54 protein-coding genes and 2 pseudogenes (1 of these 56 cut by a window edge) are annotated in these 56914 nt (G+C 73.9%); 25 read left to right on the forward strand and 31 right to left on the reverse strand.

Annotation, left to right across the window (positions count from 1 at the left end; all coding sequences use genetic code 11):
• Positions 1-770 precede the first annotated feature (770 nt).
• Positions 771-1268: a hypothetical protein gene (locus tag LO771_RS20990; protein ID WP_230654766.1), complete on the forward strand. Its 498-nt coding sequence runs from the start codon at positions 771-773 to the stop codon at positions 1266-1268.
• 13 nt (positions 1269-1281) lie between these two features.
• Here LO771_RS20990 and LO771_RS20995 read toward each other — a convergent pair whose 3' ends face one another.
• Both LO771_RS20995 and LO771_RS21000 read right to left on the reverse strand, forming a co-directional pair.
• The gene (locus LO771_RS20995; RefSeq protein ID WP_230654768.1) at positions 1282-1671 is read right to left on the reverse strand and encodes a hypothetical protein; all 390 of its coding nucleotides are present in this window, start codon (positions 1669-1671) and stop codon (positions 1282-1284) included.
• Between the two features lie 247 nt (positions 1672-1918).
• Entirely contained in the window at positions 1919-2770 is an 852-nt protein-coding gene (locus LO771_RS21000; protein WP_230654770.1) for a phosphotransferase family protein, read from the reverse strand.
• Between the two features lie 279 nt (positions 2771-3049).
• Here LO771_RS21000 and LO771_RS21005 point away from each other — a divergent pair, with 279 nt between their 5' ends.
• Positions 3050-4003: an aminoglycoside phosphotransferase family protein gene (locus tag LO771_RS21005; RefSeq protein WP_230654772.1), complete on the forward strand. Its 954-nt coding sequence runs from the start codon at positions 3050-3052 to the stop codon at positions 4001-4003.
• Between the two features lie 38 nt (positions 4004-4041).
• Here LO771_RS21005 and LO771_RS21010 read toward each other — a convergent pair whose 3' ends face one another.
• The 9 genes from LO771_RS21010 to LO771_RS21050 form a co-directional block, all read right to left on the reverse strand.
• Complete coding sequence (locus LO771_RS21010; RefSeq protein WP_230654773.1) at positions 4042-5004, reverse strand: MerR family transcriptional regulator; 963 nt, start codon at positions 5002-5004, stop codon at positions 4042-4044.
• A gap of 152 nt (positions 5005-5156) precedes the next feature.
• Positions 5157-5852 carry a hypothetical protein gene (locus tag LO771_RS21015; protein ID WP_230654778.1) on the reverse strand — a complete coding sequence of 232 codons (696 nt, stop codon included), beginning with the start codon at positions 5850-5852 and terminating at the stop codon, positions 5157-5159.
• A 65-nt stretch (positions 5853-5917) separates the two neighbouring features.
• Positions 5918-7033, reverse strand: a complete 1116-nt coding sequence (locus LO771_RS21020; RefSeq protein ID WP_230654780.1) for a hypothetical protein — start codon at positions 7031-7033, stop codon at positions 5918-5920.
• Positions 7034-7157: 124 nt separating this feature from the next.
• Positions 7158-7346 carry a hypothetical protein gene (locus LO771_RS21025; RefSeq protein WP_230654782.1) on the reverse strand — a complete coding sequence of 63 codons (189 nt, stop codon included), beginning with the start codon at positions 7344-7346 and terminating at the stop codon, positions 7158-7160.
• Between the two features lie 253 nt (positions 7347-7599).
• Positions 7600-8268 (reverse strand): hypothetical protein, encoded by a 669-nt coding sequence (locus LO771_RS21030; RefSeq protein WP_230654783.1) that lies wholly within the window; start codon positions 8266-8268, stop codon positions 7600-7602.
• 57 nt (positions 8269-8325) lie between these two features.
• Positions 8326-9399: a hypothetical protein gene (locus LO771_RS21035; RefSeq protein WP_230654784.1), complete on the reverse strand. Its 1074-nt coding sequence runs from the start codon at positions 9397-9399 to the stop codon at positions 8326-8328.
• Between the two features lie 247 nt (positions 9400-9646).
• Positions 9647-9934, reverse strand: coding sequence for a hypothetical protein (locus LO771_RS21040; protein WP_230654786.1), 288 nt, complete (start codon positions 9932-9934; stop codon positions 9647-9649).
• A gap of 9 nt (positions 9935-9943) precedes the next feature.
• A complete protein-coding gene (locus tag LO771_RS21045; RefSeq protein WP_230654788.1) occupies positions 9944-10102 on the reverse strand; it encodes a hypothetical protein in 159 nt (52 codons plus the stop codon).
• Between the two features lie 416 nt (positions 10103-10518).
• Positions 10519-11037: a plasmid pRiA4b ORF-3 family protein gene (locus tag LO771_RS21050; protein ID WP_230654790.1), complete on the reverse strand. Its 519-nt coding sequence runs from the start codon at positions 11035-11037 to the stop codon at positions 10519-10521.
• A 398-nt stretch (positions 11038-11435) separates the two neighbouring features.
• Here LO771_RS21050 and LO771_RS31685 point away from each other — a divergent pair, with 398 nt between their 5' ends.
• A complete protein-coding gene (locus LO771_RS31685; RefSeq protein WP_374228210.1) occupies positions 11436-11774 on the forward strand; it encodes a transposase in 339 nt (112 codons plus the stop codon).
• Here LO771_RS31685 and LO771_RS21055 read toward each other — a convergent pair.
• A complete protein-coding gene (locus LO771_RS21055; RefSeq protein ID WP_230654792.1) occupies positions 11768-12430 on the reverse strand; it encodes a pyridoxamine 5'-phosphate oxidase family protein in 663 nt (220 codons plus the stop codon). The two genes, LO771_RS31685 and LO771_RS21055, sit on opposite strands and share 7 nt — an antisense overlap.
• Positions 12431-12997: 567 nt before the next feature.
• On the opposite strand from LO771_RS21055, the gene LO771_RS21060 reads away from it, so the two are divergent.
• Positions 12998-13489 (forward strand): CGNR zinc finger domain-containing protein, encoded by a 492-nt coding sequence (locus LO771_RS21060; protein WP_230654794.1) that lies wholly within the window; start codon positions 12998-13000, stop codon positions 13487-13489.
• 829 nt (positions 13490-14318) lie between these two features.
• Here the strand turns inward: LO771_RS21060 and LO771_RS21065 are convergent.
• Complete coding sequence (locus LO771_RS21065) at positions 14319-15329, reverse strand: DUF3103 family protein (RefSeq protein ID WP_230654795.1); 1011 nt, start codon at positions 15327-15329, stop codon at positions 14319-14321.
• Between LO771_RS21065 and LO771_RS31420 the strand changes: the two genes are divergently transcribed.
• The 3 genes and pseudogenes from LO771_RS31420 to LO771_RS21080 all read left to right on the forward strand — a co-directional run bounded on the left by LO771_RS31420 (position 15304) and on the right by LO771_RS21080 (position 16457).
• On the forward strand, positions 15304-15441 hold the full coding sequence (locus LO771_RS31420) for a hypothetical protein (protein ID WP_230654796.1): 138 nt from the start codon (positions 15304-15306) through the stop codon (positions 15439-15441). The two genes, LO771_RS21065 and LO771_RS31420, sit on opposite strands and share 26 nt — an antisense overlap.
• A 268-nt stretch (positions 15442-15709) precedes the next feature.
• Positions 15710-15923 (forward strand): annotated as a pseudogene (locus LO771_RS21075) (IS630 family transposase); the annotation flags it as partial.
• A gap of 372 nt (positions 15924-16295) precedes the next feature.
• On the forward strand, positions 16296-16457 hold the full coding sequence (locus LO771_RS21080) for a hypothetical protein (protein ID WP_230654798.1): 162 nt from the start codon (positions 16296-16298) through the stop codon (positions 16455-16457).
• On the opposite strand, the gene LO771_RS21085 is transcribed toward LO771_RS21080, so the two are convergent.
• The 4 genes from LO771_RS21085 to LO771_RS21105 all read right to left on the reverse strand — a co-directional run bounded on the left by LO771_RS21085 (position 16427) and on the right by LO771_RS21105 (position 19618).
• A complete protein-coding gene (locus LO771_RS21085; protein ID WP_230654800.1) occupies positions 16427-17107 on the reverse strand; it encodes a hypothetical protein in 681 nt (226 codons plus the stop codon). The two genes, LO771_RS21080 and LO771_RS21085, sit on opposite strands and share 31 nt — an antisense overlap.
• Positions 17108-17310: 203 nt before the next feature.
• Complete coding sequence (locus tag LO771_RS21090; RefSeq protein WP_230654802.1) at positions 17311-17892, reverse strand: hypothetical protein; 582 nt, start codon at positions 17890-17892, stop codon at positions 17311-17313.
• 462 nt (positions 17893-18354) lie between these two features.
• Positions 18355-18951, reverse strand: a complete 597-nt coding sequence (locus tag LO771_RS21100) for a DUF2199 domain-containing protein (RefSeq protein ID WP_255744651.1) — start codon at positions 18949-18951, stop codon at positions 18355-18357.
• Between the two features lie 463 nt (positions 18952-19414).
• Positions 19415-19618: a hypothetical protein gene (locus tag LO771_RS21105; RefSeq protein WP_230654807.1), complete on the reverse strand. Its 204-nt coding sequence runs from the start codon at positions 19616-19618 to the stop codon at positions 19415-19417.
• 570 nt (positions 19619-20188) lie between these two features.
• Here LO771_RS21105 and LO771_RS21110 point away from each other — a divergent pair.
• Positions 20189-20755, forward strand: a complete 567-nt coding sequence (locus tag LO771_RS21110) for an HD domain-containing protein (protein WP_230654954.1) — start codon at positions 20189-20191, stop codon at positions 20753-20755.
• Between the two features lie 190 nt (positions 20756-20945).
• Here LO771_RS21110 and LO771_RS30815 read toward each other — a convergent pair whose 3' ends face one another.
• Together LO771_RS30815 and LO771_RS21130 are read right to left on the reverse strand one after the other, a co-directional pair.
• Positions 20946-22373: a helix-hairpin-helix domain-containing protein gene (locus LO771_RS30815; protein ID WP_255744652.1), complete on the reverse strand. Its 1428-nt coding sequence runs from the start codon at positions 22371-22373 to the stop codon at positions 20946-20948.
• Complete coding sequence (locus LO771_RS21130) at positions 22370-25951, reverse strand: DNA polymerase III subunit alpha (RefSeq protein WP_230654808.1); 3582 nt, start codon at positions 25949-25951, stop codon at positions 22370-22372. The genes LO771_RS30815 and LO771_RS21130 overlap by 4 nt, the downstream gene beginning before the upstream one ends.
• A gap of 677 nt (positions 25952-26628) precedes the next feature.
• Here LO771_RS21130 and LO771_RS21135 point away from each other — a divergent pair.
• Positions 26629-27387, forward strand: a complete 759-nt coding sequence (locus LO771_RS21135) for a MerR family transcriptional regulator (RefSeq protein WP_230654809.1) — start codon at positions 26629-26631, stop codon at positions 27385-27387.
• A 279-nt stretch (positions 27388-27666) separates the two neighbouring features.
• Here the strand turns inward: LO771_RS21135 and LO771_RS21140 are convergent, their stop codons facing one another.
• Together LO771_RS21140 and LO771_RS21145 are read right to left on the reverse strand one after the other, a co-directional pair.
• Complete coding sequence (locus LO771_RS21140) at positions 27667-28266, reverse strand: DUF6817 domain-containing protein (RefSeq protein WP_374228213.1); 600 nt, start codon at positions 28264-28266, stop codon at positions 27667-27669.
• Positions 28267-28346: 80 nt separating this feature from the next.
• Complete coding sequence (locus LO771_RS21145; RefSeq protein ID WP_230654811.1) at positions 28347-29240, reverse strand: ketopantoate reductase family protein; 894 nt, start codon at positions 29238-29240, stop codon at positions 28347-28349.
• Positions 29241-29502: 262 nt separating this feature from the next.
• Here LO771_RS21145 and LO771_RS21150 point away from each other — a divergent pair, with 262 nt between their 5' ends.
• A complete protein-coding gene (locus tag LO771_RS21150; protein ID WP_230654813.1) occupies positions 29503-30444 on the forward strand; it encodes a LysR family transcriptional regulator in 942 nt (313 codons plus the stop codon).
• Between the two features lie 293 nt (positions 30445-30737).
• Entirely contained in the window at positions 30738-30914 is a 177-nt protein-coding gene (locus LO771_RS21155) for a hypothetical protein (RefSeq protein ID WP_230654958.1), read from the forward strand.
• Between the two features lie 148 nt (positions 30915-31062).
• Here LO771_RS21155 and LO771_RS31690 read toward each other — a convergent pair.
• Positions 31063-31365 (reverse strand): annotated as a pseudogene (locus LO771_RS31690) (DUF6531 domain-containing protein); the annotation flags it as partial.
• Between the two features lie 195 nt (positions 31366-31560).
• Positions 31561-33063 carry a restriction endonuclease gene (locus LO771_RS31425; RefSeq protein WP_230654815.1) on the reverse strand — a complete coding sequence of 501 codons (1503 nt, stop codon included), beginning with the start codon at positions 33061-33063 and terminating at the stop codon, positions 31561-31563.
• Positions 33064-33404: 341 nt separating this feature from the next.
• On the opposite strand from LO771_RS31425, the gene LO771_RS21165 reads away from it, so the two are divergent.
• Complete coding sequence (locus LO771_RS21165) at positions 33405-33803, forward strand: hypothetical protein (protein ID WP_230654818.1); 399 nt, start codon at positions 33405-33407, stop codon at positions 33801-33803.
• A 568-nt stretch (positions 33804-34371) separates the two neighbouring features.
• On the opposite strand, the gene LO771_RS21170 is transcribed toward LO771_RS21165, so the two are convergent.
• Positions 34372-34863 (reverse strand): hypothetical protein, encoded by a 492-nt coding sequence (locus LO771_RS21170; protein WP_230654820.1) that lies wholly within the window; start codon positions 34861-34863, stop codon positions 34372-34374.
• Positions 34864-35210: 347 nt separating this feature from the next.
• Here LO771_RS21170 and LO771_RS21175 point away from each other — a divergent pair, with 347 nt between their 5' ends.
• The 6 genes from LO771_RS21175 to LO771_RS21200 all read left to right on the forward strand — a co-directional run bounded on the left by LO771_RS21175 (position 35211) and on the right by LO771_RS21200 (position 41805).
• On the forward strand, positions 35211-35948 hold the full coding sequence (locus LO771_RS21175) for a response regulator transcription factor (RefSeq protein WP_230654822.1): 738 nt from the start codon (positions 35211-35213) through the stop codon (positions 35946-35948).
• Positions 35949-35955: 7 nt separating this feature from the next.
• Positions 35956-37815: a cell wall metabolism sensor histidine kinase WalK gene (locus tag LO771_RS21180; protein WP_230654824.1), complete on the forward strand. Its 1860-nt coding sequence runs from the start codon at positions 35956-35958 to the stop codon at positions 37813-37815.
• A gap of 160 nt (positions 37816-37975) precedes the next feature.
• Positions 37976-38674 carry a hypothetical protein gene (locus LO771_RS21185; RefSeq protein ID WP_230654828.1) on the forward strand — a complete coding sequence of 233 codons (699 nt, stop codon included), beginning with the start codon at positions 37976-37978 and terminating at the stop codon, positions 38672-38674.
• Positions 38664-39797: a hypothetical protein gene (locus LO771_RS21190; protein WP_230654830.1), complete on the forward strand. Its 1134-nt coding sequence runs from the start codon at positions 38664-38666 to the stop codon at positions 39795-39797. The genes LO771_RS21185 and LO771_RS21190 overlap by 11 nt, the downstream gene beginning before the upstream one ends.
• A complete protein-coding gene (locus LO771_RS21195; protein WP_230654832.1) occupies positions 39794-40531 on the forward strand; it encodes an ABC transporter ATP-binding protein in 738 nt (245 codons plus the stop codon). The genes LO771_RS21190 and LO771_RS21195 overlap by 4 nt, the downstream gene beginning before the upstream one ends.
• Positions 40528-41805, forward strand: coding sequence for an ABC transporter permease (locus LO771_RS21200; RefSeq protein ID WP_374228211.1), 1278 nt, complete (start codon positions 40528-40530; stop codon positions 41803-41805). Before LO771_RS21195 ends, LO771_RS21200 begins: the two co-directional genes overlap by 4 nt.
• A 302-nt stretch (positions 41806-42107) precedes the next feature.
• Here the strand turns inward: LO771_RS21200 and LO771_RS21205 are convergent, their stop codons facing one another.
• Positions 42108-42461: a DUF1622 domain-containing protein gene (locus LO771_RS21205; RefSeq protein WP_230654834.1), complete on the reverse strand. Its 354-nt coding sequence runs from the start codon at positions 42459-42461 to the stop codon at positions 42108-42110.
• Positions 42462-42670: 209 nt separating this feature from the next.
• Entirely contained in the window at positions 42671-43318 is a 648-nt protein-coding gene (locus tag LO771_RS21210) for a cysteine hydrolase (protein WP_230654837.1), read from the reverse strand.
• A gap of 783 nt (positions 43319-44101) precedes the next feature.
• Between LO771_RS21210 and LO771_RS21215 the strand changes: the two genes are divergently transcribed.
• The 4 genes from LO771_RS21215 to LO771_RS21230 all read left to right on the forward strand — a co-directional run bounded on the left by LO771_RS21215 (position 44102) and on the right by LO771_RS21230 (position 47695).
• Positions 44102-44788, forward strand: coding sequence for a hypothetical protein (locus LO771_RS21215; protein ID WP_308188962.1), 687 nt, complete (start codon positions 44102-44104; stop codon positions 44786-44788).
• A complete protein-coding gene (locus LO771_RS21220; protein ID WP_230654839.1) occupies positions 44775-45236 on the forward strand; it encodes a CBS domain-containing protein in 462 nt (153 codons plus the stop codon). The genes LO771_RS21215 and LO771_RS21220 overlap by 14 nt, the downstream gene beginning before the upstream one ends.
• Positions 45233-46531: an ArsB/NhaD family transporter gene (locus LO771_RS21225; protein ID WP_230654841.1), complete on the forward strand. Its 1299-nt coding sequence runs from the start codon at positions 45233-45235 to the stop codon at positions 46529-46531. Before LO771_RS21220 ends, LO771_RS21225 begins: the two co-directional genes overlap by 4 nt.
• 96 nt (positions 46532-46627) lie before the next feature.
• Positions 46628-47695 (forward strand): CdaR family transcriptional regulator, encoded by a 1068-nt coding sequence (locus LO771_RS21230; protein WP_230654843.1) that lies wholly within the window; start codon positions 46628-46630, stop codon positions 47693-47695.
• 67 nt (positions 47696-47762) lie between these two features.
• Here LO771_RS21230 and LO771_RS21235 read toward each other — a convergent pair whose 3' ends face one another.
• From LO771_RS21235 to LO771_RS21245, 3 genes are all read right to left on the reverse strand, one after another.
• Entirely contained in the window at positions 47763-47909 is a 147-nt protein-coding gene (locus LO771_RS21235; protein ID WP_230654845.1) for a hypothetical protein, read from the reverse strand.
• A 111-nt stretch (positions 47910-48020) separates the two neighbouring features.
• Positions 48021-48536 (reverse strand): NfeD family protein, encoded by a 516-nt coding sequence (locus LO771_RS21240; protein WP_230654846.1) that lies wholly within the window; start codon positions 48534-48536, stop codon positions 48021-48023.
• 576 nt (positions 48537-49112) lie between these two features.
• Complete coding sequence (locus LO771_RS21245) at positions 49113-50804, reverse strand: acetolactate synthase large subunit (RefSeq protein ID WP_230654848.1); 1692 nt, start codon at positions 50802-50804, stop codon at positions 49113-49115.
• A gap of 259 nt (positions 50805-51063) precedes the next feature.
• Between LO771_RS21245 and LO771_RS21250 the strand changes: the two genes are divergently transcribed.
• The gene (locus LO771_RS21250) at positions 51064-51801 is read left to right on the forward strand and encodes a flavodoxin family protein (protein WP_230654850.1); all 738 of its coding nucleotides are present in this window, start codon (positions 51064-51066) and stop codon (positions 51799-51801) included.
• A 375-nt stretch (positions 51802-52176) separates the two neighbouring features.
• On the opposite strand, the gene LO771_RS21255 is transcribed toward LO771_RS21250, so the two are convergent.
• Positions 52177-52368, reverse strand: coding sequence for a hypothetical protein (locus LO771_RS21255; protein WP_230654852.1), 192 nt, complete (start codon positions 52366-52368; stop codon positions 52177-52179).
• On the opposite strand from LO771_RS21255, the gene LO771_RS21260 reads away from it, so the two are divergent.
• Positions 52367-53107 (forward strand): 3-oxoacyl-ACP reductase family protein, encoded by a 741-nt coding sequence (locus tag LO771_RS21260; protein ID WP_230654854.1) that lies wholly within the window; start codon positions 52367-52369, stop codon positions 53105-53107. The two genes, LO771_RS21255 and LO771_RS21260, sit on opposite strands and share 2 nt — an antisense overlap.
• Before the next feature lie 265 nt (positions 53108-53372).
• On the opposite strand, the gene LO771_RS21265 is transcribed toward LO771_RS21260, so the two are convergent.
• Positions 53373-53996 carry a TetR/AcrR family transcriptional regulator gene (locus LO771_RS21265; protein ID WP_230654858.1) on the reverse strand — a complete coding sequence of 208 codons (624 nt, stop codon included), beginning with the start codon at positions 53994-53996 and terminating at the stop codon, positions 53373-53375.
• A 2016-nt stretch (positions 53997-56012) separates the two neighbouring features.
• On the opposite strand from LO771_RS21265, the gene LO771_RS21270 reads away from it, so the two are divergent.
• On the forward strand, positions 56013-56914 hold the 5' end (the start) of the coding sequence (locus LO771_RS21270; RefSeq protein ID WP_230654860.1) for a hypothetical protein. The gene runs 8104 nt beyond the window's last position; only the first 902 of its 9006 coding nucleotides appear in the window; it begins with the start codon at positions 56013-56015; its stop codon lies beyond the right edge, outside the window.

The raw sequence follows: 56914 nt of genomic DNA on the forward strand, positions 1-56914 counted from the left end.
GTGGTGAACGTCTGCATCATGCTCTCCTCGGGTGCTCTTCGTTTCTGATGAAGGAAAAGCTACGTTGCGTTCAAGGATCGCGCAACAAGTTCGTTGCGTGGGAAATGCATCTGTGCAGCTGGCGGCTCGGTTTTCGTTGCAACGGTTGTGGATCTAACGCAATGACAGATATCCGGATCGTTGCATTGGAATGAGGGTGAACGCTACGTCGCCGCCCAGGAAGGGCTGCGGGGGCGGGAGGAGGGCCACCCGGCCGGAGCCTCACCGGATCGCGCCCGGGCCGGTGCCACCGCTCCACCGACCGCTCCGAGACCCGCAACGCGGCAGCGGCCTCCCAGCATCTGCCGACCATGACTTGATCGTCATCGAGCAGTCAGCCCTCATGCCGCGGGAGTGCGCCGAGGACCGCGAGAGATCTCTCAAGATCCTCAACGGCGCGGGCCGGCAGCGGGGTCACCGTCCGGACCAGCCGGGCAAGTCGTTCGATGCGCTGCTGCTGCAGACGCGGACATCGGTTCCGGTGCCTGGCGACCACTGCCGGGTGGGGGCAGCCGTTCGAAGGCGCCGCAAAAAGGCGATCGAGCATGCGGGTTCACGTGGTCCCTGGTGGCCGTCGGCGCATCGGTCGTACCGGATGCGGAGTCGCCTGAGCCGACGCAGCCGGACGAAGGAACGGGCGCGATGCCGTCCGCGGCGAGCGCGCCGAAGGGAGACGGCAGCCCCGCTGGGGGGCGGCCGAGTACCGGCCTGCCCTTTGGCACCATGCCTCCATGGACTTCACCCTCGAGCCGCCCACCGGCATCGGCCCTCTGCGGATCGGCATGGCCCGGGACGCGGCCGCCACGGCCCTGGACTCCCTCCGCGACCCCTCCGCGGTCTCGGAATCCGACCGGCCGGGGCAACACGTCTTCCGCCCCAGCGGGCTGATGATCAGCATCCACTGCACGCGGGACGCCCTCGAATCCGTCGAACTCGGCAGACCCTCGGCTCCGACGGACCGAGTGGTGTTCCGGGACCTGGACGTGTTCGCCCTCCCGGCCCGCGAGGTCGTCCGGCGCCTGCGCGCCCACACCCCCGTCGAGGCCGACCCCGACGACCCGGCCTCCTTCACCGCCCCGGACCTGCTGCTGGGCCTGTGGCGCCCGTTCGCGGCCGACGACGAGCCGGACGAGGAGCAGGGCCACTTCTTCAGCTCGGTCCTCCTGGCCCGGCCCGGCTACGACGACACCCCCGCCCAGGCCGCGGAACGGCTCCGGCAGAGCCCGTGAGCGGCCGGCGCCGTCACAGCAGGACGACGAGGGAGGCGAGGAGCAGGACGGCTGCGGTCGACAGTCCCAGGATGCGGTAGGGCCGCCACACGGCCTGCGTCAGGGCGGCGGCCCACACCGCTCCCACCACGACGGCCGACCACCGGCCGGCCACCGCCTGTGCGGCGACGACCGGGAACGGTGCCGGCAGGAGGGTCGGCGGGACCACCGCCAGTAGGGGGCGGATGCCGAGCAGCCGGTACGCCACCGTCAGCGCGACGAGCGCGACGATGAGGGAGGCCGGGATCGAGAGGACCGGCATCAGCGTCATGCAGAAGTCGGGCGCACGGGCGCATGTCCGGGTGTCGTAGCGGTACGCCCAGTCCACCATGCCGAGCGACAGGCAGGTGAGGGCGGCACCCATGGCAGCGGCGCCTGCGACGCGAGCGGCCAGAATCCCACCCGAGGGGGCCGCATGCCCCTCGTCTCGCCGAAGGGAAGTGGCGTTCATGACGGCATCCTCCCGCTCGACGGCGGCCGGGTCCTGAGTACGGATACTCAGGACCCGGTTTCGAGGGTGAGGCGGTCGGCCGGTGACGGGCGGTGCTGACCGGTGCGTGCGGCGCACCGTCAACGGCTTCGCGGACCCACCCCGCCTGCCGCAGTCGGCATCACCGGGTGGGGCCCCACCAGATGCGCCCGACGACGAGTTCCTCGAGTGCCTGGAGCCTGTCGGCGGCCATCCGCTCGGAGGTGTCGGGCTGTTCGAGCGCGATGCGCAGGTCGGAGGCGAGGTAGGCCGCTTCGCGGACCTCGCACTGCGCTCGGAGTTCTTCCAGGCAGGTCTCCGTCGCACCGGCGATGACGTCGAGGACGGCTTCCATGTGTGCGCCGCTGAACCGGGCGAGGAAGATCCAGTCGTCGGCCGGCTCGCCGAAACGGGCCCACTCGAAGTCCAGCAGGGCCGTCACGCCGCCCTGGTGCGCGAGCCAGTTGCCCCAGTGGCAGTCCGCGTGCACCGGGACGTCCGCCCGGGCGTGCTGTGGTGCACGCGCGGCGATCGCGGCCAGGCCGTCGAGCAGGGGGCGGGGCACGACTCCGCGCCGGTCCAGGGCGAAGAGCCCCTCGACCTCGGCGAGGAACGCGGACCGGCCGGTGAAACCGCCGTGGTCGAGGGGTTCCCTCAGCGTCCGCTCCGCGGAACCCACCGGTGTCCAGGAGTGCAGTGCACCGAGCCGCCGGACCGCCTCCTGCGCCAGCGAACGTGCGGTCGCCCCGTCCACGCCGGGCATGCCCATACCGGGGGCAACCCCGGGCACCCGGGCGTAACAGGCGTAGCGGACCTCACGCTCCTCCAGCCGGTGGGACCCGCTGTCGAGCAGCGGGGCCGTGAGGCCGGCGGGCAGGTGGGAGGCGAGGGCGACCTCGCGGTCCAGGCGCGCGTGGCCGTCGGCGTCGATGAGCTTGACGACGACGTCCGCGCCGACGAAGACATGGTGGGAATCGCTGTCGGCAGCGGTCATGGGACCGGGGTCGCATCCCAGGGCCGCGGCTGCGATCGCCCGGGCGGTGGCGTGGGCGTGCCGCACGTCGTTCATCGACGGTCGCAGAGCCGGGAGGGCGGCGCCGCGCAGGGGCCGTTCACGCGACCGGGCCGAGGGGATGATGCTGACATCCCTGCATTCCAGAGAGGCCGGGCCTCCGCGCCATCCCACTTGATCAGTCTGTGACGGCCGGTCAGCACGGCGGCCGGACCGGCCGAGGACCGGGAGCGGGCCGCTGCCCGAGTACCGTGGCGCAGCATGACGCACACCGGGATCGAGATCACCGCGGAACTGGTCCGGGACCTGCTGCGGGACCAGCACCCCGACCTGGCCGACCATCCCGTGCGCCTCGGCGCGCGGGGCTGGGACAACCAGCTGTGGCGGCTCGGCGACGACCTCGCCGTCCGGCTGCCCTGGGCGACACGGTCCGCGGACGCCCTGCTGCGCAAGGAACACGCCTGGCTGCCCCTCCTGGCGCCGCGCCTGCCGCTGCCGGTCCCCGTCCCCCAGCGCCTCGGCGAGCCCTCCGCACGGTTCCCGCACCCCTGGACCGTCACCACCTGGGTGCCCGGCGAGCCCGCCGACCGCGCCCCCGCCACCCGCGCCGCACCGGCGGCCGACACCCTGGCCGCCTTCCTCACCGCCCTGCACCAGCCCGCCCCCGAGGGCGCGCCCGCCGGCCGCAACCGGGGCGGGCCGCCGGCCGGCCACGCCGAGGGGTTCCGCGAGGCGTTCGCCCAGGCCGTCGGACGGGGGCTGGTCCCCGACCCGGACGCCGTCCGCGCCGTGTGGGAGGACGCCGTGGCCGCGCCCGACTGGACGGGCCCGGCCGTGTGGCTCCACGGCGACCTGCACCCGGCCAACGTCCTCACCGCCGACGGCACCCTCTGCGGCGTCATCGACTTCGGCGACCTGTGCGCGGGCGACCCCGCCTGCGACCTCGCCGCCGCCTGGACCCTGCTCCCGGACGGCGCTGCCGACCGCTTCCACGCCGCCTACCGGCCCACCCCGGACCCCGCCACCCTGCGCCGCGCCCGGGGCTGGGCGGTCCTGCGCGCCCTCGCCTGCCTCCTCATCGCGGACGCCGGCGTCCACGGCCGCCCCGGCGGCAAGCCCACCTGGGGCCCGCCCGCCCACGCCGCCCTGCGCCGCCTCACCGCAACCGTCCCCCGCCGGAGGCACGGCGCGCCCGCGAACCCGCTCCCAGGATGACGACGACGTTCACCGGCCGGTGGCGGCGGCGTTCTGCCTCATGGCCGACGGCCACCTGTCCCCTGCCGTTCCCTCCGGACGCGCACGGCCTGGGCGGCCCAGTCGGACACCGCCGACAGGCTCTCCGGAGCGGGCCAGCCGTTGATCACCGCGAGCACCTCGACGTACCGGTCCCGGCGCCGGTCGCCCATCCTCTCCAGACGGGCCAGCAGCAGGCGGCGCAGCTCGGCGTCGTCGGGGCGGCCGAGGATGTGTGCGTAGTGGGCTGCCAGCGCCGCGACGACCGGGTCGGCTCGGGGCGAGGCCGGCTCGACGCCGTCAGCCAGGACGGGGCCGACCCGGTCACGGACGATCGCGCCGAAGTCGCGGCGCAGGACTGCGGCGCCGCCTCGCGGCTGTTCGGTCGCATGGTCCTGAGCCATCCGTCGCACGCATGCGCGGAAATCCGGGTCCATGGCCAGTTCGGCCCACTCCACCCATGCCCGGACCTGCTCCGCCTCAGGGTCGCCGGACACCTCGGGTGTCATCGAGCGCCTGATCCCCGCGAACGCGGAGTCGGCGCCGAGGCCCTCGAAGACGGCATCGAGGAAGTCGCCGACCAGGCGTCGGCGCTCGTCCTCGGAAAGCCGGGCCAGTCTGTGCATGAGATCCGCCTCCTCAGCAGTGAGCCCACGCTCGGCCACCGCCGTCAGCACCGCGTGCCGCAGACGCAGGACGCGGATCTGCACGGCCAGTGCTTCGGCATGCACGGCGGCGACCTCGGGGACCGGGAGCTCCCGCTCCACGACCCTGCGGATCGTGGGCAGGTCCACCCCCAGGTCCCGCAGGGTGCGCACCAGGTCCAGGCGTGCGACGGCGTCGACGGTGTAGAGGCGGTAGCCGGCGGGGCTGCGTTCCACCGGCGCCACGATTCCCCGGTCGGAGTAGAACCGGATGGTCTTGACCGTCAGACCGGTCCGCCGGGCCAGTTCACCGATCGGATAGAGCGTGTCGCCGTCCATGGCCCCACTCTGGCGTCTCCACCTACGGGAGACTCAAGCCCGTCCACCGGTCGACGGGTGATCACCTACAGGTCTCGACCGTGTCCTTGCGCCGTGCGCATGCCGGGCAGGTGCCGTGACTGGAAAGGTTCACCGTGTCGCGGCGCCCGGCTTCACCTCGTCCAAGGCAGACGGACGGCTTCGATCTCGGGGTCCGCGAGCAGCGCCTCGATGAGCAGGTGGGAGCCGCAGACCTTGGTGCCCCAGAGGTCGTAGTCGGTGCAGATGACCCAGGAGCGGTCTGCGGGCCACAGGTTGGATGGGGTGCACAGGATGTCCGGGTTGTCGAAGAGGGACTGGGTGTCACCCAGGCGTCCTGAGCGGACCTGCCCCTTTTCGAAGTCCAGCGCGATGATCGGGTTGTAGTACGCCAGGCAGGGAGTGTCCGCTCCCTGAGGGCTGTGAGCGGCGAGGAACCGCATCAGCTGGTCCCATGTCGGCCTGTCGAGACTGCCCTCGGCGGGCCATTCGATGGAGCCGGGTCGGATGTCGGCAGCTTTCGAGGAGGGAAAGCAGCGGTAGCAGGGGTACAGGCCTTGCGGCACGACCGGATCGCCGGTGCGGGCAGCCAACTCCGCCCAGCGCAGCCGCTCCCAACCCGGGCCGGGGTGCTCGCTTCGGCCTTGGGCGTGGTTGACCGACTCCCCGGCAGTACCCCCGCGCTCGTACATACCGCCGAGCACCCAGGCAGCATCGGGCCGCCCGGGTGCCTCGTACCCGGTGAGGCCGTCGTCATCGGCGATCCCGGCGAGCCAGTCGGTCTCGGAAGCAGGCACGAGAGGCCACCGGGTGAGGATGTCATCGGGCATCCGGCCAGGCTACGGGCCCGCGCGCGACCAGCGCCGCGACCCGGTGAACCTTCGCCGCCAGAGCGCTAGAAGAGGCTGGACGTCCTGTCTTCCGCGAGGCTCTCGAGGATCGTGCGCAGCCACGGACGGCGAACGGCCGGCAGTCGGACCAGGGTGTTCTGGAACGTTCCCCGATCGGCCCGGAAGAGAGAGGTGGGGCGCGGCGGGGGCGGGTCGTCGCGCAGGACGTCGTGGGGGAGGCGGCCTGTTGCGGGGCGGGGCGCGCCCGGTTGGGGGAAGGCCATCCAGAGCCACACTCCCAGCGGCAGTGGCACCGGGCATGCCGATGCCGCCGGGCCTGCGGGAGCCCAGGTCCGGCCCGTCTGAGGGTGGACGGGTACGAGGAGGATGTCCGCGTCCGCGTCTGCGTCAAGGGCGGGCAGGCCCGGCCCGGCCAGGACGGCACGCCGCTGCGGCGGTCCCGCGGGCAGCAGCGTGTCGAGAGCGCGTCGGAACACGTCCGCGGCCAGGCCGTCCGGGACCGTCACTGAGCGCCCTTGGGAGGCTGCCAGCAGGTGGGCGAGCGCTCGGCCGGCTGCCGCCTCCCACCGCGGACTCCACGACCAGAAGTGGCCCGTCTCGGACCTCTTCCCTCCCCAGGTGGCGATCGGCTCGAGCGGGGGCGTGCTCTCCCCTTCCTCCACCAGTTCCTCCCAGGAGAGCGGTGCGGGGTCGGCGTCGCCGGCGGGAAGGCGGCGCACGGCGTCCGGGGCGAGCCACACCGCCTGCCACGCGGAGCAGTCGTCGACCCTGCTCGCCACGGGCAGGCCGCAGGCTGCGCAGGCCATGTTGGGGCCGTCGCTCCCGTCGAGGCCGCAGCAGGAACCCCCCTGCCTTTCGGGAATCATCCGGGTGCCGCGGACGTCCCCGGGCGCGATCACGACGGCGCCCGGGGCGCCGTCGGACAGAGCGTGGACCGGCGCGTGGATGCCGCGGGCCTCCGCCTCTCCCGGGCCGAGCTCCTGCCAGGGCCGCCACGGCGGCCCCCAGGGCTCCGGGTCCACGGCGAACGTGCCCGACTCCATGAGCACGGGGAGCTGGATTCCGTTCCCGTACTGCTGGTGGGCGTGGACCGGCAGGGCGACCTGGGACAACGGAGTGGTCAGCTCGGCATCGCACCGGGCGCAGACGAAAACGAACAACGGTCCTCCGGGCAGGGAACAGCGGCATCGTCGCATCCCGGTGACGCCCGGTCCACGCGGTTTCCCGTCGGCCTCCGGGCCGTGCCCGCGACGGTCGTGGAGCGCGACGCAACGCCCGCGGGCGTCAGCCGGGCGGCGGGAGGACTCGGCCGCCCTCGGCCCCGGGGGATAACTGCGGGTGGGTGGCGGCGATCCGCGCCAAGCGGGCGAAGTGCCGGGGCTGGAGCTGTCCGGCGTACGCCATCCGGACCAGCTCCGCGTGCTCGGCGGGTACGGGGTCGGCGGCCGTGTCCAGCGTCGGGGCGTGCAGCATCAAGCTCTCTCTCCGATGGCGGTGGTCAGCGGCCGGGAGCCGTCCGGGGTGTGCAGGCGGACACGGCGCACCGGCCGGGACTTGGCCGGGACTTGGACCGGCCCGGGCCAAGCTCACGGCCCCCTCCGCGCAGCGGCTCGCCGTGGCCGCGCAGACCATGTCCGTCACCGAGTGGCAGCGCACCTACCTGCGCTGACGGCTCCCTCCGGGCGCGGGCCCGCACGCGCGCGGGCCCCGGCGCGGAGCCCTGCCGTCAGGGCGCCGGCTCGTCCTGGACGGGGTGGCCCATGGCCCGGGCCCGCGCGGCGACGGCGGCGAAGTCCGCCGTCGCGGAGAGCGCCGCCACCGTCCGGCGGTCGAGCGGGACCCCCGCCAGGAGAGCCGCGACGGCGTCCCGGTCGCAGGGCCGCTCGTAGTAGTCCTCGGCGAAGGCCACCCAGGCCTCCGGGCTGCCGTCGGCGAGGAGGTCGAAGAGCCGGTCGGCGCCGTCCGTCTCGCCGGGCGCGAACGCCACCGGCCCGCACTCCCACCGGGTGGCGCCCGCCTCGCGCCACGCGCAGACCGTCGCGTCGAAGAAACCGTCGAACTGGAACTCCGGCGCCTGCGGGTACGGCGCGAGCGCGGCGGGCAGGCCGTCGAGCAGCCCGGGCCAGTGGGCCCGGGGCTCCTCGCGCCACGGGGTGGCGTCGCTCTCATGGTCGAACCCGTAGAGGAACACCCCGGCCGGGTCGAAGACGACCGCGTACTGGTCGCCCGAGCCGTTGTCCATCGACGCCAGATCGACCCCCGGGCGCCAGTCGACGGCGAACCCGTGCATGGGCTCGTAGACGCTGACCAGAGTGTCGAGCAGCGCGACCGCCCGACAGCGGGCACGCAGGACGGCGGGGTCGGGCAGCAGGCGGACCAGGTCGTGAACGGACATGACGCCCATCGAACACCACCCCACCGACAACCCGCCGCGCTCCGCCCGGGGCGCCCGTCAGGTCCCTTCGCCGGAGGAGGTGCGGGCGAACCAGGTCCGTGCCTCGTCGGCGGACAGGACTCCGGTCAGTTCGGCCGTGCCCGGGAGCAGCGGGAAGAACCGGTCGGCGTTCCAGCTGCGCCGGTAGGCCGGCTCGTCCAGGACGAGCAGGCGGCGTCCCTCCACCACGGGGATGTCGGCGGGCAGCCCCTCGTTCCAGATGCGACCGCCGTCGGGGGCGAGGAGTTCGAAGGCCCCGGTCGCGACGGTCCCGGTGCGTCCCCGGGCGGGTTGCGGGTCCGTGGCGAGGCGGACGCTCTCCGCCGAGGGCGCGGTGCCGGGCACGTGGCCGCCGCCGACGAGGACGTGGGCGAGGAGCGTGTGCAGCTGGAAGTTGTCGCCGATGCCGCCGATGCGCACCTCGAACCCGTTGCCGGTGGGCCGGTGCAGTACCACCAGGGGCTCGTCGTCCAGGACCGCCAGGGCGTGGGCCAGGCACGTGAGGTCGTGGCGCCGCAGGGCGGCCAGGTCGCGGCAGGCGGGGAGGAGCTCGGATCCGTGCCGGCGGCGCACCTCGGCGCTGCGGCACAGCACGGCCAGCGCGGGCGGCTGCCACTCCTCGGCCGAGCGCCAGGCCAGCGCCAGCCGCGTGGCCTCGGGCGCGTCGCAGCCCAGACGGGCCGGAAGCGCATCGCCGACGATCCTCTCATCGGGCTTCGGCAGTGCGTCACCGGTCTCGCCGGCGGCGGTCCAGCGGCGGGCGAACTCCAGGGCGTCGAGCAGGTCCCGATGGACGCCGCCGAGGATCGGCTTCGCGCAGGCCGTGGGGTCGGCCCCGCGCTCCACGCAGAAGCCGGCCGCCGTCGCCAGCATCGGGCGCGGGCCGGTGGGCGGGAAGGCGGGGAGCAGCGCGGCCAGGCGGGGACCCGTCGGGGCGAGTTCGGTGTCCGCCGCCGACTTCAGGCGCTTCATCGTGGCCTTGAAGGCCCGCTCGGTGCGGGCGCCGTCGCGGGCGGCGACGGCCTGCTCCAGCGCGGACACCGCGGCGTTCAGGCCCGAGGCCGCCTGCCTCCTCTTGAAGATCACCGGCATACCTTGGGCCCGAGGGCGGTCCGGCGTCACCGGGCCGGACCGTTCGAAGCCCGCCGGGCCGCTGGGCGCAGGTGCGGGTCGTGGCGAGGCGGGTCGTGGCGAGGCACGGCGGTGTGAGTCGGTGCCGGCGGCGCGACCGCTGAACCCGGACACCGGAGACCCACCGGAAACCCGTACTTGTCCGGTGAAGGGTGGTACGGGGAGGTGAGCGACGCGGCCCCGGTGGGCTCGGACGCGGCGGGCGGGGTCAGCCGAGGCGGTGACGGGCGGATGCCGGTCCGCCGCGGGTGCGGCGGCGGGGACCGGTGGAGCGGGCGAGCTGCCGCTCCGGACGCGGTCGCGGGGCGTCCAGGCGCGCCTGCAGCTCGGCGAGGAGCGCGGCCGGCAGGCGGGAGCCGTCGAGGTGGCCGCGGCCGAGTGCCTGGCAGTGGGAGCACTGCGTGGGGGATGCCTCCAGGCCGAGGGTGTCGTACCGCATGTCCTCCGGAGGCAGGTAGGAGGCGGCACAGGCCTGGCAGAGGTGGATGGTGCGCATGAGGGTCTCCTACCCGGTGACGGAGCCCCGCCCACCGCACCGCCCGCAGGGGGCGGTGACCTGGCGCTGCTCGCTCGTGGTGGTGCCGTCGGGCCGGGTGACGATCTCGTACCTGGTCTGGGTGGTGACTCCGCTGCCGCTGCAGGAGGTGCACCGCTGCTCGGCCATGCGCTCCCTCCTCAGGCGGGTGGTGTCTGGGTCGACGGTAGCGCCGCGCGGGAGTCCGGCGCGGGGATTGCCGGGATTCGAGGACGGGAGGTGCGGCGCGCCTCCGGCTTCGGCGCCGGAGGTGCGCCGCCGCTGCTCCGGGGGCAGTCCCTGGCGCCCATGCACGAGGACGCGGCGTGCCGCTGATCCCGTACCGAGGCGGGAGGCGCCCGTGCCGGGCACGGGTGTCGGCCGCCTGTCGGGGACCGGGGTGACCGTGGGGATGTCGCCGCTGTCGGGGCTGGGTCATCACCGCGGGGGTGGGGAGCATGAGGTGTCAGCGGCCGGTGGGGACTCCCCACCGGCGGCCGCTTCACCTCCCGATGGTGGCTGCGGCGACTCCCCCGGGCAGCCGAGGGGCGTACGCAGCGTGAGCGTCAGCGCCGGCCGGACGTGCCCCACCACGGCAGGATCGGCGGCAGGTCGCCCAGCCCCCGACCGGGCCGCTTCGGCATCGGGGACTCGCCGTCGTCCCCGTCCCAGCGCCGACCGTACTGGTCCGGCAGACTCCCCCATCCCCAGTAGGGCGCAGGGCGGTCGGGCACCTCCCCGAGCTCGTCGACGGGGTCGATGCGCTTCTCCGCCACCGTGCACAGGTGAGCCCAGTCGTCGCCCATGTCGAAGACGTAGGCAAACTGCTCACCGGGCTGCAGTCTGCTGAGCCGGGTCGCCTCGCCGTCCACCGTGCCGTCAGGGGCTTCGCCGCCCCACCACTCCAGGCGGCTGACCCCGGTGCCGTCGGCGAGCGTGAACATGTGCAGGTGATCCAGGTCCCAGCGGCCGAAGGCGAGGTCGACGGCCTCGGCGAGCTGAGCGAAGGAGTGCGACCGGGCGGCGGCGAGGACACGGCCCGGCCGGGGCCACAGGTCGACGCCGCGCCCTGAGACCAGCTCCACGCGGACGGACAACCACGTACGTGCCACAGCCCGGCTCCCCCCACCGATCGGCCCCAGAGGACGGCACAGAGGCTACCGGGTGTGGCCGCAGAGCGGGGAACCGAACGGGCCGTCCGCGAGGACGGTCTGCCCGGCCGGCGACGGGTGCGGGCGGTGAAGACCACCTCCGCGCGTGTGCCCCGGCCGGGTGGACCGGCCCACGGCGTCACGGGCTGCGCCGTCCCGGCCGGGGCGACGGCCGTCGATCAGGACGCCTGCCCGCCCGTCGGGGGCGATGATCTCGACGGTGCCGGGCGCGGCCGCCTCACGACGTCAGCAGGCCTCGGTCAACGGCCGGACGGCGCCCCGGTGGACGTCGGCACCGCCGGGAAGCGCCCGTTGCTGACGAGGCGGTGCCGGTGCTGGACGGGACCCGTGACGGGGAGTCGTCCACGGATGCGGTGGGCGCCGCGCGCCGGTACTCTCCCCCCGGTCCTCGGCCGGGAGGCTCCCCCGGTGCCCTGGGCGGGATCGGCCTGTGCCGGGTCGCCGTCCGTCCGGCCCACGCGAGCCGCGCCGGGCACGCCCTGCTCGACCGGGCCCTGCACCTGCCCGGGGACCGGGCCGCCGACGACGGGCGCCGCGGGCCGGCCGGTGTCCCCGACGGCCTCGCGTCCGCCGCCAGGCCCCGGCCGGCCGCCGCGATGACCGGACGGGCCCGCGAGGCAGGGCGGCCGGGTCAGTGGCCGGTTCAGTGACCGGGGTTGACGCCGGTATCGCGGAGATCGGCGGAACGCGCGGCCAGTCGGGCGCGCAGGGCCTGGTTCTCGGAGCGCAGTCGTGCGAGTTCTTCGCGGACCGGGTCCAGGGTCTGCTGAAGTTGGGCTGCGGTGTAGCGGGGGGTGATGTGCTGCGGGCAGTTCCAGTCGTAGGCGTGCAGGTGCACGAGGGAGAGCCGCTGCACGACGGACCGGGTGTCGGCGGGGGTGAGCCGGGCCGCGAGGTCGGGGTGCTCGCCGGGGTCGAGGAATCGGATGCTGCCGAAGATCTTCAGGCGCTGCCGGTGTGCGTAGTCCATGAGGAACAGGGAGGCACGGGAGTCGGCGGCCAGGTTGCCCTGACTGATGTACTGGCGGTTTCCGCGCAATTCGGCCCAGGCGAGGGTGGTTTCGTCCAGGACGTGCAGGAACCCCGGTGGTCCGCCGCGGTACTGCACGTACGGCCATCCGGTGCTGCTCGTCGTGGCGAGGTAGAAGCCGTCCCGCTCAGCAGCGAACTGCGCCTCCTCCGGGCCGAGGACGTCGTTGCCGAAGTCCGCTTCCTCGAAGCGCTGCATGGCGGTGCGGCTGCCGTGAGCCTGCTGCACCTGCCTGACCTCGTCGGTGAAGGCGATCCGGGCGTAGTGCTGAGGCATGCTTGCTCCTGTTTCTCGTGCTGGTCGGCGGTGAGGGCGCCGGCCGGCTGCCTGCCGGCCAGCCGACCGCCGTGGCGCGGGGCCGGTTCAGGACGCGTCCGGGGAAGGCGCGGACACGTCCGGTGATGACGTCGGGCCGGCGCTCGACGGGAGGCGGCCGGCGTCGGGGAGGGCGATCCTCGGGTCGGACAGGGCGGGGCGGGACGGCAGGATTCGACGCCGCCGGGGCCGGAGATCTCGTCGTTGCGGCCCCGGGCCGCCGGCAGCAGGGGAAGCACCGGGAGCAGGGCTCCGATGGGGGATTCACACCGCAGGCCCCGGTCGCACAGGCATGCCCGGCTGCCGGCACGAGATGTCGACGCCCCGCCAAGGTAACCCCTTCAGTAGCTTTCTCCGGTTACGCAGGCCAGGAAAGCACACTCCTGCTAACCTGTCAATCGAGCTTTAGGGGTTAGTGGAGGAGGTGCCGTGATCGACACACAGCAGGAAGGTGACGGCGAGGCGCTTCGGCGCGCACTGGAAGCCCGGGGATGGCCGACGCGCCCTCTGACGGGTGAACCGCCGGCCGTGGACGCCCTGAACACCCGATGGCTCACGGGCACGGATTCCTACGATCTGCTCGACGACGACGAGCTCACCCGGGCCTGGCTGGACCAGCACGGAATCCACCGCCCGGCCGCAGCCCTTCCCGACGTCCGCCGCCGGCTGCGGGAGGCCCGGTCGGTCCTGGCAGCCACCGTCGCCGACCCGGGAGACCTGACCGCCGTGAACGGGCTCCTCGACCACGGACGGATCAAGCTGTCCCTCACCCCCCACGGGCAGACCGAGACAGCCGAGGTCGGCGATCCCGCCCGCCACGCGGCGTTCGTGTGCGCACGGGACTTCGCGCGCCTCATCACCGACGCGCCCGGCCGGGTCCGCAAGTGCGCCAATCCGCCCTGCCCCCTGCACTTCACCGACACCTCGCGCAAGGGCGAACGGCGCTGGTGCTCCATGAGCCTCTGCGGCAACCGGGCCAAGGCCCGACGCCACCGCGACCGTCTCCAGGGATCGATGTAGCGGCCGCTCGCCTCGGCGCACCCGCACCACCGGCCGCTCGCATGCGGCGCCCGGAGGCCGGGTCGAGGCTCACCCGTCACCGACAACGACGGGCCCGATGCGGGGCTCAGCCCCGGCTGTCCTCGCACGACGCGCCCCGGGGGCGGCGCCCGCGACGTCATGACCAGCCGCCCCGGCAGGCCACCCGCCGGTGAGCGCGATTCCGATCGTGGACCCATGGCCGTTCGGCAGCGGGGAGGGGCGGGTGCGATCCCGTCCGAGCGGCGTCGTGAGGCCGGTCCCTGCCACCGGGGCGGAGCCGCACACCGCGGCTCCGGCTCTGCTCCTGCCGCTTCCCCGGACCCTCCCGGCACCTCGGTCATCACGCCGTGACCGAGCCCCGTGGCGGCGCTGCCGCCGGACGCCGGCCGAAGAGCCGCGGCGCCTCGAGGCCGGCCTGTTCGCCACGCGGGTTCCGTGACAGCGGCTGAACCGGTGACCCGCTCGGGACGGGCGCCGGGGAACGCGTCGGCCGGGGAGGGACGGAGGCGACGGCGGACCCCCCTCCGAGCAGGGGCTGTGCGGTCGGCGGCAGTGCCGGAGGGGTCTTTTCGCCAGGTTGCCGGTGGACGGCGTCACCACCGGGGACGCCGTCACCACCGTCCGGAACTGCGGCCCGGTGTCCACGGGGTCCGGGCGACCCCGGGGAGGAGCGGCAGCGGAGGGCGCGTCCCTCGCCGAACCGGTGGCCGGTGGCCGGTGGGGGGTGGGCGTGCGGAGCGGGCCGGTGGTGTCAGGCACCGGCCCGCCGTCCTGTCGCGGCCCTCTCCCGGGACGTCCGCTGCAGGGTTCAGAACCCCTGGACGAAGTACGGCTCGACGGTCATCCAACCGTTGCCGCGCGCGCCGTAGCGGGTGCCGTTGTCGCTGCTGGCCAGGGTGTACCAGGAGTCGACGTAGTCGGGGTCGTCCGTCCACCAGTCGTTCGGGATGGCGTCCAGGACCGCGTTGACCAGGGGGACGTAGGTGCCCTGGTCGGTGATGGTGAGCAGGGCGGTGGCGATGGCCTTGGCGAGGTCGCGGTAGTTGGTACTGCCGTCCTCCTCCATCATGACGGCGTCGGCCAGGTCGTACTTGTAGTCGGACCAGTTGACCAGGATCTGGCCGGGCCGATAGACGGTGCCGTCGTTGTCGAGGTACGGCATGTCGACGGGGTCGACGCGTACCTTGCCGTCCTGTCCGAAGCCGGTGACCAGCGTGTAGATCTCGGCGTCGCCCTTGATCCAGGGCTCCTCGTCGTTCGAGAGCTCCACCGCGGTGATGCGGGTGGTCCAGAAGCCCCCGGTGGCCGCCTGGACCTGCGGCCTGCCGGCGGCACCCGCCTCCGGTGCCGGTGCGGCGGAGGCGAGACCGTAGTGGCGCAGTTGCCTGTTCAGGACGTCCAGGCCGGCGGCCAGTGCCTTGGAGCCGTCGATGTCGACGACGTAGACGGGACGGGCGGGTGCGTGACGGGCGTCGAGCGTGTGGGCCCGACCCCGGCTGTCGTAGGCGACGACGGTGGTGGCGTCCTCGTCGGCGGTGGCCGGGGCGACCCAGGGCGCCGTTCCGGCGGACAGCGCGCCGCGCATCGCGTGGTTCCCGAGCCGCAGCCGGAGCAGCGAGCCGGTGCCGGCGTCGAGGCCCTTGGCGGCGGCGATGCGGCGGTCCGCCGCGGCCAGCGTGGACTGCAGACCGTTGCCGGCCCGGCCTGCCAGCGCGGTGACGGACACCTCGTCGGCGGCGAGGACCGCATGCTGGACGCGGGCGCGCCAGGACGCGCGGGAGAGGGAGAGGGCTATGGCACGCGCGGCCTGGTCCTGCACCGCGACGACCGTGGAGGCGGACGAGGAGGCGGACGCGGAGGCGGAGACGGACGTGGGCGTGGAGGCTGGAGGAGGCGGGGCCGCGGTCGCGGGCAGCGCGGCCACGGTCTGACCGGTGCACAGGGCAAGCAGGGACGCCGCGAGGGCGACGGCGCCACGGCGGCGCGGTTGACGAGGTCTCACTGGGCGATCCTCCTGGGCGTGGGGGCGGGCGGACGCGCAAGCAGGTGGAGCGTTGGAGCCGTGAGATCTATGCGAGTAGATTCCCGAGGTCAGAATGGCGGGGCCATGACACCAAAGCAAGAGCGCGGAACCACGCAACCTCGACGGGACCTCCTCCTGACCGCCGTGTGTCCCGTCGCCGTGTCGCGGAAAGCCACTCGCCGAAGGGCGCCACGTACCGGTCGACGCGGTCGATGGCGAAGGCGACGGGCCTTGTCGCAGTCGACCGTGTCGCGGATCCGGCGGGCGTTCGGCCTGCAGCCGCACCGCGCCGGGACGTCTCTGCTGTCGACCGACCCGTCCTTCGTCGACAAGGTCCACGACGTGGTCGGCCCGTACCTGTACCTGGACCCGCCGGAGCGGGCACTGGTGGGCCCTACGTGTGGACCAGGGCCGCAGACGAGATCCTCGAACGCTCCGCCGGACATCTGAAGCGAATTCCGGGCTCAGGACACCAGCGGACCGCCAGGGCTCAGCGCAGGCTTCCGTTCCGATGTTCCAAGCGCTGCCAATTGCATCCGATGCGAACTCGCGACAGTTCGCGAATCGTCGTGGCAACGACGCCGACCAGCATGCTGACCACGGAGGTTGGCCCTGCCCTGCTGGTGGCGACGGTAGCGGGGGACGGGATGACGGCGCCGGCCGGTGTCACTCGTCCGGCCGACTGACCTGCGGTCTGTCCGTCGACTCGCATCAGATGCGGTTTTCTCGCACAGGACGCAAGTGACGGAGGGTGGTGGACCGGTGGGGTTCAGCGGGTCGATCCCAGGTGCGGCACGGCTGCACCTGGTGGACGGAGTCGCGCTGCTGCGACCGGAGGAACAGGTCTTCACCGCGATGCTGACCGGGTTCGCCGACCAGCAGCTCGCGCGGACTCAGATCTCGTCCCGGGCCGGCTGCGGGTAGTCGATCTCGGCGAGGTCCTCGGCCAGGTCTGCGAGGGCGACCTCCACGTTCAGCGATGACACGAGCTTCTGGCTCAGCGGTCGCAAGGCATACACGCCGCGCACCGCTTCCAGGTCCACGGGAACCTCGTAGTAGTCCTCGGCGAAGCGCTGGAACGCCTCCGGCGAGCGGTCGACCAGGAGCCCGAACAGGCCCGTTGCCCCGTCGGGGTCGGACCACCCGGCGGGGAAGTCGATCACGCCGTGCCGCCACCGGTCATCCGTCGCCTCCCGCCACAGGCAGGCCGTCACGACGGGGACGCCGTCCTCGTCTGTGAACGCCGGCTCTTCCACGAAGGGCTTGAAGACCTCCGGAACCTCGTCGATCACTCCCGGCCAGGGCTCGCCATCGTTGCCGTATGGACTCATCGGTGCTTCATGGTCGAAGCCACGGACGTAGGCCCCGGCCGCCGAGAACACGATGGAGTACTCGTCTCCCGACCCGTTGCGCATCGACGCCATCTCCTCGCCGTCGGCCCAGCCGGCATTGAAGGAGTAGTACCGGCCTTCCCAGTCCGGGCTCAAGATCGCGTCGAGCATCGCCAGTGAGCGGCACAGGTTCCGCAGGTCAGCGATGGAAGGGAGCTGGCGAGCTACGTCATAGACAGTCACGTGCCCATCCAACCGGATGCCCCTGACATCCAGAATCTCCCCCCAAGGGTTGTCGCGCTCAGTAGCAGCGCCGGAGTCAGGTGAGTCAACTCGCGACGGTTGAATACGCGAGCCCACCAGTACCGAGCCCCGGCACCGAGCCGAGCGTGAACCCGGAGGCGACTTCGCGTGGCGCCGGCGTAAGAGCGCCGAAGAGAGGTTCCTCAGCGGTCATCATCGCGTTCCGGGACGGCGTCGAGTTCGCGGAGGATGTCGGTGAAGTGGCGACGGCGTCGGGCCATGAGCGCGGCGACGTCGTCGCCGGTCACCGCTTGGAGCTTGTGCAGATACCCCAGCAGGTTGTCCCGCTGTCCGTGGTCGGAGCCGGTGACGTAGGAGATCGTATGCTCGGTTCCTCCGCAGGCGAGGAGGAGTTGGTGGGGCAGGCAGCCCCAGGTGTCGAAGCTGGCGAGGATCGCCTCCCACAGGTGCCAGACGTCGCCGGGCCGGCGGTGCTCGGCCAGCAGGAGCGCGGCGATCTCGATGGTGTGGCTGCAGCCCCAGCAATGGCGGTGGAACCGGATCTCCTGCTCCAGCAGGAAGCGGGCGAAGTCGTGGTCGATCGGCCCCGGGGCGAGGACGAGCGCTTCGAGGATGTCCTGGCGGTCCTTCGACCACCGGTCCAGCGGCCGGCCTGCCGCGTCGTGGGCCGCCTCGAACCGCAGGAGGTCCCAGCGCTCCGGGTCCTCGGTCCACCAGGCCGGGTCGAGAGTGCCGCCGGCGTCGCGCGGCCGGGCGGCGGTCATGCACGAGCCCCGGGCGTAGCGGTGGCGGCCCGCCGCAGCACGCGGTCGACGGCGGGGTGACTCACGGGGAACGCCTCCATCAGTCCGGCGCTGGTGCACCCGGCCCTGCGCGCACGAAGTCGGCGCGACGTTGCCAGCAGGTCTGCGCGACAGCCGGCCGCCGGCACCCCGATGCCGATGAGGCACCCCTCCTGGTCGACGTCGAGGTTGACCGTGCCGTCGACGTCCACCGGATCGCACGGGTGCGTGCGCGCGGACCCCGCGCAGGCCTGCGGTTCGGTGAAGCACACGTACGCTGCGTCCGCGATCGCGCCGTAGGTGACTCCGACGTCTGCCGCGCTGAGCCGGTCCTCTCGGCGCCGTCGGCGGCGGTGCCGGTCGGCAACCCCTGGACCAGGGGCTTCCTTTGCCGCCCGATCCCGATGCCGCTCCACGCCGGCCGCCGGGAGGACCGGGGACGGCTCAGTGGCGATGAGGGACACGGGGGGCGTGGGGGTCGTGGTCGAGCGCCCACGCCCGCGCTCCTGTCAGGATGTCCGCCGCGGGCCAGCGCCGGGTCAGGATGCGCGTCAGGAGGGCATCGGGGCTGGCCTTGATGTGAGGTGTGGAGCGGCGCCCGTTGGTGGGGACGTCGACGCCGGCGGAGACAGGCACGCCGAGCACCTCGTCGCCCCACGGGTCGAGCCCGTTGGCGAGCCGCCCGTCGAACTGCATCCGGTCGAAGTCGAGCTCGCCGCGCCCGACCCTGACGATGTGGGCGAAGACGTCGTGCGCGACCGAGACCCACACCCCGATGGTCGTCGTCCGCCCGTCGTCGAGGCCGATCGGCAGCAGGGCCCGGGCGAAGCCCCCCAGGTTGTCGGTCACGACGATCGCGTCGTTGGCCACCATGACGTGCCGCTCGTACTCGGCGTCGTCCAGGTCTGCGACGGGCTGCGGCAACGGAAGGTTGAAACGGGGGTCGGAGGCGTCCAGGGGGTTGCCGCAGCAGGAGCACGGGGGGACACGCGGGAGGTTCTCCGTGCCGATCGCCTTGGGTCCACGTCGCCATATCGCCATAGCCCGGCAGTGAAGCACGCCTCACGGCCGCAGAGCCAGCGCATATAGGACGTCGGCGAACATGGGTGCAGCGGTTGTCGGCGAGAACGATCCTGGTCGGCTGCGGCGAGGGTGCTGATGCGGTTCCCGTACGCGTGGTGGTCCTTGCGCCGCGCCGGAACCGCCGGGGTGCCCAATGCATTGTCGAGCTGCCGGCAGCGGGCGAGGAGCCTGCGGTGCACGGCGGGCTCAGCGCCGCCGCGCATGGTGTGCGGCAGTGCTGCGCCGCACGGTCGCCCCGTTGTCTAGGGCGGCCTGCTCGGCAGGCCCGAGCCCGGCGGTACGGAGGAGGTGGGCGACCTTGGCGCTCATGCGCCCCGTCGCCCTCGGCCCTGCACTCCCGAACCTGCCGTGACGTGGCAGACAGCTCTCCGCAGTCGATCTGACGACCTGTCGTCATGGCTGCCTGCGCTCTTCCCCGGGGTCAGGAGGGGAAGTCCCGGCCGTACTTCCCACGTGACAGCGTGAAGTCGTCCGGGCGATCCCGGCGGAGCTCTTCACAGCGTTCGACGAAGACGTCCAGCGCCTCGTGGAGGGTTCGGGTGCATGCCTCACGGATCGCCTTGCCGGCGAAGACGATCCGGTGGTTCACGATGTCGCGGTCGACGCTCTCGGGCAGTTGCTCCATGAGATCGACAGGGTGGCGACCCGACCTCGAGGTCAGTGGGCTGCGATCTCCCGTCGGGCGGCATCCCATTCCCGCGTAGGCATCCTCCAGGAACACGGCCCGGCAGGATCTGACCGTCCAGTGCAGGCGGGCCCGGAGGTCGGCGTCAGCCGGGAGCTGCACGTGCAGGGGGTCGTCGGGGGCGAAAGCGTACGGCGACGCGTCCCGGCGTTCCGGGAACAGTCCGAGTGAGCGGGTGCGGGCCGGCGTCGACTCGCAGGGCCGGCTGCTGCCCACGTGGAGGTCCTGGTCCCAGCCGACGCGCACGGTAGATGCCCTGTCCACCTCCATCCGGCACCAGGCGCCGTTGCCGTCGCGAAGCCGGCGGTCTCCGGCTCGCGGACGGCCACGTGGTGGATGCCCGTGTCCTGGGCCTGGGCGAAAGCGGCGCCCGCCTGCGGGTGGGCCGCTTCCACCGGTCCGTGGTCACTGGTCGTGGACTCGGCGCAGGTGTGGCGGCCGCACTGGTCGCGGTCAGGGGCCCGTCAGTACCCTGACGCGGTGACGACCGGCACCGCCTTGTCGAGGGCCATGAGCGGCATCGTCGGTGTGCCCCTGCGCCCGCTGCCGGATCGCGTCGCGGAGCTCCTGTCCCGGCTGGAGTGCCCGCCGCGGCTGGCGGCCCACCTGCGGGCCGTCCACGATGTCGCACACCAGCTGGTCGAGTGGGTCGGGCAGCACTGTCCCGCCCTCGCCCTCGACCGCGAGGCGGTGCTCTTCGGGGCCGCGACGCACGACATCGGGAAGACGGTGCACGTGTCCGAGCTCTCCGGGCCCGGCGCGGCGCACGAGGAGGCGGGGCGGACTCTTCTGCTCCGCTGCGGCGTCAGCCCGGAGTTCGCCCGCTTCGCGGCGACACACGCGTCGTGGGCGGAGCCGGGTGCCGGCCTGGAGGACCTCCTGGTCAGCCTCGCCGACAAGGTCTGGAAGAACAGGCGCGTCCCCGACCTGGAGGATCGCGTCGTGACCCGGCTGGCCGAAGCAGCCGGCCGGGCGGCGTGGGAGGAGTTCATCGCGCTCGACGAAGTCCTCTCCCGCATCGGCGACGAGGCCGACGAGCGCCTGGCGTTCCAGGCGTCCTTCCCGATCCACGGCTGAGAGAAGCCCGCCGGCACACGGGGACGACGAGCTCCGCCACCCCGGCCGCAGATCGGGCGTCCCGCCGAAACGACGGCTTCCGGATCTCGCCGCGGCCCGCGAACCCGGTCCGGTGAAGGCGGTGGAGGCACACCGTCAGCGGCTGCTGTCCTGGCGGCGGGCGGGCGGCACAGTGCCCTCTCGGTTCGGCTCAGCCTCCCCGGCGGGGCAGCAGGCTGGCGGGGCGGAGGGTGCCGGGGCCGTAGCGGGCGGCGGCCCGGTCGGCGGTGGTCTCGGCGCGGCGGCGGCGGTCGTCGTCCTCGTGGTCGAGGGTGAGCTGGAAGGGCGTGCGGGCCGCTTCGGTGAGGTGCTCGGCGCGCAGGTGGAGGTGGCGGACGCGGGCGCGCTGGAGGGCGAGGGCGTCCTGGATGCGGTGGGCGGCGTCGGCGAGGTCGGCGGCGAGGTCGGTGGGGCGGGGCAGGGCGCGGGTGCGGGTGAGGGCGGCGCCGTCGGCGAGGCGGACGGTGAGGGTGGCGGCCGAGGCGAGGAGGCGGTCGGCGCGCAGGCGCGGGGCGATGCGGTGGGCGAGGTCGAGCAGGGCGGTGCGGACGGCGCCCGGGTCGAGGGTGTCGGCGGGGAAGGCGTGGGCGTCGCCGAGCCAGCGGGCGGGGGTGTCGCGCAGGACGGGGCGCGGGTCGTGGCCGCGGGCCTGCTCGGCCAGGCGCTGTCCGGTGGCGGGGCCGAGGGCGCGGCGCAGGGTGGCGGCGGGGGTGCGGCGGAGGTCGGCGAGGGTGTGCAGGCCGTAGCGGGCGAGGGCGGCCGCGGTGGCGGGTCCGACCCCCGGGAGGGCGGAGGCGGGGAGGGGGTCGAGGAAGGCGGTGAGGGCGGCGGGGTCGTCGGGCAGGACACGCAGGGTGCCGGGCGGGGCGGTGTCGGCGGCGAGGCGGGCGAGGAGGCGGTTGGGGGCGGCGCCGAGCGCGGAGGGGAGCCGGTGCTCGGCGTGGATGCGGTCCTGGATGCGGCGGGCGAGGGCGGCGGGGGTACGGCCGAAGTACGGGAGGGCGCCGGTGAGGTCGAGGACGGCCCGGTCGCCGGGGAGGAGTTCGACCAGCGGGGTGGTGGTGTGCAGGACGTCGGTGACGGCGGTGGCCGCCGCGGCGTAGCGCTCGGGCCGGGCCGGCAGCAGGGCTGCGTCGGGCAGGAGGCGGCGGACGCGGGCGGCGCCCATGCCCGGGCGCACGCCGGCGGCGCGGGCGGCGGGGCAGGCGGAGAGGACGGTGCCGCGCGGGCCGCCGTCCAGGACGGCGACGGGCCGGTCGGCGAGGTCGGGGCGGTCGCGCTTCTCGACCGCGGCGGGCAGGTCCTCCAGGCGCACGTGCACGATGTGCGCGCCCGTGTCCGCCGCCGGGGGCGCGGCGGACGCGGCGGGGGCGGCCGGGGCGGGGACCGCGGCCGCGGGGCCGGGGCGGCTGCCGGGACCGGTGCCGGCACCGGATGCGGTGCCGGATCCGGGGCCGCCGGTGTCGGGGCCGCCGGTGTCGGTGTCGCCGCTGTCGGTGCCGCCGGTGTCGGTGCCGCCGCCGCGCCGGGGGGCGGTGACGGCATCGGCGGGGCGGGTGCTGCGGTGGGGCTGGGTCATCCGGCGCTCCCGGGTGAGGCGTGCCACAGGCGGCGCGGCAGGGCGGTGGGGTGGGGCCCCGGGCCGCGCAGGTCGGCCCAGGGGTGCTGGAGGGCGCCGGTGGGGTGCACCAGGACGCGGCCGGCGCCGGCGGCGGGGTGGGGCCGGCAGCGGCGGCCGGTGTCGAGGTGGTCGCGGACGGCCTGCAGGCCGTGCTCGTCGTGGAGGGCGGCGAGGCGGGCGAGGTCGAAGGCGGCGGTGGCGGTGACGGAGACGCTGTGGGGGCCGGTGCGGCGGGTGCGGCCGGCCACGAGGAGCAGTCCGGCGTGGGCGAGGGTGTGGGCGGCCTGGGCGTGGGTGGTGTCGAAGAAGACGGTGTCGACGACGCCGGTGTGGTCGTCGAGGCTGGCGAAGAGGATCCGGCGCCCGGAGCGGATGTGCGGGGACTGGACGGCGACCTTGGCGCCGGCGACCAGGACGTCGGTCCGGTCGGGGGTGCGGCGCAGGTCGGCGGCGGTGAGGACGCCGAGGGCGGCCAGCAGGCGGTGGTGGTCGGCGAGGACGTGCCGGGTCAGGTCGAGGCCGAGGAGCTCCAGTTCGGCGCGGAGGCGCTCGGCCGGTGTCGTCTCCGGGAGCCCGGCGGGGGCGGCCGGGGCGGCGGGGTGGCCGTCCTCGAGGGCGAGCGGCAGCTGCACGGCGGGGTCGGCGGGCTGCGGGGGGCGTCCGGCCCGGCGCCGGTCCTGCCGTGCCGGGCGGGCGCCGTGGTGGAGGTCGGCGATGTGCAGCAGGACGTCGCGGCGGGTCGGGCCGCCGGGGCGGACGCCGGCCAGGGTGTCGAGGGCGCCGACCAGGGCGAGGCGGTCGGCGGTCGGGCGGGTGGGGCGGGCGCGGTGCCACCAGTCGGTGAGGGAGGCGTAGGGGCGGGCGGCGGGGATGCGGGCGAGTTCGGCGGCGGTGATGCCGGCGAGGTCCTGCAGGCCGATCCGCAGGGCGGTGCGGCCGTCGGGGAGCGGCTCGGCGCGGTAGGGGGCGTCGGAGGCGTTGACGTCCGGCGGCAGGACGGGGACGCCGTGGCGGCGGGCGTCGCCGAGGATGAGCCGCTTGGGGTACATGCCGGGGTCGTGGGTGAGCAGGCCGGCGTAGAAGGCGGCCGGGTGGTGGGTCTTGAGCCAGGCGGACTGGTAGGTGGGGACCGCGAAGGCGGCGGCGTGGGCCTTGCAGAACCCGAAGTTCCCGAACGCGGCCACGATGCCCCAGATGCGGTCGACGACGTCGGGGGTGTAGCCGCGGGCGCGGGCGGCGGCGGTGAACCAGGCGTGGACGCGGTCGCGTCCGGCAGGGGTGCCCAGGGCGCGGCGTGCCTCGTCGCCGAGCGCGTGGTCGGTGCCGGTGAGGAGGGCGACCATGCGGATGACCTGCTCGTGGAAGACCACCACGCCGCCGGTCCCGGCCAGGACCGGCGCCAGGTCGGGGTGCGGGAAGGCCGGGCGGCGCCGGCCGTGCCGGGTGTCGAGGTAGGGGGTGATCATGTCGCTCTGCACCGGCCCGGGGCGGAAGAGGGAGATGTCGACGATGAGGTCGGCCAGGCAGGCGGGGGCGATGCGGGCCACCAGGTCCCGCTGGCCGGGGGACTCGATCTGGAAGCAGCCGAGGGTGTCGCCGCGCCGGATCATGCGGTAGGTGGCGGGGTCGCCGGGCGGCACGTGCGCCGGGTCGTCGAGGTCGATCGTGCGGCCCTCGGTGCGGGCGATCTCGGCGAGGGCGTGCGCCATCGCGGACTGCATCCGCACGCCCAGCACGTCGAGCTTGAGGAGGCCGAGGTCCTCCACGTCGTCCTTGTCGAAGACCGTCATCGCCATGCCGTCGACGGCGGTGGGCAGCAGCGGGGTGCGGCGGGTGAGGGAGGCGTCGGACAGGACCACGCCGCACGGGTGCATGGCGGTCCCGCGGGACAGGCCGTCCAGCGCCTCCACCAGCTCCCAGAACCCCTCCCAGTGGGCGGTGCGGGCGGCCGGGCCGCGCAGTTCGGGGAGCTCCGCGAGGGCGGCGCGGGCGTCGCGGGCGCGGATGTGCGGGAACGCCTTGGCCAGGGTGTCGGCCTCGTCCGGGTCCAGGCCGAGGGCGGCGGCGACGTCGCGGACCGCGTGGCGCACCCGCCAGGTCTCGGCCGTCGCCACCGCGCAGGTGCGCTGCGTGCCGAAGCGGTCCCGGATGAGCCGGTAGACCTCCAGGCGGCGGTGGGACTCCACGTCCAGGTCGATGTCCGGCAGCGCGCGGCGGCGCTCGGAGAGGAACCGCTCCATCAGCAGGCCGTGCTCCAGGGGGTCCACCTGGGAGATGCCCAGCAGGTAGGTGACCAGGGAGCCGGCACCCGAGCCGCGGGCCGCCACCCGGATCCCGGCCCGCCGGGTCAGGTCGGCGACCTCCGCGACGGTGAGGAAGTACGAGGGGAGGCCGAGGCGGTCCACCACGGCGAGCTCCGTCTCCAGCCGCCGGCGGGCGTCGGCGCGGCGGTGCAGGCCGCGGCGGGACAGGCCGGCCTCGCAGCGCTCGCGCAGCACCGCGGCGGCGGGCCGTCCGGCGGGGGCGACCAGGTGCTCCTCGGGGAAGTGGATCCGCCCCAGGCCCAGACGGTCGGGGGTGAGGACGCACCGGTCGGCGGTGGCGGCGGTGGCGGCCAGCAGCCGCTCCGGTGTCCAGGCGGGCAGGGCGGCCATCGCCGTGACGGCCTCGGCGACCCGGGCCATCTCCGCCGGCCCCTTCAGCCACCCCTCCCCCAGACCGGGCGTGCGGTCGGCGGGCTCGGCGGGCACCAGGCGACGGGCGGCGTCCAGGACCGCCAGCACGCGGCCCCGTCCCGGGTCCGCCGCCCGGACGGCGTTGGTGAGGACCGGCGCGACGGCGCAGGCGTCCGCGAGCCGCAGCGTCCGGCCGGCGGCCGCCACCGAGCCCGCGCCCTGGCCGGGCACGAAGTGGCACACCACGGCCAGGCGCACCGCCTCGGGGCCGAGCGCGGACGTCCAGCGGCGCAGCAGTGCCCGGGCCCGGTCGGGGCGCCCGGCGGCGACGGCCCGGCCGACGTCGGAGTCCGGTCCGAGCAGCACCAGCACCCCGCCCCCGGCCGCCCGGGCGGCCAGTTCGCCGAAGGGCAGCGCCGGGGCGGGCGTGCGGCCCGGGGTGCCGGACGGGGTGGCGCCGGCGGGACGGCCGGGGGCGGGGCGCGCGTGGGCGGCGGTGACCAGCGCACACAGCGCCGCCCAGCCGCGGGCGTCCTCGGCCAGCAGCACCGCCCGGGGGTGTCCGGGATCGGTGAAGGCGCCGCCCCGCGCGGGCGAGCGCCGCCGCCCGGGAACGGCGGCCGGCATGCCGTCCGGGGTGTCCGGGGCGAGGGCGAGGTCGACGCCGAACAGCGGCCGCACCCCGGCCTCGGCGCACGCCTTCGCATGCTTCACCGCTCCGGCCAGGGTGTCGCGGTCGGTCAGCGCCAGCGCCTCCAGGCCGCGCTCGGCCGCCCGGCGGGCGAGGCGTCCGGGCAGGTCGGCGCCGTGGCGCAGGGAGAATCCCGACGCCACCTGCAGCTGTCCGAAGCGCCCCGGCACCGCACACCTCCCGCCTCATCGGCCTCACACATCCCTGAATCGGATATGTGTTCGATTGAAGCATCCGAGGATTGTCAGTGCCAGCTCGTATACTCCGCCGCTCTCCACCGGGGACTCCAACGCGCCTGACCTGGGAGGGAGTTGGCGCGACACACCGGAACGGCACCCTTGCGCCGGTCGGAGCACTCCCCCGGCAGCGGGGCACCGTCCGTGTCGGACTGCTCGGGGAGGGGGTAGCCGCGCCGGGGCGGGAGCCCGTCGGGGGATCCGCGCAGCAGCTGCCGCGCATGGTCGTACAGGGCGGGTGCGGGCGGGAGGGGGGCGCGTCGCGCTCCTCCTGGGCGCTCACCGGGCGGGGTGGGACTCGTTTCCACAGGTCATGTGCGCAGCACGCCAGGGCGGTCCGTGCCCTTGCGAAAAAATTTGGAGGAGAGGGCCGGAGTCTGCACGGTGCCTGCCCTCGGCCGACGGGCACGAACGGGGCGGCCTCACCCGTGAGGGCATCAGCCGTCCTCCGCGCGGTTCTGGTGGCCGCCGCGGGCGCCGTCCGTACGGCCGCGAAGCCCCGAGTCGTGTGGGCCCGCGTTCCGGGGTTGACGTTGTCGTTGCGGCAGCTTCTACCGTCTTGGACAGGACCGGAGAGACCGGCCCGGCGGCACACGTGTGAGGAGGCGGAAATGGAGTGGCCGATCGCGGAGGTCGCCCGGATGTCGGGCGTGACCGCCCGGACCCTGCGGCACTACGGCGAGATCGGCCTGCTGCCGCCCGTCCGGATCGGGGCCAACGGCCACCGCTACTACGGGGAGTGCCAGCTGCTGCGGCTGCAGCAGATCCTCGTCCTGCGGGCGCTGGGCCTGGGGTTGCCCGAGATCGGACGGGTCCTGGCCGAGCAGGTCGACGAGGTGGAGGCCCTGCGCCGCCACCACCGGCGGCTGCTCGCCGAACGCGACCGGCTCGACGCCCTGGCCGGCACCGTCTCCCGCACGATCGCCGAACTGGAGCAGTCCAGGAAGGATGGCACACCCATGACCGTCAACCGACCGGAGAACCTGTTCGAGGGCGTGGTGCCCTCCCAGTACCAGGAGAGCCTGCGCGACTTTCCCGAGCACGCCGAGGAGGTGGCCCGCAGGGTCGCCGCGATGACTCCGCAGGAGGTCGAGGCCGGACAGCGCGAGCGCACGGCGCAGATGATCCGGCTGGCCGAGCTGATGGCCGCCGGCCACCCGGCCGACGCGGAGCCCGTGCAGGCCGAGACCGATGCCCGGTACCGGGCCCTGACCGCACTGCGAGCCGTCTCCACCGAGGAGTACCGCGCCATGGGACGCTCATGCGTGGACAACGACGCCTGGCGCGCCGCGTACGAGGCGATCGCACCTGGTCTGGCCGCGTACCAGCGGGACGCCATCGAGGCCTACGCCGACACACGGCTGAGCTGACTGGGACCGGGCCCACGGGAGCCTGCCCACAGCAGCGGCCTCCGCCGCAGCAACAGGCTCACCCCGCCCGCCCCCGCAGGCGCAGGCGCCGGGCGAGGTGCTGCCCGTTCTCCCGGACATCGCACGCGGCCCGGAACGCGTGCAGGCCGTCCGGAATGGCCAGGCGGCAGCTGACGGCCGGTGCGGCAGAGGCTCCTGCCGGCGGCGTCCGGGGTTCCTCCAGCAGCCGACGCCGCAGGCGAGGGGCCGTCGCCGTGCCACCGCAGGACCGGACCGGCGTCACCGCATCCCGCGCGGACTCGTCGCCGGACCTCGTCGGACATCCCCGCTGGACCTCCTCTCCCGGATCCCCGGCCCCGTGTCGAAGGCGTACCGGCCGAGCCGCTGCGCACAGGCATCCCGCGCCGCTGCGGAGAGCAGGTCGCGCGAGCGGGTGAACAGCCCGTGCAGGGCCGGGCCGTAGCGGTCGGCGAGGTCGGCGTCGTGCGCCAGCACGTCGAGTTCGTTGGCGGCGGTGATCTCGAGGAAGGCGCGGACGTCCGGCTCCGGCGGGGTGTGCTCCCGGCCGGTGAAGCGGTCGCGGAAGACCACCGGCTGCCCGCCTCCCAAGCGCGGATGCACGACGCCGCGGTCGCAACTGGCGTAGAGGTGGACCAGGGCCTCCGCCCGTTCACCGATCAGCTCGGCCAGGGCTGCGCGCCCGGTGACGTCCACCAGGGCTTGGTCGAACCCGTCGGTGCCGTACGCCGCATGGCACATCCCCGCGGCCTGCAGGTCCGGACCGGCACCCCACTCGCCCAGGAGGTGCGCGACGCGGACCAGGTGCTCCAGGAGCGTTCCTCCGGGGTGGGGCATCCCGGCGGCACCCCGGGTGCGCAGGAACTCCTCGACGGCGGGCCACGCCGCCCGGTCGGAGCCGCTCCCCCGCGGGCTTCCCCCGGATGGGACGGGCCGCCGCATCAGACCTCCCGGTTCGCCGGGCGGGCCGCCTCTGCCACCAGCCGAGCCGTGGCCGGTGTGTCGACCCCGTGGGCGGCACCGGCGCGGAGGACCGCCCCGCCGATGGCATCGAGTTCGAGCGGCCGTCCGGCCGCGGCGTCGCGCTGCATCGATGACCTCATCGCGTGGGGGGCGCGGTCGAGGAAGGAGAGCACGGTCTCGGCCGTCACGGGTGCGCCGGCGGCCTGTGCCACGGCGGTGACCTCGTCGAGCACGGCGAGCAGCTCAGGGCGCCGCTCGCTGCGGACCGCTCCGAGGGGGGCCTGGTGACGGGTGGTCAGCAGGGCGAACGGGGCGAGGAAGGCGAGCTTGTCCCAGAGCATGGCGGTCTCGTCCGTCCGCAGGGTCACGCCGAGGCCTGCGTGCCGGAGCCGATCCGCGAACTGCTCGACCGGTGCGGCCAGTTCGAGGTCGGCGAAGGGGCTTCCGTGGACGACGCGCCCCGGCGCGGTGCGGGTGGCCTCGACCCTGATCGTGCCGGCAACGACGGTGGCGGACGGGTAGCGCTCGCGCAGTGCGGCCACGTGCTCGACGCCGTTGAGCAGCGGGACCACGATCGCGTCGCCGAGGACACGGGCCGGGACACGGTCGAGCGCCTCCTCCAGGGCGGTCTGCTTGACCGCCACGAGGACGGCGTCCACCGGCTCGTGCAGCCGGGTAGCGGCCTCCACTCTCGCGGTGAAGTCCCCGTACCGGGCGCTCTCGACGCGCAGGCCGTCCCGGCGCAGCACGGCTGCGGTCTCCTCGCGGGCCACGCAGATGACGCGGTGTCCGTCGCGGGCCAGCAGCGCGCCGATCAGGCCGCCGACACCGCCCGGTCCGAGGATGGCCACCGTCAGCTTGGTCGTGTGCACGCATGCTCCTGTCGTCCCCGGGAGAGCGGTCGGTGTGGTGGGCCGAAGGCCGGGCGGTGGGAACAGGCCGGACGGGCGGCCGTGTCCCCCTCTCGGCGTGCTGCGGGTCGGCACCCGTCCGCTGCTCCACCCCGTCCGGATCCGGGGTGGGAGCAGCGGACGGGTTGCCGCCCTGGGCCCTGCAGCGATGATCAGCCCTCCCGGAGACCCAGGTCAATCCACGGATTCACTGGCCCGTACCCAAGCGATACCTTGGGGCGCCGTGACCCTCGACGACCTCCGCGTCTTCACCGCGGTCTGCCGGACCGGCTCCCTCAGCGCCGCCGCCCGCGACCTGTCCTGCACCCAGTCCGCCGTCAGCCAGCACGTGAAGCGGCTCGAACGGGAACTCGGCCTGAGCCTGGTCGAACGCCACACCCGGGGAGTGGCGCCCACCGCCGCCGGACGCCTGCTCCACGCGGCGGTCACCGAGGGCCTGGGGTGCATCGACCACGCACTGCGCCGACTGGAGGAACTCGCACATGCGGAAGGCGGATCGGTACGGGTCGCCACCGGGGCCACCACCGTCCGCCACTTCATGTCCGCCGCCGCCGTCGACTTCCGCCGGCGATTCCCCCGCGCGAGCCTCGACTTCCGGACCGAGACCTCCAGCCGCAACTGCTTCGACGCACTCACCAGCGGCGGCGTCGACCTCGCCTGGATCGTCACCGGGCCCGCAACCCACGCGGTCGAGCAGCACCCCGTCGTCGAACTCCCTTGGGCACTCGCCGTCCCGGCCACCGACCCCCTGGCCGCCAAGGCCTCCATCGAACCGGCCGACCTGCAGGACGCCCGGCTCATCGGACTCCCGGAGAACTCCACCTCCCGCCTGCGGCTCGGCGCCTGGCTCACGGAGTCCGGGGTCCGCCCGGTGTTCGACACCAGCGTCGCCGACTGGGACACCGCGGTCCTCCTCGCCGAACTCGGACTCGGCCACGCCGTCGTCCCGACCTTGCCCGCCTGGAGCGGCCCCGCACACCCGGACCTGCGCCTGATCCCCATCCCCGCACTCCCCGCACTCACCGCCGGCTGGGCGGTCCGCCGCTGGGACGCCCTGTCCCCCCTGGCCCGCGCCTTCGCCGAGACCGTCGCACACCACTGCGGCAAGCAGGCCGTCCTCGGAGGGGAGGCGGGCCGAGGGACGCGTCCTGCCCCGGGGCGGTGATCAGCCGCTCGCCGCGTTCACCGCCGGCGGAGGCGTCGGCGGGTGCGTGTCGGTCCCATCCGGGGAGGAGCCGTCCCCCTAGAGGCCGCGGTCGGTCCGCCGGGTCTGCCGGGCGTCGGCCTTCTTGGCCCTGCTCGCCGCCCTGACGGGCGCGCCGCGGCTGACCGAGGACGAGCGGGACCACCTGTGCCTGCTCGCCGGACACCGCCCGCCCGAGGGCGCGCGCCGGGGAGCACCTGAGGCAGGGCCTGCGGTACCTCCTCGACGGCCTGGACGGCGTGCCCGTGCAGGCGGTGAGCGATCCGGGAGACCTGTCGGCGCAGAACGACCCGGCGCCCGCGTTGTCCGGCTGCGTGTGCACGGTCGCCGAGGAGGACCGCACCATCGCGCTTCACCTCTTCTCGGATGCCGGCCCCCACCGACTTGCCAGCCGCTCAGCCAAGTTGGAAACGGCTCACTGCCTCTGCTGAGGCGGTTGGAGAAGCCCGGCCGGCCGAGTCGGCGGCGGACCTGCTGGACGACCGGTTGATCGGGCACCTGGCCGACCGGAACCAGGAGAGGTGCGCGACCTCGGCTGCGTCGGTGCGGTGAACTCTCGGACGGCCTCCACCGAAGGGGTCAGTGGGGGTGTAGCGGCCCGTCCCGTGGATGTCGAGGTCGCGCCGTGCGCCGCCTTCGGGTGACTGGACGAGGTCTCCGGGCTCGAGGTGGGGAGGGGCCTGGGCAGTGCGGTCGGCCCACGCATGGACCACGCCCCTCGGCATCGATCCGCAGACGTTCGCGGAAGGTGCACACCCAGCGTGGGCCCATCCACCGTCCGGCCTGGCAGCCCGATGCGAAGGAACGGGTGAACTCCAGCGGGAGGGCTCCGGCCAGAGGCACGTCCACCAGGTTCATGAACATGCGGCCGGTCGCCGTGCCGACCGGCTCACCGCCTGCGCAGACGGGGCATTCCGGACCGCCCGCCTCGCGCCGGTTCCGCTCCTGCGGGCATCCCCCGCTCCGGCTCCTGCCGGGACCTCCGTTGCGGCGGCCGCCCTCAGGCGGGTGGACTGTGTCCGCTGCCCAGGGGCGCGGTGGATGCCTGGGTACCCGTGCCGCCTGCCGGCCGGCGGTTCAGGTGAGGTCGCCGGGGATCCAGCCGGGCGGGACCTTGGGCAGACCGATCAGGGCGTCGATGCCCAGGTGCTGCTGGAGCAGTGCCTTGAGCTCGCGGCCCTCGATGAGGTGGATGCGGCCGTTGCGGTGGGCGAACTCGCGGCTGGCCTTGCCGTACCAGGAGGTGGTGACCAGCACGCCGTGGCTGGCGTTGACGTCGTGCATCGTCCCCGCCAACGCTCGGACCTTCTCCACCTCAACGATGTTCTTTGTGCGTTTGGCCTGGATGGCGAAGACCGTGGCGACCAGGGAGTCGCTCTTGACGGCCACAGCGTCGATCCCGTCGTCCCGTGACCCCTGGGTGCGCCAGGTCTCGTAGCCCATGGCCTCGAAGAGTTGCCGCACCAGGCGCTCGAACGCGAACGGGTCCATCTGCAGCAGGTCCGGGCGGCTGTCCAGACCGGTCACGGCCGCGGCGTCGGCGGTGATGCGGTAGCGGGACAGGTCGACCTCTACCACCGGCGCCACCGCCTCCAGGTCGTGCGGATGGTCGGAGACCACCGCGCCGATCGCCTTCAGGCAGCGCTGCGCGTCCAGCGCCGGCTCGTCCAGCACCAGCGCCTCCATCTCGGCCCGCGAAGCCACCACACTGACCACACACGGGCGCACCGCCCGGCCGGTCGACGGGTCGACGGCCGGCACGAATGCGTTCAGGGCGATGGAGTCCACCAGCGCGGCCGGTGTCGCCGCGAACACCTCGTCCAGCGCCCGCAGCGCCAGGCGGGCCACCAGCGTGCGGTACAGGTCGTGGAGTTCGGCCTGCTTGCGCGGCTGCGGCACCACCTCCGCGCGCGCCGCCACAAACCGGTATCCCGCCACCGCGGGCACCACCTGCAGGGCCGGCAGGTCGAGATTGAGGGCCACCTGCCGCGCTTCGGGGGCGTAGCCGGCCTCCACCGACCCCCGGCACCCCTGCGGCACCGGTGAGCGACGCTGCAGATCCTCCACCTCCGCCGCCAAGCCCTGCGGCCCCCGGCCGGCCAGGGCACGCTCTACGACCGGATGCCAGGACTCGAGGCCCTGTGGGCGCAGCCGAAGGACATCGTGCAGTTCGGCCAGCCGACGCGCGGTGTCCGCTGTGCGGTCCTCAGCCCGCAGCTTCAACGCGGCCAGGCGCGCTTGCCGCTCCGCCTTCTCCTGTTCCTTGCGGGTCCGTACCCGATCGCGTTCTCTGCGCTCGGCGTCCCGTCGGCGCTGCTCCTGGCGTTTGGCCAGCTCCGCCTCGATCCGGGCGGCCTCCTTCGCCCGCTCGGCCTCCTGCCGCTTCAGGAGTTTCGCTCCCTGCTCCGCGAGCCGAGCCCGCTCCGCCTCGGGGTCCCTCGGGCGCTTCGGCCGGGCCTGCGGGGTGGTCGCCCGCGGCTGCGGCTGCCCGGCAGCCCGCCTGGCCTCGGTGAGCCTGGCCTCCTGCCGCAACCTGAGCGCCTCCGCCAACGCCTGAGCGACCGACCTGCGCTGCGCCACACCCCACCCCCGAAGCGCTCAATCCCCCGGCACCAGCAAGCCTGCCGAACAGTCCTACCCTCGAACGGAGTCGGGCAAGCAGACAAAAGCTTCCGCATGGTCCGCCGCACGCACGCAGCGCCGTACCACCTGAAGGCAGGAGATCGAGTGGACAGGTCGGTCGAGGAACTGAGGGTACGGATGACGGCGCCGCCGCAGGGCGGGGACGTGGTCGACTGGGAGGCGGTGCGGACGAAGGACGGCCTGGTCCTGCCGCGGGACTACCGCGACTTCGTGGCGTGCTACGGCGGGGGCGTGATCGACGACTTCCTCTCGGTGTCCACCCCCCGGTGGCCGGGTCGGTGTACGGCGACCTGCTCGACCAACTGGACCTGGCGGCCGAGCGGGCCGGAGAGTTCGCCGCCGCACGGGCGGCGGAGACGGCGACGGGCGGACTGCTGCGGTGGGGCACGACCTCGACCGCGGACGATGCCTTCTGGCGTTGCGGGTCTGTCGACCCCGAGGGGTGGACGACGGTCGTGAGCCGCCGTCAGCACGCCTGGGGCGCAGATCCGTGGCTGGAGTTCGACTGCGGCATGGGGGAGTTCCTGCTCGGGCTCTTCCGGCGCGACATCGCCTGCCCGTTCGGGCAGGACAACTTCCCCGGTGACCATCCGCAGTTCATGAGCTGGCGGGAGGAGGATGACGACTTCGACGGGGCCTGGGGTGAGACCGGATCCTGGCCCTGTGGACAGCTGTGAGGGCACAAGTGCAGCCAGGTGCTCCCGCACGCCCCTGCGGCCGGGTGGCGGGGACGCAGCCCCAGTGAAGGACTCGGCCGTTTCCGGGGCTGCCTGCCCTGCACGATCCACCCCATCACGGAAGGCGGCCGCAGGCCACGGGGCTGCGGCCGGGACTTCGGTCCGCCTCCGGCCGCTGACGTGATCAGCCCGCTTCCGGGGTGTCCGCCCGTCCGGCCAGGTCCGCTGCGACGTGCCCCCGGTCCGGGCCGTGCAGCCACCGGTTCCCGGCAGCCGCCCGCATCGGCGCCGACTCGTCCGGCCGCTGCGGGAGCACCGGCCGACAGGCCGGGTTGCGGGCCCGGACCGGCAGCAGGCTGCTGACGGCATGCGGGCAGGGCTCCTGCAGCATCGCGGGGATCGAACCGGCGTCGGCGAAGGTCGACTCATTGAGGAAGCCGTCCTCCCGGTGCTCGAGGTCGCACTCCGGCGTGGGCGCCTACCGGTCTCCGTAGGGGCACCGGGCGTGCTCCGCCAGGGTGCTGTGCATGCCCTGGAGCCTGCGACGCGGTGATCCGCCGGACGCTGCCTACGCGGTCAGGTGGTCGTAGTAGTCGGCGGGAGCGGTCAGGACCGCCTGGAAGTACAGCGGCCGGCCGTCGGTGTCCAGGGGGACCTCGTGACCCGCGACGCGGGCCAGGCCGAGGGAGAGCCCAGGGACAGTCCAGTAGCCGGGCTCGCCGTGCAGGACGGTCAGGCCCGTCGCCTCCAGCTGCTCCACCAGGCGGAGGGCGGGCGTGCGGAAGACGTCGACGCCGCGGAAGCGCACCGTGACGTCCCCGGGGCCGGGGCGGGGGTTCCACACCTCGGCGGCGGTCAGGGTCCGGCCGTCCTCGAGGTGGAGCACGATCTCGAACTGCGGGTGCAGGGCGGTCACCTTCATGTAGCTGAACCGGCTGGCGGATCCGTCGTCCTGCACCTTGACCCGCCCCAGCGCTGCGGCGGCCTCCTTGACGGCCTCCGCGGGCATGCCCAGGGGGAACCCCGTGATGCCGTTCGGCGGGTCCAGCTCGATGTCCATGCGTGTCCTCCCGGCAGGCAGGCCCGGATCCTCAAGGCGGTGTCGACCGGGCGCTTCCGGAACCTCCCGGTGTCCGGCAGGGAGCCGGCCGTCTCCTCGACAACCCAGACGTGTCCAAGTCTCCCAGGGCCGTCGCGAAGATCGCCGAAGGCCAGGAAGTCGCGGCGGGGTGGCTCGGCGGTGAAGGTGCGCCGGTCGCGGATCAGGGCGGCGGGGGGCCGGTGCCCGGCGGTGTGGCTGCGTGCGGACCGTGGACAGGCACCGGCCGGCCGACGGGCGGGTACGGGGGCCGGTCGACGGGGCGGGGACATCCGGACGTCCCGCCGGGCCCTCATAGACTCCCCTCCATGCGCCCGCACGTACTGATAGCCGAGGACAATACGGAACAGGCCGCCGTGGTCCGCCGCTACATGGAGCACGAGGGGTACGAGGTGAGTGTGGCCGAGGACGGCCGCTCCGCCCTCGGCCTCCTCCGCAGCCAACGGCCCGACCTGCTGGTCCTCGACGTGATGATGCCGCATGTGGACGGTCTCGACGTCTGCCGGATCGTGCGTGCGGACCCCGTCCTCAGGGACGTCCCGATGCTGATGCTGACCGCCAGGTCGTCCGAGGACGACCTCCTCCTCGGCCTGGACCTCGGCGCCGACGACTACATGACCAAGCCGTTCAGCCCCCGTGAGCTCATGGCGCGCGTCCGCTCCCTCCTGCGGCGCCGGGAACGGGGGGCGGGGGACGAGCCGGCCGGGGAGGCGTCCCGCACCCTCCTGCGGGCCGGGCACCTGACGGTCGACCCGGCCCGCCACGAGGTGCGGGCCCACAACACCCTGGTCCGGTGCACGCCCGGCGAGTTCCGCCTCCTGGAGATGCTGGCCGAGCGCCCCGGACAGGTGCTGTCCCGGACACAGATCCTGGAACGCCTGCACGGCGCGGATCCCTTCATCACCCCCAGGACGATCGACGTGCACGTCATGAACCTCCGCCGCAAGATCAGGGACGTCCAGCCGGACGGGCCGCACCACACGCCCCTGGTCACCGTGTACGGGGTGGGCTACAAACTCACGGACGGCACCCGGACCGAGGGGTAGGCCGGGGATGTCCGCCGTCGGTGCTCGCCACAGCCTGCTGACCCGCCTGCTGATGGTGTCGGCGCTCGTCTCGGTCTGCTCGATCGCCGCCACCGCGTGGGTGGTCGTGCAGACGACAGCCGTCGTGCTCAGCAGGGAGCGCGGTCAGGCGCTGGACGAGGACGCACGGGTCTACGACACGCTCACGGGCTACGCGGCGACCCATCCCGACTGGAGCGGCGTCCGGCCGGTCCTCGAGGGCCTGGCGCGGCAGACCGGGCACCGCATCGTCCTCACGGGCAGGGGCGGCCGTCCCGTGGCGGACTCCGCACCCGACCGGGCGCACCCCTTCCGGCCGCCGCAGAGGGCGACCGCCGTCATCGACCCCCTCGCCGCGAACACGGAACCGGTCGAGGGCACGGACAGCGCCCGGGGAACGGACAGCGCCGGGGGAACGGACCGGATCGACCGACGCGCCCTGGGTCCGTTCAGGCTGCCGGAGCAGGAGAGCCGCAGACTGGCCGTCCTTGCGGGCAGGCAGGCCGGGTGCCTGCGGAACATCCCCGGCCTGCAGGCCGAGATCCGGACGGGCCTCGACGGCCGTCCGCACGTGGTGGCGACCGGCACCGACGGCAGGGAGGTGGACACCCCGCGCTGTGCGGTCCCCGGGCTCGACGCGCCCACCCCGTCGGGGGCGAAGGCCCTGGCTTCGCTGAACGCGCTGGTCAACGGATGCCTGACCCGGCGTGGGACGGGCACCGTGCACCTGACCGCCGTCGGCGCGTGGGAGGCGCGGGGCCGCCCCCTGCCCTCGGACGCGGCGGTCTCCTCGTGTCTGACCTCGAGCCGGATCCAGCAGTTGGCCCCGTACGTGGCACCTGCCGCGCTGCTGTACATCGGCAACCCCGAGCGTACGGCGACGACCTTCTTCAACCTCTCGCCGTCGAACAGGCTCCGCATCGGCGGCTGGGCCGTGTCGGTCCTGGTGGTGACCGTGGCCGTGACGGCATTGGCCGGGGTCCGCCTGGTGAGGCCGCTGCGGGTGCTGACGGGAGCAGCGACGCGGATGGAGCACGGCGACCTCTCGACCCGGGTCGAGGTGCGCGGACGCGACGAGATCGCGCTGCTCGGGGCGGCCTTCAACGCGATGTCGCAGCGCCGCGAGCAGCTGGAGTCCCTGCGCCGCGACATGACCAGTGACATCGCCCACGAACTGCGCACCCCGGTGAGCATCATCCGTGGCTGGCTCGAGGCGGTGGAGGACGGCATCGCGGACCCCGACGCCGACCTGGTGGCATCGTTGCTGGAGCAGGCACGCCACCTGCAGCACGTCATCGACGACCTGCGGGACCTCTCGGCGGCGGAGGCCGGCGGGCTGCGCCTGGCGCTCGAACCGGTGGAGGTGGCGGAGATGCTCTCGGGCGTCCTGTCGGCCAACAGGGCCGCCGCACAGGAGGCGGGCCTCACGCTGGGGGCGGTGCCCGGCGGCGCGCTCCTGGCCGACGCCGACCCCGTCCGGTTGCGGCAGATCGTGGGCAACCTCGTCTCGAACGCGATCCGGTACACCCCGAGAGGAGGCGCGGTCACCCTTGCCGCCCGCGCCGACCGCGAGGCCGTCGTGATCGATGTGGCCGACACGGGAATCGGCATCGCCGCCGACGAACTGCCGCACGTCTTCGACAGGTTCTGGCGGGCGGACAAGTCGCGCAGCAGGCGGAGCGGCGGAAGCGGCCTCGGCCTGGCCATCGTGCGCCGCCTGGTCGAGGCCCACGGGGGAACGGTCTCGGTCAGCAGCGTGCCGGGTGAGGGATCGACGTTCACGGTCCGCCTGCCGCGCCACCCGGACGACGCCGGTTCACGGGGTCCGTCCGGCCGTGCGCGCGGGTGAGGGGTGAACCGCCGGGCAGGACCCGGCCGCCGTGTCCCCCGCGCCCACCGGACCGCGCCCACCGCCCCGCCGGCCGTGCCCGCCCCGGCCTCCGGCGGCACCACAGGAGGACCAACGGATCCTGACAGGATCGCAACACTCCGCTCCTACGCTGCACGGCATGCACAAGCGCCTCCCCCCCACCGCACCCCCCACCGCCTCCCCCGCCCCGCGGGGCCCCGCCGGGCCGCGGGCGCGCCGGCGCCCCGGCCTGCGCGCCCTCTCCGGCGGCGTGGTCCTGGCCGCCGGCATGACCCTCGCCGCCTGCGGCAGCGGCGGCGGCGGCGACGCGGGCAGGGGCGTGGACACCCTGGTGTCCGGGTCGGCGGCGCCGGACAAGGGCACGGCGTCCCAGGGTGCGGCCCCGGGCCCCGCCGTCGACGCCAGGCGTCCCCAGGAGCGGCTGGACAGCACCGACGAGGAGAAGAACAAGCTCGACGACGCCTACTGGGCGTGCCTGCAGGCCCACGGCGTCCCGATGATGTACCGGCGGGTGACCTCCGGCCAGCAGGCCCCGCCCACCCAGGACAAGGCCGAGATCGCGAAGCACCGGGCCGGCTTCGACGCCTGCCGGGACAAGCAGCCGCTCCCGCCCCCCGAGCTGGAGCCGCAGACCAACCCGCACTACGCCGACGACTTCCACGCCTACGTGAAGTGCCTCCGGCACCGGGGCGTGAAGGTCCACATCGTCCCCGACACGAGCGCGAACCCGGACGGCCTGTCGTGGACCTTCGACTCCGGCAACGACCCCGGCATTCCCGAGTCCGAGCGGGACAAGGCCGACCGGGCCTGCACCCTGGAGGCGTTCGGTGGCAAGTAGGACCCGGCCGCGCCGCGTCCCCCGCCGTGCCGTCGCCGCGACCGCGGTCCTCGTGCTCGGCGGCACCGGCGCCTACGGGGCGCAGGCGCTGACCGACCACGGCAGGAGCCGGCACCCCCGCGCCGCCGCCGCCCCCTCGGCCCAGACCACCCGCGTCAGGCGCACCGACCTGTCCGACACCCAGACCCTCCCCGGGACGCTCGCCTTCGGCAGGCGCACCACGGTCAAGGGCACCGGGAACGGCGTCGTCACCGGGCTCCCCGCGCCCGGTGCGCACACCGTACGGGGCAAGCCCCTGTACTGGGTCGACGACCAGCCGGTGACCGTGTTCCTCGGCGCCGTCCCGTTCTTCCGCCCGCTGAACAAGCCCGGACAGGCCGGCCGGGACGTCACCGTCCTGGTCGAGAACCTCCGAGCCCTCGGCTACGACATCGGCCCCCCGCCCCCGGCCGTGCCCCTCCCGCGGTACGCCCCCACGGCCGGCGACCCCGGCACCCGGCTCACCCCCGGGGTGCTCGCCGCCCTCAAGCGCTGGCAGCACGACACCGGACAGCCGGCCACCGGAACCCTGGACCCCGGCCGGTTCGCGGTCCTCCAGGGGCCCTCCCGCGTCGACACCGTCCTCGCGCACCTGGGCGACCCGGCGGCGCAGGAGGTCCTCGCCCTCACCTCGGAGCAGAAGACGGTCACCGTGAAGGCCGACGCGCAGAGCGCCGGCTCCATCCACCGGGGCGACAGGGTCGAGATCCTCCTGCCCGACACGAGGACCGTCCCCGGGAAGGTCCTCTCCATCGGCACCACGGTGCAGGGCGGCGCCGACGACCCCTCCGGCGCCTCCCCCGACCAGGCGCCCACCCTGCAGGTGAGCGTCGTGCCGACCCGCGCCGCCGACGTCGCCGCGATCGACGCCGCCTCCGTCCAGGTCCTCTTCACCGGCCAGAGCAGGAAGCACGTCCTCGTCGTGCCCGTGGGCGCCCTCCTCGCCCTCAGCGAGGGCGGCTACGCGCTGCAGCGCCCCGACGGACAATTGGTCGGCATCAGGACCGGCATGTACGCCAGAGGCCTCGTGGAGGTCAGCAGCGACAGGATCAAGGAGGGCGACCTAGTGGTGACGGCATCATGACCGCGGCACCGCACCCGGGGCAGCCCCCCGGCCCGGCCCCGGCCGTCCTCTCCGTCCGCAACGCCCGCAAGGTCCACGCCGGCGGCGTCACCGCCCTCGACGACGTCTCCCTGACCATCCACGCGGGCGAGTTCCTGGCGATCGTCGGCCGCTCGGGCTCCGGCAAGTCCACCCTGCTCAACATCATGGGCACCCTCGACACGCCCAGCAGCGGCACCGTGCACATCGCCGGCCACGACGTCCGGGGGCTCTCCGACCGGCGCCTGTCCGCACTGCGCGGCCGCTGGCTGGGGTTCGTCTTCCAGCACTTCCACCTGACCGACGGCCTCACCTCCGAGGAGAACGTGGCGACCGGCCTGCTGTACGCCGGCGTGCCGCGCCGGCGGCGCAGGGCCATGGCCGCCGCCGCACTCGACCGGGTCGGCCTGTCCCACCGCACCGGCCACCTGCCCCACCAGCTCTCCGGAGGCGAGCGCCAGCGCGTGGCCATCGCCCGGGCCCTGGTCAACGAACCCGCCCTGGTCCTGGCCGACGAGCCCACCGGCGCCCTGGACAGCGCCACCGGACAGTCCGTACTCGACCTCCTGACCAGCCTGAACAGCGAGGGCACCACCATCGCCGTCATCACCCACGACCAGGACATCGCCGCCCGCCTGCCCCGCAGGGTCGAGATGCGCGACGGACGCGTCGTCGCCGACTCCCACCGCCCGGCCGTCCTCGGGAGCCCGGCGTGACCCGCGGGAACCCCGGCCGCCGCGGCATCCGGCAGCCCGGTCTCCGCCGGCGCCCCGCGAGCACCCCGCCCCACGACCCGGCCCGCCCCGTGCGCCTGGCACCCGCGGACGTCCTGCGCCTGGGACTGCTCGGCATCCGCACCCGCCGCGTCCGGGCCGCGCTGTCCGCCCTCGGCATCTCCATCGGCATCCTCACCCTCGTCCTGGTCACCGGCATCCCCGCCTCCAGCCAGGGCGAGCTCAACCGGCAACTGGCCGCCCTGGGGCCCAACCTCCTGCGCGTCCAGCCGCAGCCCGGCCAGGACCCGCCCGTGCTCCTGCCGCCGCAGGCGGCGCGCATGGCGGCCCGCATCAGCCCCGTCCTCACCACGAGCGCCGTCGCCAACACGCACGCCACCGTCCGCCGGTCCGACCGCAGCGACCCCGACGACGGCGCCGGGATCGCCGTCCTGGCCGGCCAGGACGACCTGCTCACCGCCGTCAGCGGACACGTCCGCTCGGGCCGCTTCCTCAACCGCTCCACCGACCGGCTGCCGACCGCCGTACTCGGCTATCAGGCCGCCGCCCGGCTCGGGATCACCCGCATCACACCGGGGCAGGAGGCACCCCAGATCATTGTCAACCACACCTGGTTCACCGTGATCGGCGTCCTCGACCCCGTCCCGCTCTCCGGCGACCTCGACCGCTGCGTCCTGGTCGGCTGGCAGGCCGCCCGGCACACACTCTCCTTCGACGGGCACCCGACGGTCCTCTACGTCAGGGCCCGCGAGGACGCCGTCGAGGATGTGGCCGCCGTCCTGCCCGCCACCGTCCACCCCGAACTCCCCGGAATGGTCCAGGTCAGCCGCCCGTCCGACGCGCTGGCCGCCAAACGCGCGGCCAACAGCACCTTCTCCGCCCTGTTCCTCGGACTGGCGGGGGTCGCCCTGCTGGTCGGCGGCATCGGGGTCGCCAACACGATGTACATCTCCGTCCTCGAACGGCGCAGCGAGATCGGCCTGCGCCGCGCGCTGGGCGCCAACCGCCGGCAGATCCGGAGCCAGTTCATGACCGAGTCCGTCGTCCTCTCCCTGCTGGGAGGCGTCGCCGGAACGGTCGCCGGGATCCTCGCCACGGTCGCCTACGTGACCTACCAGGGCTGGTCGCCGGTGATACCGCCCGCCGCCCCTGCCTCCGGGATCGGCGGCGCCGTGGTCATCGGGGTCATCGCCGGGGTCCATCCCTCGGTGCGCGCCGCCCGTCTCGCCCCCACCGAGGCCCTCAGCGCGGCATGACGCCCCGACGGCTCGGGCCCCGCACGACCGCGGCCCCCGGCACACCGGGCCCGGCCCGCCCGCGGGACGGCAGCGGCGGGCCGGAGCCGCCGGGGCGCGCACCCGCCCGTGACCGGTCCCCGGGACCCGCCTCCGCGCCGCGCCGCGCCCGGGGGCGGGTCCCGCGCACCATCCCGCAGCACACGGGGCCCGGCCTCATCCTGGACGGCCGGCCGACATCACGCCTTCACGTTCAGCAGCCCTGGCCTGAGAACTCACGGCAGGGATGGCTCCGCCCCGCCTGCCGCCGACATGACGCAGGGTCAGTCGTCGGCTCCGGGCGCCGGCTTCTGCCACGGCCACCGTCCGGTGATCTCGAGCTCGAGGGAAAAGCTGAGGAAGGTGCGAATGCCCACGATCACGGCCAGCACTCCGACGCTCGCGAACGTCGGTGCGACGGCGACGGTACGGATGATGTCGCCGGCCACGAGGAGCTCCAGCCCCAGCAGGATCGACCGCCCGACGCGACGGCGATAGCCGCGGTACACGCCCGGCTGTCGGCGACCGATCCGGATGGCCGCGAGAACGGTCGCCAGGAATGTGCCCACGACGATGACGGCCACACCCGCGGAGTCGACGGCTCGGCCGACCAGCTCAACGCTGTGCTGGAATTCCACAGTGCCCCCCTCTCGCGCCGGCCCGAATCCGCCCCTCCGCGGTCCGCGACCCCTGCCGCCGCCGGGACGTCGTTCCGGGCATCGGCCGCAGCAGGGCTGGACGTGCCTCCACGGCACTCCCCGCGCAACAGGCCGGTGGACGCCGACGGAGTCTGGTGAAGGAGTGAGCGCCGGGCGGACACGGGCACCACATCCCGGCTGCGGGCCTCTCAGCGCATGGCATCGAGCACTTCGTCGGTCGACAGCAACGCATGCGCGAAGAAGCGGTAGTTGATGATCGCCGCCTGATAGCCGTCGCCCCAGACCGGGTGCCGGGGCCCGGCTGTCGCATCCCTGACCATGGCGACTTCGAACCCCTCCTCGATGAGGTGGCGCATGTGGGACTCGACGCACATGTTGGCCAGCATCCCGCCCAGAACGATTTTCTGCATCCTCCGTTTGCGCAGCTGCAGCACCAGGTCGTTGGTTTCCGGCCCGAACACCTTGTGCGGGCTGGCGACCACCGTTCTTCCGTCCTCGATGTAGGGCTTGAAGCGGTCCAGCCAGTCCGCACCGGAGTCCCGGAACCCGGTCAGATCGAGTTGTCCCGTCCGTGCGAACACGTGGGTCTCGATCTCGCTCGTCTCGAGCGGACCGTTCATTCGCCACCCGTTGTCGGTCGGGTAGAAGTAGTGGGGCGAGATGAAGACCTCGTATCCGCCCGCCTTCGCCGCCTCGAAGATCCTCTCCATGTTCTCGACGGTCCTGTTCTCCGTGACGCTCGCCCCGACCGCGTCCCAGGCCGCCCCGTCCTCGCTCAGCACGTCGTTCTGCGGGTCGATGAACACCACCGCCGTGTCAGTACTCCTGATTTCCACCTGACGCTCCTCATGGAAGGAAAAATCACTGTCGTGACAGGTGTCCGGTGCGGCGTATGTCCCTCCGGAGCGCATTCCGACGGGGTGGCACGAAGCCTCTGCCTGAGCCGGCGGATTGTTCCGGCACCAAGCCGCACCACCCGAGCGCCGTGCCCACCTCGGGGTACGCGCCACGAAGAGGCGCTGTCGCGGACATTCGACCCTCCGTTTCATTCTTCCCCACAGCGGGGGGTTCTGCATCGGTGGGTTGCTGCACCTCGGTCGCCGCTCCTGCCGCTCCCCGCACCAAGCCCGGTCTCCTCACGGCCGCAGACGGCGATCGGCCACCACCCGTGCGGGCGGTGGGGCGGTGGGGCCGCGGTCACCGGGCAGGCGGTCCTCGCCGGACCCGACAGGGAACGCACCGTCTGATCCTGGACCCGCCCCGCGTGACGCCTCTCGAACCGGCGGTGCCGCGGCAGGCAGGGCACCGGCGCCCCGCGCCGTCGGACACCCGCGCGTCCGCTGCGCACCGACCGGGTGCGGGGGCACCCGGCACCGGAGGGACGACCGGGCGGGGGTGGGCCGGGACGTGCAGGGCGCAGGTGTCAAAGAGCTGTCAGGATGGCGTCAATATCCGATAACGTCGTGGACGGAGTGCCGGGAAGCCTGGTCGGCGATCGAAGGAGACGTCTCTTCACCGCCGAGGGGTTCAACGGTGCTCATCGCTGTCTTCGGGGTCGCGCTGCTGGTCGTGGTCCTGCTGCCGGGGCCGGCAGCCCGGACGGTGCCGTCCACGCCGCTGTGTTCCTGGGCGCGGGGGCGGTCGGCGGGGACGGCGTGCTGGGCCCGGTGCACATCGGCACCGTCGACCCGGTCGTCTCCGCCACAGCGGACCTGGCCCTGTCACCGCGCTGTCCCCCCATCGACGGCATGCACCTGTCCCTGCCCGCGGTGCGCCGCGCCTGGCGGCACCCGGCCCGGGCGCCGGGGCTGGGGACGGGGACGGGGATGCCGCTGGTCTGCGGCGCCCTGCTGACCCCGGCGCTCTTCGGGGCCCTGCCGTGGGGCGGGTACGCGGCGGTGGTGCCGGCGATCGTGCTGGTGCGGCCCGTCCCGCTGCTGCTCTCCCCGGTGCGCAGGCGCTCCGCCCGGCGCGAGCAGCCGGTCGGAGCCTGGTTCGGGCCCAGGGGGTTCGCCTCGGTGGTGCGCGGGCTGCTGGTGCTGGTGCTGCAGGCCGGCATCCCGCAGGGCGAGCGGGCGTACACCCTGGTCGCGGTCCGCATCGCGGCCTCGATCGCGGTGCACTCCAGCACCGACGTCCCCGTAGCCCGCCTCGTCGACGTCGACGTCGGCGTCGGCGTCGGCGTCGGCGTCGAGGAGGAGGCGCCGCCGCGCGGCGACGTGTCCCGCACCGCCGCCGGCCCGGCCCCCGTCCCCGTCCCCGTCCCCGCCCCCGTCCTTGAGGAGACCTCCGATGCGCGCCCGTGACCTGGCCGAACCGTTCCCCGTGGTGCGGGTCGACGACGAGGCCCTGGAGGCGGCCCGGCTGCTGGCCGAGCACAGCCTGCCGGGCGTCCTCGTCGTCGACGGCGCCTCCGTACCGGTGGCGGTGCTGCCCGCCTCCCAGCTGGTGCGGCTGCTGGTGCCCGGCTACGTGATCGAGGACCCCTCCCTGGCGGCGGTCGTCGACGAGCGCCACGCCGACCGGTTCTGCGAGGCCCTGGCCGGACGGCGGGTCGGCGAGGTGCTGCCCGCGCACACCCCTCCCCCGCCGGTCGCCGACCCCGACGACACCGCCCTGGAGCTGGCCGCTGCCATGGCCGCCTCCCGCAGTCCGCTGATCGCCGTCGTCGACCGCACCGCGGCGCAGGGCGGCCGCCTGCTGGGTGTCGTCACCGCCTCGCACCTGCTGCAGCGGCTCCTGGAGGTCCGGTGAACGGCTGGCAGTCCTGGGCCGCCGTCGCCGTCTTCGGCTCCGTCTACGTCCTGATCATCACCGAGTGGGTCCACCGGGTGGCCGCGGCGCTCGGCGGCGCGGCCCTCATGCTCGCCCTGCGCGCCACCGACGCCGACGCCGCGTTCTTCTCCCCCGAGACCGGCGTCGACTGGAACGTCGTCTTCCTGCTGCTCGGCATGATGGTGATCGTCGGCGTGCTGCGGCGCACCGGCCTCTTCGAGTACCTGGCGGTCTGGGCGGTGCAGCGGGCGCGCGCCCGGCCGTTCCGGGTGATGGCCATGCTGGTGGTGATCACTGCGGCCGCCTCCGCGCTGCTGGACAACGTCACCACCGTGCTGCTCGTCGCGCCGGTCACCCTGCTGGTGTGCGAGCGCCTGTCCCTGCCCGCGGCCCCGTTCCTGATCGCGGAGGTGTTCGCCTCCAACATCGGCGGCACCGCCACCCTGGTCGGCGACCCGCCCAACATCATCATCGCCAGCCGGGGCCACCTGGCCTTCAACGACTTCCTCACCGAGCTGGCGCCGCTGGCCGCCGTCCTGACCCTGGTCCTGCTCGCGATGTGCCGGTGGCTGTTCCGCTCCGCCTTCGCCTACGACGAGCAGCGCGCCGCGGAGGTCATGGCCCTCGAGGGGCGCGAGGCCATCCGCGACCGCACCCTGCTCGTCCAGGGCCTGGCCGTCCTCGCCCTGGTGGTCGCCGGCTTCGTCCTGCACCCAGTCCTGCACTACGAGCCCAGCATCGTCGCCCTCCTGGGCGCCGGCCTCCTGGTCGCCGTCTCCGAGGTGCGGACCGAGGACGTCCTCGCCGAGGTGGAGTGGCCCACCCTCGCCTTCTTCGCGGGGCTGTTCGTCATGGTCGGCGCCCTCATCGGGACCGGCGTGGTCGAGGCCGTCTCCCACGCCCTGGCCGACGCCACCGGCGGCAACGCCCTGGGCGCGGTCATGCTGCTGCTGGGCGCCTCCACCGTGCTGTCCGCGGTCGTCGACAACATCCCCTACGTCGCCACCATGGCGCCCATCACCGCCGACCTCGTCCACAGCGTCGGCGAGCCCCACGGCCAGGTCCTGTGGTGGGCCCTCGCCCTGGGCGCGGACCTCGGCGGCAACGCCACCGCCATCGGCGCCTCCGCCAACGTCGTCGTCCTCGGCATCGCCGAACGCAGCCGGCAGCCCATCGGGTTCTGGACCTTCACCCGCCACGGCCTGCCCGTCACCGCCGTCACCGTCGCCGTCTCCGCCCTCTACCTGTGGCTGCGCCACTTCGCCCTCGCCTAGGGCGGCAGAAACCGCGCGGGAAGGGCAGGCAGGCCGTATCCGCGGCCGGGGCGGCCGGAGGACGCACACGAGACAGGCACACGACAGGAGGAGAAGGTGCGACACACCGCTGTTCCCCGGGCGTACGCGGACGGCTGGACGCACGTGCTGGCCGAGGTGGCCGCCACGGGGCGGCTGCTGCGGCGGACGGAACGGGAGGCGTTGCGGGATCTGGGCGAGCGGGCTGCCGAGGAGGGGGTCGGGCTGAAGGAGCTGATGGGCCTGTACCTCGGAGTGGCCCGTGCGGCCTGGCCGGACCTGTCGGGCACGTCGGCCCGGCAGGCGGGCGAGGGCGTCCTGGCCGCGGTCGACGCGGCGGTGGCCGCCCTGGTCGAGGGGTACGAGCGGGCGCAGCGGCTGGCGGTGCGGCAGGAGGAGGCGGAGCGCAGGGAGTTCGTCGACGACCTGCTGCACGGGCGCAGCGACCTGGGGCGGCTGTCGGAGCGGGCGGAGCGGTTCGGACTGCGGCTGGCGGGCTCCCACACGGTGGCGGTCGCCTGGGGGCCGGAGGCGTACGACGAGCGGCATCCGCTGGCCCGGCGGGTCGAACGGGAGCTCGCGGCCCGCTTCGGGGAGCACCAGCTGCTGTTCGCGGCCCGGGAGGGGCGGCTGGTGTGCGTCGCGCCGAGCGGCGAGGCGTCGGTGCCGCAGGCCCTGCGGGAGGCCGGCGGCCGGGGGGCGCTGCGGGTGGCGGTGGGGCGGGCCCACCGGGGGCCCGGCGGGGTGGTGCGCTCGTACGAGGAGGCGGTCGGCGCGGTCGGCCTCGCGGAGCGTCTGCGGCTGGAGGCGCCGGTGCTGCGGGCGGCGGACCTGCTGGTCTTCCCGGTGCTGCTGCGCGACCGCACGGCGATGGCGGACCTGGTGCGCACCGTCCTGGGACCGCTGCAGGACGCCCGCGGCGGCGCGGGGCCGCTGCTGGAGACCCTGGCCGCGTGCGCCGCCTCCCGCTACGTGGGCGCGGAGGCCGCCCGACGGCTGGGACTGAGCGTGCGGGCGCTGTCCTACCGGCTCGAGCGGATCCGCGGGCTCACCGGCTACGACCCGGACGACCCGCTGCAGCGGTACACCCTGGAGACGGCGGCGATGGGCGCGCGCCTGCTGGACTGGCCCGCCCGTCCGCTGTGAACGGCGGCCCGGATCGCCTCACCGCAGCCGCCGACCTTGACGATGGCGGCCCCGTCGAGGGTGGCCTTCACCCCGCGCAGGAGGAGCCGCGGCGGCCGGTGACGACGGACGCCCCACCGGGGCCGGCGACCGTGAACCGGGCGGTGGCGGACAGGGCGAGGGCGAGGAGGGCGACGGCGCCCGGGACGGGGATCAGGACGGTCCGGCCGGACACGGGGACGGCCTTTCACGGGGCGCCGCACGGCCCGGCAGGGAGCAGGGGACGGCGGGACGCGGTGCGGATCCGGCGTCGGAGACGCCCAGCCGGGTACGGCAGGCCGGGGACTCAGTCGGCAGGCTGGACCTGGACGGCGGTGGACGACAGGGAGGCGGTCACCCGCACCCGCGCCCCGAGGGGCACCGGGCCGCTGCTGCGTGCGGTGTACGTGGCCGGCTGCCCGGCCACCCGGAGCACCACCTCGCCGCAGCCGTAGGGCGGGATCGGGGCGACGACGGTGCCGGAGAGGCCGAGCAGGTCCCCGCCGCGGGACGCGGGCGCGGACTCGCCGCGTCGTACGGCGCGCACCAGCCGCAGGACCCCGCGGGCGCCCAGCAGGCCCGCGACCGCCCCCATGGCCGCGGACCAGCCCGTTCCCAGGCCGGCCTCGGCCTGCGCGAGCGCCCCGGTGAACCCCAGCAGGGACACGAACGCGGCGGCGGCCGGCAGCGACCGCAGTTCCCTGCCCGGCACCCTGCCGAGGCCGGCGTCCGCGGCGGGGGCTCCTTCCACGGCACCGTCCAGCAGCAGCGCCGCGAGAAGGACACCGAGCCCCGTCACCCCCGCCACCAGGAACCACGCCACCGTCCCCACCTCCGTGCACCACGGTCCGGCAGCGCGCCGACCGCGCCGCCGGGCTGCATGATCGCGGCCGGACGGGACGGCGCACACTGCCCGGTTCCGGCAGTCTTGACGCGTCCTGGACGTGGCGGGCGACGGCAGCGACGCGGTCTCCCGGGCCCGGAGGTTCCTGACGGAGAGGGACGGTGTCCGTTGTGATGCCCAGGGCTCACAGCATGACGACACGGTCCTGCTGCTGCCGCAGTGCCGCGGTGCGGTACCGCCCTCACAGGAGGAACGACCCCGCATCACCGCGGTTCGGAACGTAGGGCGGTACGGCGCGGAGCGTGGAGGGCCCGCCGGTCCGCTGGTGCGGACCCGGGGTGTCCGTCCCCGCCCTCTGCCTGCTGCGGGGGGACAGGCATCCGGGCGAGGGCGGACCGCCGCGCGACGGCGGCGGCCGGCCTGCGGTCGCAGGCGATGCCCGCCCCCGCCCGTCCGCACGGCACCGGCCACTCCCCCGGCTCCCGGTCCGCAGCCGGGTCCGCCACGGCCGTGGCGGCCGCACACCGCACGCTCGCCGGGACCTGGGGCGTCGGGTCAGAACGGGCCGTGGAGGCTGCCGAGCCTGTCGGTCAGGCGCAGGTTCTCGGAGTAGTCGACGGGGCAGGCGATGACGGAGACCGCGTCGTCGTCGAGGGCGCGGCGCAGCACGGGCAGCAGTTGGTCGGCGGCCTCGACCGCGTAGCCGCGTGCGCCGAAGCTCTCGGCGTAGGCGGCCAGGTCCGGGTTGGTGAACCGGGTGTGGCTGTGGCGGCCGAGTTCGAGTTCCATCTTCCAGGTGATCAGGCCGTACTCCTCGTCCACCAGGACGAGGACGGTCAGCGGGACGCGTTCGCGGACGGCGGTCTCGAGTTCCTGGGAGTTCATCAGGAACGAGCCGTCGCCCATCATCGCCAGGACACGCCGGTCCGGCCGGGCGAGCTTGGCGGCGAGGGCGCCGGGCAGCGCGAAACCCATGGTGGACAGCCCGTTGGAGACCAGGCAGGTGTCCGGTTCGTAGGTCGGGTAGAGGCGGGACATCCACATCTTCCCGGCCCCGGTGTCGGCGAGGACGATGTCGTGGCGGTCCAGCGCGGTGCGGACGTCGGCCACCACACGCTGCGGCACCAGGGGGAACGCGTCGTTGCCGCGCCCGTACCGGAGCTCCCCGTCGAGCAGTCCGCGGATCCTCGCGGTGGTTCCGGAGTGGTGGGCGAGCCCGTCGGGCAGTGCGGCCCCGAGGGCGTCCAGCGCCTGCGAGAGGTCGCCCTCGATGCCCACCGCGACCGGGTAGTGGGCGTCCACCTCGGCGGGGAAGCGGTGCACGTGGACGATGCGCTTGTCGCCGTGCGGGTTGATCCTGGCCGGGTCGAACTCCTGGATCTCGTACCCCACGCAGACCAGCACGTCGGCCGCGTCGAAGCCGAAGTTGCCGTAGTCGTGGCGCATGAAGCCGACCGCGCCAAGGGCGTTGGGGTGGTCGTCGGGGAAGACGCCCTTGCCGTGGAACGTGGTCGCGACCGGGACGTCCAGCCGCTCGGCGAACCGCACCAGGGCGGCCGAGGCCCCGGCCCTGGCGGCGCCGTGGCCCGCCAGCACGACGGGGTGCCGTGCGGCGGTGAGCACCTCGGCGGCCCGCGCGACCTGGGAGGGGGACGGCGCGACGGCGCGCACCGTATCGACCTGCAGGGGCGTCAGCGGTTCGGAGGGATGCTCCGCCTCGATGTCCTCCGGCACCGCCAGGAACACGGCGCCGGGCCGCTCGCTCTGCGCGGTCCTGAACGCCTTGCGCACCATCTCCGGCACCGCGTCCGGGCACTCGATGCGGGCCGCCCACCGGGTGACGGGGGCGAACATGGACACCAGGTCGATGACCTGGTGCGACTCCTTGTGGACGCGGCGCAGCGAGCCCTGGGCGGCGAGGGCCACCAGGGGCGCGCTGTTGGTCGTGGCGTCCGCGGTGCCGAGCAGCAGGTTGATGGCACCCGGGCCCAGGGTGGCCGAGCACACCCCGGCTTGGCCGGTTAGCCGCCCGTAGATCTCCGCCATGAACGAGGCGGCCTGCTCGTGGCGCACCAGGACGTACCGGATCCCGGAGCCGTTCAGCGCGTCGACGAAGCGGATGTTCTCCTCACCGGGGATCCCGAAGACGTACTCGACGCCCTCGGCCTGCAGACAGCGCACCAGGAGGTGCGCGACGTCCTCCGCTTCCGCCGTGTGCCGCTCCCCGGCCGCGCCCTCGGTACCCATGGGTCGAACGTAGGCACGCCCGTCCGCCCCGGCCACTCGTCGGCCGCCGGCCGGGGGTGGCCGGCGGCGGGTGGCGGCGGGTGGCGGCCGGGCTGGCCAGCGGCAGGTGCCGGCCCGCGCCCGGTCCCAGGGACCGCAGGCGTCGCCGGGGCCGTTCGGAGGCGCTGCGGTGGCGGCCGCCGGAGTCGGCCCGCACGCTGGAGCCGGACATGGACGCAGCGCCGCGCACCGTGCGGCATCCGGGCTACGGGAGGACCGTGTGACCGCTTCGCCACCTGCCGCCGACACGCCACCGGCCCGGTACGACGACCTGCGGGCCCTCGTGGTCAACTGCACCCTCAAGCGGTCGCCGGAGACGAGCAACACCCAGGGCCTGATCGACCGGAGCACCGCCATCATGGCTGCACAGGGAGTGCACGTCGACGTCGTGCGGGCCGTGGACCACGACATCGCCACCGGCGTGTGGCCCGACATGACGGAGCACGGCTGGCCGACGGACGCCTGGCCGGACCTGTACCGGCAGGTCCTGGCGGCCGACATCCTCGTGCTGGCGGGCCCCATCTGGCTGGGCGACAACAGCTCCGTGACGAAGCGGGTGATCGAACGCCTCTACGCCTGCTCCAGCCTGCTCAACGAAGCCGGCCAGTACGCCTACTACGGCCGTGTCGGCGGCTGCCTGATCACCGGCAACGAGGACGGGGTCAAGCACTGCGCCATGAACGTGCTCTACAGCCTGCAGCACCTGGGCTACACCATCCCTCCGCAGGCGGACGCCGGCTGGATCGGCGAGGCGGGACCCGGACCCTCGTACCTCGATCCCGGATCGGGCGGTCCGGAGAACGAGTTCACCAACCGCAACACCACCTTCATGACCTGGAACCTGCTGCACCTGGCCCGGATGCTGAAGGACCTCGGCGGCATCCCCGCGTACGGCAACCAGCGCAGCGCCTGGGACGCCGGATGCCGCCGCGACAACGAGAACCCCGAGCACCGGTAGGGGCTCCCCCGGCCGCCCCGAGGGCTGCACAGGCCCGAATCCGCCTTTCCGGGATCCCTGCGTGACAGGTCCGCCGCTGCGCCCCTCGACGGATCCGGGACCGCTGCCGCCGCACTGCCTGCCGGGTACGAGCACGAGCAGGAGCACGACGGGACGCCTCTGCCGTCGGCCGGCCGGCGCTCGGCCGTGGCCGACTCCGACGACCGCCCGATGGAGCTCATCGAGACGACGGACGTGTGCGTCGTACCGCCGGGCGGAGCGGACATCACCCATGCGCCGGGCGAGGGCGAGGGCCACGCCACCGCGGAAGGGCGGGGATCCTCCCCCGTGAAGGCGGACACGCGTGCATCCGCCACCGGGGGAGCCTCATCCCCATCAGCCCGGGGATACGTTCACTGCCCGTACGCCGCCGCCCTGGTGGACCTCCTGATCACGGCTCCCGCAGGACACGGTCTTCCTCCTCCGGGGCGGTTTCGTGATCAGGATGGCGTCGCCCTCCTGGAGGCCGAACGCCAGGTCGGATTCCCGCCGGTCTCCGGCGCTGATGCCGACGATGCTGAACGTCATGAACCGACTTGAAGGAAGCACGGCCTTGATCACAGGCGGCAGCCGGGGCATCGGTGCCGCTGTGGCGCTACGGCTGGCCGAAGAAGGCGCCGACGTCGTCCTGACCTATGAGAACAGCGCGGAACGCGCCGCCCGGGTGGTGGAGCAGATCAAGGACCGAGGGCGCCGGGCACTGGCTGTCCAGGCCGACAGCGCCATCCCGGAGGCACTCACCGCCGCGGTGGACGAGGCCGCCGCGGTGTTCGGCGGACTCGACATCCTGGTCAACAACGCCGGCGTCTTCCTCGTCGGCCCGCTCGAGGACCTGGGGTCGGCAGAGATCGATCGCACCCTGGCGGTGAACGTCCGGGCGCCGTTCGCAGCGTCCCAGGCGGCGGCGCGTCACATGGGCCGGGGCGGCCGCATCATCAGTATCGGCAGCAATGTCGCCGAGCGCGCGGTTTTCCCCGGACTGGCGCTGTACTCGATGAGCAAGTCGGCCCTGGTCGGGATGACGAAGGGCCTGGCCAGAGAACTCGGTCCGCGGGGAGTCACCGTCAATCTGGTGCACCCCGGCCCCACCGACACGGACACCAACCCCGCTGACGGGCCGAACGCCGAGGTGATCGCCGGCTTCACGGCTGTGGGCCGCTACGCGGAAGCGGCCGAGATCGCGGCCACCGTCGCCCACCTGGCAAGTGCGGACGGCGCGTACATCACGGGAGCCTCGATCCATGTCGACGGCGGCTTCACCGCCTGACACGCGGGCTCGACCTCGCGACCACGCCGGGGCCCGGCCCGCGAAGGGAGGCCACCGCGTGGGGCTGCACCCCGAGCGCGGGCACCGGATTTCCTGTCGCGAGGCCGAGGCCACCGGAGTCGATCAGCCGCCGTTCGGACGCGACGGGCGTGAGGTCCTGCAGAACCGAGTGCCGGCGACGCCGGTTGCCGTACGGGAGCCGGCGGAACAGATCGGGCCGCGCCCGCGCCCAAGGTGCAACTTCGGCGCTGAAAACACTCCCGGATCAGGACTCCGCGAGCAACGCTCGGCCGGCAGAGCGGGCCATCCACGCCTGGGCACGCTCGAACGACCATGCGCGCTCGCCGACAAGCGTCATCCACGCGTGAGGGCCGAGATAGAAGATGAGCAGGTCGGCCGCCTCCTCGCGTCCGATCCCCGGACGAAGCGCGTCGAGCGCCCCGAGGCGGTCGGCCACGGCGGTCAGGATCTGGACGTAGCTGTCGGCCCCGCGGTCCAGGACCGCCTTGACCGCGGGCTCTCCGGGCGGATTACGGTAGAACAGCTCGAACACGAGATCCCAGTGGCGTTCGTGGGTGAGCCGGGTGCCCTCGGCGGTGAGGTCGATCAAGGCACGCGGGTCGTCACTGGCCTCGATCGCCGCCAGGGTGTCGGCAATGGCCGGATCCGTCAGGACGGGTTCCAGCAGCGCCCTCAGGATGCTCGGCTTGTTGCCCACACTGCTGTACACGGTGGGCACGGCGACCCCCGCCGCCTCCGCGATCTCACCGACGGTGACCTCGGTGTACCCGCGTGCCAGGAAGAGTGCCTGCGCGCTGTCCAGGATGGCCTGGCGCGTCGCGGCCGCCGCACTGGCACGACGGGGTGAGTTGTATCTCCGGGTAGTCACGGGTCCACCATATCACTATCATTTTAGGTAGAAATATTGACAGTAATTCAATTTAATGAATATGGCGGATAACGCAACAGCACATACTCCCGTGGCCCCTGGAAGTTCTCGACCCCGGAGGGCGCACCCTGTGCCCCTCATGCATCCAGGGGCGCTTTCGCGCCGCCGCACAAGACGTTGCCGACAACCCGACCGGCCTTCCGGCCGAGTAAGGACTGTGGCGCGCGCAGCGGAACGGCACGGCTGCCCGCCTGGAGCAGCTGGCAGAACATACCTTCGCCGATTGACCTGCGGCCTCTGCCCGAGGAAGGACCGGGGGCAACCTGACCACGAAGATCCACCTGGCCTGCGAGCAGTGGCAGACGCCGCCGAGGCTGCGGGCCGACGTCGGAAGGGCGGTGACGGCCAGGAGTTCGCCACCACCCCGCAGGCCATCCAGGGCACCGCGGCAGGTCATGGGCCGGCCTGACGCCTACTCCCTGACATGCGGGTGCAGCCGGCAGTGCGTACTCCTCGTGGGCCTCCCGCGCCTGCCTCGCAGACGTGGAAGCTGCACCACCGTTCCCGAACCGGCCGACCGGGTGCGCAATCGAAGCGGACAAGGCCGGGCCCGCGCTGCTCGCGCCGTCCACCGGCGTGCCCGGACCGTGTTTCGGAAAGAGCGTGCGGCCTCACGCCAGGTACGGCACGGGCAACCCTGGATGGCGTCCCTTGATGTGGTGCAGCCGATCACGGCTCAGGCGTACGCCAGGGGGGCGTGTCCGGGCGGCTTCTGCTCCCTGCTCGCAGGACGGGCCACCGTGCAACTCTCCGATGCGAACGGCCAGTTCACCTCAGGAGGTGCAAGGTGGCCCTGTCCCAGCATGACTTACTTCGGCTGCTGGAGTCACCACGCTCCGCGGACGGGCTCGAACTCGTCCGCGGTGCGGCCGAGCGGATGCCCCAGGAACTGATCGAAGCCGAGGCCACCGCGAGAATCGGCGCCGAACGGAACGAGCACACCGACACCCGGACCGGATTCCGCACCGCCCGCCCGGGCCGTCAGGTCCAGACCCCAGCCCGTCGGGCACCGCCACTCATCGACGTATGCCTCCCCGAGATCCGTCTCGCTCTGGACAGCTGGTCGACATCGCGCGTTCAAGTCAGGTCCGTACGTTTTCCGGCGTCACTCCCGATCAAGGAAGAACACCTGATGAGCGACGCGACTGTCTCGGTCGAGGCGGTTGAGGAGGTCCGGCCTGCAGTGCTTCGAACGCATCCGGCGGACGACCGGACGATCGGGCCGCCGGCCGACCGGACCTGTGCGGGCGGTCTGCGGCTGACCGGGTGCAGCGGGATGCTGCGCCGGTTGACCGGGCGCATGCCGGAGGCCGCCTCCCGGAGGCGGGACCACCGGCCACCCCGGATGCGAGAGACACGACTGGGCCGGAGCAGGCAGCAGGGACTTCCGCACCAGACTCCGGTCCACGTCCCCCGGGCCGAGGCCGAACGCACTGAGGCATGGGGGCCGGAAGACCAAGGGGCTTTCGGGCAGCAGATCGTGGAGAGGGGTCGACGCCGGTCGGCCGTGGTGGACAGGACAGCCTTCTCCCTGTCTGCCCGGTGCCTGGCCCGTGGCAGCCGCCCTGTGGGCCCGGCCGGGGATCACGGCGAGCGTGTCTGGAGCCATCACCGTGATCAGCCCCGCGGGCTCACACGGACCTGCACGGTCCGGCTGATCCAGGCCTCCTTCCGCTACGAGGCCGGTCAGGACCGGTCCAGAACCTCCCACGCCTCAAGCCGACCTGTACCGCGGCGGACCTGGGGGCGGCTCAGGACCGCCCCTTCAGCGGTCGGCTCCCGGCCGACCGCCTTTGATCCCTCTCATCCAGATGAACCCACAACTGTGACAGGCCCGTTGGGTGCGGGTGGTGAAGGGTCCTTGGTCGTGGTGTCCCCTGGAGCGAAGTCCGTGGTCGGCGCGGTGCCGGAGGCTGCCGGTGCGGTGGCGTCCGGGGACGAGGACGGAATCCGGGCGTGAGCATCGAGATCCCGCCGGCCTTGCAGTGGGTGTCCTACCTGGCGGTGGGGCAGGCGTGGCCGAAGGGGGACGAGGACCGGCTGCAGTCGCTGGACGAGGCCTGGCAGGGCGCCGCGCGGGACCTGGTGCGGATCAGCAGCCAGCTGGGGGCGGCCGGCGGCGCGGTGCTGGAGAACGTCGGCGGCCAGGTGGCCGAGGAGTTCCGCACGTTCATGGAGCAGCTGCAGGGCAGCCTGCCCGACCTGGCCGACGCCTCCCGGTCGCTGGGCGACCTGGCGCGGGAGAACGCCGTGCAGGTCGAGTACGCCAAGCTCATGATCCTCTTCCAGCTGCTGTGGCTGGCCATCGAGATCGCGCAGTGGATCTACTACGCGCCGGAGGTGGTCCCGGCGCTGGTGGCCTCCGCGCGGGCGGCGGTGAAGATGATCCTGCGCCAGATGCTGAGGGCGATCGCGGCGGGCACGGCGATGATGGTGCTGCCGGACGCCCTGATCCAGGCCTACCAGATATGGATCAAGAAGGACCGCACCAAGTGGAGCGTGGAGAGCACGGTCCAGACGGTCAAGTCCGGCGCGGTCTCCGGCGCGGTCGGGGGCCTGGCCTTCGGTGCGGCCGCGGTCAAGGCCCCGAAGTTCGCGCAGTCGCTGAAGGGGAAGGCGGCGATCGGCACCGGGGTCGCGGTGGCCTCCTGGGCCGCGCTGGGCGGACTGAACGACCCGGCGTCGCTGCTGGGGACCTTCACCTCCGGCGCGGCGGGGTCGCTGTTCGGCGGGGGCGGCCGGCGCCGCTTCGGCGGCGGTGACAAGGGCGAGGCCGGCGTCAAGATCCACGCGCCCCACCTGCCCGGCGAGGTCAACCTGCACCCGTCCGCCGTCGACGCCCCGGCGCGCCCGACCGC

Origin of the sequence: Streptacidiphilus sp. ASG 303, assembly GCF_020991365.1 — a bacterium.
GTDB lineage: Bacteria > Actinomycetota > Actinomycetes > Streptomycetales > Streptomycetaceae > Peterkaempfera.

Bases quoted from the DNA above. Each gene is read 5' to 3' on its own strand.
- LO771_RS21195 (WP_230654832.1), top strand. From the start codon at position 39,794: ATGACCGCGGCACCGCACCCGGGGCAGCCCCCCGGCCCGGCCCCGGCC.
- LO771_RS21100 (WP_255744651.1), bottom strand. From the start codon at position 18,951: ATGGCGATATGGCGACGTGGACCCAAGGCGATCGGCACGGAGAACCTC.
- LO771_RS21010 (WP_230654773.1), bottom strand. From the start codon at position 5,004: ATGGACGGCGACACGCTCTATCCGATCGGTGAACTGGCCCGGCGGACC.
- LO771_RS31420 (WP_230654796.1), top strand. From the start codon at position 15,304: ATGGCACGCGCGGCCTGGTCCTGCACCGCGACGACCGTGGAGGCGGAC.
- LO771_RS21030 (WP_230654783.1), bottom strand. From the start codon at position 8,268: ATGTCCGTTCACGACCTGGTCCGCCTGCTGCCCGACCCCGCCGTCCTG.
- LO771_RS21185 (WP_230654828.1), top strand. From the start codon at position 37,976: ATGCACAAGCGCCTCCCCCCCACCGCACCCCCCACCGCCTCCCCCGCC.
- LO771_RS21055 (WP_230654792.1), bottom strand. From the start codon at position 12,430: ATGCCTCAGCACTACGCCCGGATCGCCTTCACCGACGAGGTCAGGCAG.
- LO771_RS21170 (WP_230654820.1), bottom strand. From the start codon at position 34,863: ATGGACATCGAGCTGGACCCGCCGAACGGCATCACGGGGTTCCCCCTG.
- LO771_RS21105 (WP_230654807.1), bottom strand. From the start codon at position 19,618: ATGGAGCAACTGCCCGAGAGCGTCGACCGCGACATCGTGAACCACCGG.
- LO771_RS20995 (WP_230654768.1), bottom strand. From the start codon at position 1,671: ATGGGTGCCGCCCTCACCTGCCTGTCGCTCGGCATGGTGGACTGGGCG.
- LO771_RS21175 (WP_230654822.1), top strand. From the start codon at position 35,211: ATGCGCCCGCACGTACTGATAGCCGAGGACAATACGGAACAGGCCGCC.
- LO771_RS21005 (WP_230654772.1), top strand. From the start codon at position 3,050: ATGACGCACACCGGGATCGAGATCACCGCGGAACTGGTCCGGGACCTG.
- LO771_RS21260 (WP_230654854.1), top strand. From the start codon at position 52,367: ATGAACCGACTTGAAGGAAGCACGGCCTTGATCACAGGCGGCAGCCGG.
- LO771_RS21135 (WP_230654809.1), top strand. From the start codon at position 26,629: ATGGAGTGGCCGATCGCGGAGGTCGCCCGGATGTCGGGCGTGACCGCC.
- LO771_RS21180 (WP_230654824.1), top strand. From the start codon at position 35,956: ATGTCCGCCGTCGGTGCTCGCCACAGCCTGCTGACCCGCCTGCTGATG.
- LO771_RS21245 (WP_230654848.1), bottom strand. From the start codon at position 50,804: ATGGGTACCGAGGGCGCGGCCGGGGAGCGGCACACGGCGGAAGCGGAG.
- LO771_RS21255 (WP_230654852.1), bottom strand. From the start codon at position 52,368: ATGACGTTCAGCATCGTCGGCATCAGCGCCGGAGACCGGCGGGAATCC.
- LO771_RS21035 (WP_230654784.1), bottom strand. From the start codon at position 9,399: ATGCCGGTGATCTTCAAGAGGAGGCAGGCGGCCTCGGGCCTGAACGCC.
- LO771_RS21220 (WP_230654839.1), top strand. From the start codon at position 44,775: ATGCGCGCCCGTGACCTGGCCGAACCGTTCCCCGTGGTGCGGGTCGAC.
- LO771_RS21045 (WP_230654788.1), bottom strand. From the start codon at position 10,102: ATGGCCGAGCAGCGGTGCACCTCCTGCAGCGGCAGCGGAGTCACCACC.
- LO771_RS21110 (WP_230654954.1), top strand. From the start codon at position 20,189: ATGAGCGGCATCGTCGGTGTGCCCCTGCGCCCGCTGCCGGATCGCGTC.
- LO771_RS21040 (WP_230654786.1), bottom strand. From the start codon at position 9,934: ATGCGCACCATCCACCTCTGCCAGGCCTGTGCCGCCTCCTACCTGCCT.
- LO771_RS21025 (WP_230654782.1), bottom strand. From the start codon at position 7,346: ATGCTGCACGCCCCGACGCTGGACACGGCCGCCGACCCCGTACCCGCC.
- LO771_RS21015 (WP_230654778.1), bottom strand. From the start codon at position 5,852: ATGCCCGATGACATCCTCACCCGGTGGCCTCTCGTGCCTGCTTCCGAG.
- LO771_RS21000 (WP_230654770.1), bottom strand. From the start codon at position 2,770: ATGACCGCTGCCGACAGCGATTCCCACCATGTCTTCGTCGGCGCGGAC.
- LO771_RS21090 (WP_230654802.1), bottom strand. From the start codon at position 17,892: ATGACCGCCGCCCGGCCGCGCGACGCCGGCGGCACTCTCGACCCGGCC.
- LO771_RS20990 (WP_230654766.1), top strand. From the start codon at position 771: ATGGACTTCACCCTCGAGCCGCCCACCGGCATCGGCCCTCTGCGGATC.
- LO771_RS30815 (WP_255744652.1), bottom strand. From the start codon at position 22,373: ATGACCCAGCCCCACCGCAGCACCCGCCCCGCCGATGCCGTCACCGCC.